The 55,183-nt window shown below is 72.4% G+C and carries 52 protein-coding genes and 3 pseudogenes (2 of these 55 running past the window's edge); 22 read left to right on the forward strand and 33 right to left on the reverse strand.

What is annotated here, in order from left to right:
- Both ACIQ1J_RS31750 and ACIQ1J_RS31755 read left to right on the forward strand, forming a co-directional pair.
- Positions 1-252: the 3' end of a LysR family transcriptional regulator gene (locus ACIQ1J_RS31750; protein ID WP_403562284.1), read on the forward strand. 633 nt of this gene lie to the left of the window's left edge; only the last 252 of its 885 coding nucleotides appear in the window; its start codon lies off the left edge, out of view; it ends in the stop codon at positions 250-252.
- Positions 253-277: 25 nt separating this feature from the next.
- Complete coding sequence (locus ACIQ1J_RS31755; protein ID WP_403562286.1) at positions 278-793, forward strand: DinB family protein; 516 nt, start codon at positions 278-280, stop codon at positions 791-793.
- On the opposite strand, the gene ACIQ1J_RS31760 is transcribed toward ACIQ1J_RS31755, so the two are convergent.
- The gene (locus ACIQ1J_RS31760) at positions 775-1,857 is read right to left on the reverse strand and encodes an adenosine deaminase (RefSeq protein ID WP_403562373.1); all 1,083 of its coding nucleotides are present in this window, start codon (positions 1,855-1,857) and stop codon (positions 775-777) included. The two genes, ACIQ1J_RS31755 and ACIQ1J_RS31760, sit on opposite strands and share 19 nt — an antisense overlap.
- A 159-nt stretch (positions 1,858-2,016) precedes the next feature.
- A complete protein-coding gene (locus tag ACIQ1J_RS31765) occupies positions 2,017-2,421 on the reverse strand; it encodes a VOC family protein (RefSeq protein ID WP_403562288.1) in 405 nt (134 codons plus the stop codon).
- Positions 2,422-2,558: 137 nt separating this feature from the next.
- Between ACIQ1J_RS31765 and ACIQ1J_RS31770 the strand changes: the two genes are divergently transcribed.
- Positions 2,559-3,017, forward strand: a complete 459-nt coding sequence (locus ACIQ1J_RS31770) for a pyridoxamine 5'-phosphate oxidase family protein (RefSeq protein WP_403562290.1) — start codon at positions 2,559-2,561, stop codon at positions 3,015-3,017.
- A gap of 241 nt (positions 3,018-3,258) precedes the next feature.
- Here the strand turns inward: ACIQ1J_RS31770 and ACIQ1J_RS31775 are convergent, their stop codons facing one another.
- The 4 genes from ACIQ1J_RS31775 to ACIQ1J_RS31790 all read right to left on the reverse strand — a co-directional run bounded on the left by ACIQ1J_RS31775 (position 3,259) and on the right by ACIQ1J_RS31790 (position 7,085).
- Entirely contained in the window at positions 3,259-4,176 is a 918-nt protein-coding gene (locus tag ACIQ1J_RS31775) for an aldo/keto reductase (protein ID WP_403562292.1), read from the reverse strand.
- Positions 4,177-4,188: 12 nt separating this feature from the next.
- Positions 4,189-5,079 carry a glycoside hydrolase family 19 protein gene (locus ACIQ1J_RS31780; RefSeq protein WP_210960871.1) on the reverse strand — a complete coding sequence of 297 codons (891 nt, stop codon included), beginning with the start codon at positions 5,077-5,079 and terminating at the stop codon, positions 4,189-4,191.
- A gap of 263 nt (positions 5,080-5,342) precedes the next feature.
- Entirely contained in the window at positions 5,343-6,665 is a 1,323-nt protein-coding gene (locus ACIQ1J_RS31785) for an aldehyde dehydrogenase family protein (protein ID WP_403562295.1), read from the reverse strand.
- A gap of 252 nt (positions 6,666-6,917) precedes the next feature.
- Positions 6,918-7,085 (reverse strand): hypothetical protein, encoded by a 168-nt coding sequence (locus ACIQ1J_RS31790; protein ID WP_337308127.1) that lies wholly within the window; start codon positions 7,083-7,085, stop codon positions 6,918-6,920.
- A gap of 197 nt (positions 7,086-7,282) precedes the next feature.
- Here ACIQ1J_RS31790 and ACIQ1J_RS31795 point away from each other — a divergent pair, with 197 nt between their 5' ends.
- Positions 7,283-7,723, forward strand: a complete 441-nt coding sequence (locus ACIQ1J_RS31795) for an SPW repeat protein (protein ID WP_210960873.1) — start codon at positions 7,283-7,285, stop codon at positions 7,721-7,723.
- 138 nt (positions 7,724-7,861) lie between these two features.
- Positions 7,862-8,131: a GlsB/YeaQ/YmgE family stress response membrane protein gene (locus ACIQ1J_RS31800; RefSeq protein ID WP_210960874.1), complete on the forward strand. Its 270-nt coding sequence runs from the start codon at positions 7,862-7,864 to the stop codon at positions 8,129-8,131.
- Between the two features lie 17 nt (positions 8,132-8,148).
- Here the strand turns inward: ACIQ1J_RS31800 and ACIQ1J_RS31805 are convergent.
- Positions 8,149-8,918, reverse strand: a pseudogene (locus ACIQ1J_RS31805) (epimerase); the annotation flags it as partial.
- Positions 8,919-8,950: 32 nt separating this feature from the next.
- On the opposite strand from ACIQ1J_RS31805, the gene ACIQ1J_RS31810 reads away from it, so the two are divergent.
- A complete protein-coding gene (locus ACIQ1J_RS31810) occupies positions 8,951-9,442 on the forward strand; it encodes a nucleoside deaminase (protein WP_403562298.1) in 492 nt (163 codons plus the stop codon).
- 125 nt (positions 9,443-9,567) lie between these two features.
- Here ACIQ1J_RS31810 and ACIQ1J_RS31815 read toward each other — a convergent pair whose 3' ends face one another.
- Entirely contained in the window at positions 9,568-10,275 is a 708-nt protein-coding gene (locus ACIQ1J_RS31815) for a chaplin (protein WP_403562300.1), read from the reverse strand.
- A gap of 265 nt (positions 10,276-10,540) precedes the next feature.
- Here ACIQ1J_RS31815 and ACIQ1J_RS31820 point away from each other — a divergent pair, with 265 nt between their 5' ends.
- From ACIQ1J_RS31820 to ACIQ1J_RS31835, 4 genes are all read left to right on the forward strand, one after another.
- Complete coding sequence (locus ACIQ1J_RS31820; RefSeq protein ID WP_403562302.1) at positions 10,541-12,145, forward strand: alpha/beta hydrolase; 1,605 nt, start codon at positions 10,541-10,543, stop codon at positions 12,143-12,145.
- 71 nt (positions 12,146-12,216) lie between these two features.
- Positions 12,217-13,311, forward strand: coding sequence for a chemotaxis protein (locus ACIQ1J_RS31825; protein ID WP_403562304.1), 1,095 nt, complete (start codon positions 12,217-12,219; stop codon positions 13,309-13,311).
- A 117-nt stretch (positions 13,312-13,428) separates the two neighbouring features.
- Entirely contained in the window at positions 13,429-14,448 is a 1,020-nt protein-coding gene (locus tag ACIQ1J_RS31830; RefSeq protein ID WP_403562306.1) for a Gfo/Idh/MocA family protein, read from the forward strand.
- Positions 14,449-14,720: 272 nt separating this feature from the next.
- Complete coding sequence (locus tag ACIQ1J_RS31835; protein WP_403562308.1) at positions 14,721-16,043, forward strand: PP2C family protein-serine/threonine phosphatase; 1,323 nt, start codon at positions 14,721-14,723, stop codon at positions 16,041-16,043.
- Between the two features lie 47 nt (positions 16,044-16,090).
- Here ACIQ1J_RS31835 and ACIQ1J_RS31840 read toward each other — a convergent pair whose 3' ends face one another.
- Positions 16,091-17,605 (reverse strand): hypothetical protein, encoded by a 1,515-nt coding sequence (locus tag ACIQ1J_RS31840; protein WP_403562310.1) that lies wholly within the window; start codon positions 17,603-17,605, stop codon positions 16,091-16,093.
- A gap of 304 nt (positions 17,606-17,909) precedes the next feature.
- On the opposite strand from ACIQ1J_RS31840, the gene ACIQ1J_RS31845 reads away from it, so the two are divergent.
- The gene (locus ACIQ1J_RS31845; RefSeq protein ID WP_403562312.1) at positions 17,910-19,049 is read left to right on the forward strand and encodes an aminoglycoside phosphotransferase family protein; all 1,140 of its coding nucleotides are present in this window, start codon (positions 17,910-17,912) and stop codon (positions 19,047-19,049) included.
- A 276-nt stretch (positions 19,050-19,325) separates the two neighbouring features.
- The gene (locus ACIQ1J_RS31850) at positions 19,326-21,260 is read left to right on the forward strand and encodes an N-acetylmuramoyl-L-alanine amidase (protein WP_403562314.1); all 1,935 of its coding nucleotides are present in this window, start codon (positions 19,326-19,328) and stop codon (positions 21,258-21,260) included.
- A 9-nt stretch (positions 21,261-21,269) separates the two neighbouring features.
- Here ACIQ1J_RS31850 and ACIQ1J_RS31855 read toward each other — a convergent pair whose 3' ends face one another.
- The 5 genes from ACIQ1J_RS31855 to ACIQ1J_RS31875 all read right to left on the reverse strand — a co-directional run bounded on the left by ACIQ1J_RS31855 (position 21,270) and on the right by ACIQ1J_RS31875 (position 25,749).
- Entirely contained in the window at positions 21,270-21,767 is a 498-nt protein-coding gene (locus ACIQ1J_RS31855; RefSeq protein ID WP_121750623.1) for a hypothetical protein, read from the reverse strand.
- Between the two features lie 58 nt (positions 21,768-21,825).
- Positions 21,826-22,428 (reverse strand): CGNR zinc finger domain-containing protein, encoded by a 603-nt coding sequence (locus tag ACIQ1J_RS31860; RefSeq protein WP_403562316.1) that lies wholly within the window; start codon positions 22,426-22,428, stop codon positions 21,826-21,828.
- 268 nt (positions 22,429-22,696) lie between these two features.
- A complete protein-coding gene (locus ACIQ1J_RS31865) occupies positions 22,697-23,602 on the reverse strand; it encodes a universal stress protein (protein WP_403562318.1) in 906 nt (301 codons plus the stop codon).
- A 164-nt stretch (positions 23,603-23,766) separates the two neighbouring features.
- Positions 23,767-24,009, reverse strand: a complete 243-nt coding sequence (locus tag ACIQ1J_RS31870; RefSeq protein WP_403562320.1) for a DUF397 domain-containing protein — start codon at positions 24,007-24,009, stop codon at positions 23,767-23,769.
- 234 nt (positions 24,010-24,243) lie between these two features.
- A complete protein-coding gene (locus tag ACIQ1J_RS31875) occupies positions 24,244-25,749 on the reverse strand; it encodes an acyl-CoA synthetase (protein WP_403562322.1) in 1,506 nt (501 codons plus the stop codon).
- 89 nt (positions 25,750-25,838) lie between these two features.
- Between ACIQ1J_RS31875 and ACIQ1J_RS31880 the strand changes: the two are divergent.
- Positions 25,839-26,716, forward strand: a pseudogene (locus ACIQ1J_RS31880) (penicillin acylase family protein); the annotation flags it as partial.
- Between the two features lie 171 nt (positions 26,717-26,887).
- Positions 26,888-28,663 (forward strand): serine hydrolase, encoded by a 1,776-nt coding sequence (locus tag ACIQ1J_RS31885; protein ID WP_403562324.1) that lies wholly within the window; start codon positions 26,888-26,890, stop codon positions 28,661-28,663.
- A gap of 24 nt (positions 28,664-28,687) precedes the next feature.
- On the opposite strand, the gene ACIQ1J_RS31890 is transcribed toward ACIQ1J_RS31885, so the two are convergent.
- The 5 genes from ACIQ1J_RS31890 to ACIQ1J_RS31910 all read right to left on the reverse strand — a co-directional run bounded on the left by ACIQ1J_RS31890 (position 28,688) and on the right by ACIQ1J_RS31910 (position 34,283).
- Positions 28,688-28,879, reverse strand: coding sequence for a DUF2795 domain-containing protein (locus ACIQ1J_RS31890; protein ID WP_403562326.1), 192 nt, complete (start codon positions 28,877-28,879; stop codon positions 28,688-28,690).
- Between the two features lie 81 nt (positions 28,880-28,960).
- Positions 28,961-30,538, reverse strand: coding sequence for a phytoene desaturase family protein (locus tag ACIQ1J_RS31895; RefSeq protein WP_403562328.1), 1,578 nt, complete (start codon positions 30,536-30,538; stop codon positions 28,961-28,963).
- Between the two features lie 148 nt (positions 30,539-30,686).
- Entirely contained in the window at positions 30,687-32,909 is a 2,223-nt protein-coding gene (locus ACIQ1J_RS31900; RefSeq protein ID WP_403562330.1) for a tetratricopeptide repeat protein, read from the reverse strand.
- A gap of 61 nt (positions 32,910-32,970) precedes the next feature.
- Positions 32,971-33,852 carry an oxygenase MpaB family protein gene (locus ACIQ1J_RS31905; RefSeq protein ID WP_403562332.1) on the reverse strand — a complete coding sequence of 294 codons (882 nt, stop codon included), beginning with the start codon at positions 33,850-33,852 and terminating at the stop codon, positions 32,971-32,973.
- Between the two features lie 53 nt (positions 33,853-33,905).
- Positions 33,906-34,283 (reverse strand): four-helix bundle copper-binding protein, encoded by a 378-nt coding sequence (locus ACIQ1J_RS31910; RefSeq protein ID WP_403562334.1) that lies wholly within the window; start codon positions 34,281-34,283, stop codon positions 33,906-33,908.
- A gap of 151 nt (positions 34,284-34,434) precedes the next feature.
- On the opposite strand from ACIQ1J_RS31910, the gene ACIQ1J_RS31915 reads away from it, so the two are divergent.
- From ACIQ1J_RS31915 to ACIQ1J_RS31930, 4 genes are all read left to right on the forward strand, one after another.
- On the forward strand, positions 34,435-34,839 hold the full coding sequence (locus tag ACIQ1J_RS31915) for a ChaB family protein (protein WP_403562336.1): 405 nt from the start codon (positions 34,435-34,437) through the stop codon (positions 34,837-34,839).
- Positions 34,840-34,876: 37 nt separating this feature from the next.
- Positions 34,877-35,233, forward strand: coding sequence for a DUF6479 family protein (locus tag ACIQ1J_RS31920; protein ID WP_210960891.1), 357 nt, complete (start codon positions 34,877-34,879; stop codon positions 35,231-35,233).
- 65 nt (positions 35,234-35,298) lie between these two features.
- Positions 35,299-35,649, forward strand: coding sequence for a hypothetical protein (locus ACIQ1J_RS31925; protein WP_310874880.1), 351 nt, complete (start codon positions 35,299-35,301; stop codon positions 35,647-35,649).
- 55 nt (positions 35,650-35,704) lie between these two features.
- Positions 35,705-37,318 (forward strand): cytochrome bc complex cytochrome b subunit, encoded by a 1,614-nt coding sequence (locus ACIQ1J_RS31930; RefSeq protein WP_403562339.1) that lies wholly within the window; start codon positions 35,705-35,707, stop codon positions 37,316-37,318.
- On the opposite strand, the gene ACIQ1J_RS31935 is transcribed toward ACIQ1J_RS31930, so the two are convergent.
- The 6 genes and pseudogenes from ACIQ1J_RS31935 to ACIQ1J_RS31960 all read right to left on the reverse strand — a co-directional run bounded on the left by ACIQ1J_RS31935 (position 37,246) and on the right by ACIQ1J_RS31960 (position 42,853).
- Entirely contained in the window at positions 37,246-37,704 is a 459-nt protein-coding gene (locus tag ACIQ1J_RS31935; protein WP_403562341.1) for a cytochrome c oxidase subunit 4, read from the reverse strand. The two genes, ACIQ1J_RS31930 and ACIQ1J_RS31935, sit on opposite strands and share 73 nt — an antisense overlap.
- Positions 37,705-37,745: 41 nt before the next feature.
- Positions 37,746-39,476 carry a cytochrome c oxidase subunit I gene (ctaD, locus tag ACIQ1J_RS31940; RefSeq protein ID WP_403562343.1) on the reverse strand — a complete coding sequence of 577 codons (1,731 nt, stop codon included), beginning with the start codon at positions 39,474-39,476 and terminating at the stop codon, positions 37,746-37,748.
- Positions 39,477-39,489: 13 nt separating this feature from the next.
- A pseudogene (locus ACIQ1J_RS31945) lies at positions 39,490-39,867 on the reverse strand (CoA transferase); the annotation flags it as partial.
- A gap of 42 nt (positions 39,868-39,909) precedes the next feature.
- On the reverse strand, positions 39,910-40,659 hold the full coding sequence (locus ACIQ1J_RS31950; protein WP_403562345.1) for a hypothetical protein: 750 nt from the start codon (positions 40,657-40,659) through the stop codon (positions 39,910-39,912).
- The gene (locus tag ACIQ1J_RS31955; protein ID WP_403562347.1) at positions 40,656-42,152 is read right to left on the reverse strand and encodes an ATP-binding protein; all 1,497 of its coding nucleotides are present in this window, start codon (positions 42,150-42,152) and stop codon (positions 40,656-40,658) included. The genes ACIQ1J_RS31950 and ACIQ1J_RS31955 overlap by 4 nt, the downstream gene beginning before the upstream one ends.
- An 11-nt stretch (positions 42,153-42,163) precedes the next feature.
- Positions 42,164-42,853, reverse strand: coding sequence for a response regulator transcription factor (locus ACIQ1J_RS31960; protein WP_210960897.1), 690 nt, complete (start codon positions 42,851-42,853; stop codon positions 42,164-42,166).
- A 113-nt stretch (positions 42,854-42,966) separates the two neighbouring features.
- Here ACIQ1J_RS31960 and ACIQ1J_RS31965 point away from each other — a divergent pair, with 113 nt between their 5' ends.
- Positions 42,967-43,881 carry a DUF3152 domain-containing protein gene (locus ACIQ1J_RS31965; RefSeq protein WP_403562349.1) on the forward strand — a complete coding sequence of 305 codons (915 nt, stop codon included), beginning with the start codon at positions 42,967-42,969 and terminating at the stop codon, positions 43,879-43,881.
- Positions 43,882-43,936: 55 nt separating this feature from the next.
- Here ACIQ1J_RS31965 and ACIQ1J_RS31970 read toward each other — a convergent pair whose 3' ends face one another.
- The 6 genes from ACIQ1J_RS31970 to ACIQ1J_RS31995 all read right to left on the reverse strand — a co-directional run bounded on the left by ACIQ1J_RS31970 (position 43,937) and on the right by ACIQ1J_RS31995 (position 48,794).
- Positions 43,937-44,806 (reverse strand): GyrI-like domain-containing protein, encoded by an 870-nt coding sequence (locus tag ACIQ1J_RS31970; RefSeq protein ID WP_403562351.1) that lies wholly within the window; start codon positions 44,804-44,806, stop codon positions 43,937-43,939.
- A gap of 170 nt (positions 44,807-44,976) precedes the next feature.
- The gene (locus ACIQ1J_RS31975) at positions 44,977-45,186 is read right to left on the reverse strand and encodes a hypothetical protein (protein ID WP_403562353.1); all 210 of its coding nucleotides are present in this window, start codon (positions 45,184-45,186) and stop codon (positions 44,977-44,979) included.
- 97 nt (positions 45,187-45,283) lie between these two features.
- Positions 45,284-46,306 (reverse strand): TerC family protein, encoded by a 1,023-nt coding sequence (locus ACIQ1J_RS31980; RefSeq protein ID WP_403562355.1) that lies wholly within the window; start codon positions 46,304-46,306, stop codon positions 45,284-45,286.
- 73 nt (positions 46,307-46,379) lie between these two features.
- Positions 46,380-47,426 (reverse strand): SPFH domain-containing protein, encoded by a 1,047-nt coding sequence (locus ACIQ1J_RS31985; RefSeq protein WP_403562357.1) that lies wholly within the window; start codon positions 47,424-47,426, stop codon positions 46,380-46,382.
- A gap of 2 nt (positions 47,427-47,428) precedes the next feature.
- Entirely contained in the window at positions 47,429-47,860 is a 432-nt protein-coding gene (locus ACIQ1J_RS31990) for an NfeD family protein (RefSeq protein ID WP_210960902.1), read from the reverse strand.
- 217 nt (positions 47,861-48,077) lie between these two features.
- Positions 48,078-48,794 (reverse strand): lytic polysaccharide monooxygenase, encoded by a 717-nt coding sequence (locus tag ACIQ1J_RS31995; protein ID WP_403562360.1) that lies wholly within the window; start codon positions 48,792-48,794, stop codon positions 48,078-48,080.
- Positions 48,795-49,069: 275 nt separating this feature from the next.
- Between ACIQ1J_RS31995 and ACIQ1J_RS32000 the strand changes: the two genes are divergently transcribed.
- Positions 49,070-49,507, forward strand: coding sequence for a DoxX family protein (locus ACIQ1J_RS32000; RefSeq protein WP_403562362.1), 438 nt, complete (start codon positions 49,070-49,072; stop codon positions 49,505-49,507).
- Here ACIQ1J_RS32000 and ACIQ1J_RS32005 read toward each other — a convergent pair.
- Complete coding sequence (locus ACIQ1J_RS32005) at positions 49,501-50,610, reverse strand: LacI family DNA-binding transcriptional regulator (RefSeq protein WP_403562364.1); 1,110 nt, start codon at positions 50,608-50,610, stop codon at positions 49,501-49,503. The two genes, ACIQ1J_RS32000 and ACIQ1J_RS32005, sit on opposite strands and share 7 nt — an antisense overlap.
- 228 nt (positions 50,611-50,838) lie before the next feature.
- The gene (locus tag ACIQ1J_RS32010; RefSeq protein ID WP_403562366.1) at positions 50,839-52,653 is read right to left on the reverse strand and encodes a glycoside hydrolase family 35 protein; all 1,815 of its coding nucleotides are present in this window, start codon (positions 52,651-52,653) and stop codon (positions 50,839-50,841) included.
- Positions 52,654-52,852: 199 nt separating this feature from the next.
- Between ACIQ1J_RS32010 and ACIQ1J_RS32015 the strand changes: the two genes are divergently transcribed.
- Together ACIQ1J_RS32015 and ACIQ1J_RS32020 are read left to right on the forward strand one after the other, a co-directional pair.
- The gene (locus ACIQ1J_RS32015) at positions 52,853-53,614 is read left to right on the forward strand and encodes an alpha/beta fold hydrolase (protein WP_210960969.1); all 762 of its coding nucleotides are present in this window, start codon (positions 52,853-52,855) and stop codon (positions 53,612-53,614) included.
- 428 nt (positions 53,615-54,042) lie between these two features.
- Positions 54,043-55,183 carry part of the coding region annotated (locus ACIQ1J_RS32020) for an SDR family NAD(P)-dependent oxidoreductase (protein WP_403562375.1) on the forward strand (this coding region is incomplete at its 3' end). 5,445 nt of the annotated region lie beyond the right edge of the window, so 1,141 of the 6,586 annotated nt are shown.

Below are 55,183 nucleotides of genomic sequence, written 5' to 3' on the forward strand. Positions count from 1 at the left end.
GAGGCGGGCGTACGGCGGACCGTCGCGCTGGAGGTGAACGACGTGCACGGGCTGCTCGACCTGGTCGACGAGAACCTCGGCATCGCCGTGGTGCCGCGCCACTTCCGGCACAAGCGGGCCTCGCTCACCTCGCTGCCGCTGGAGGGATCCCCCGAGACGGCGTACGAGACCATCGCGCTGCTGCCACCGGCCGAGGCCACCAGCCCGGCCGCGCGGGCACTGATGGGGCTGCTGGAAACGGGGAGCGGGTGAGCGCGGACTGCGCGATGGTGGACGCATGCATGCAAAGGACATCCTCATCGAGGGCTACGGCCGTATCCAGGAAGAGGTCCACGCCGCCGTCGAGGGCCTGGACTCCGGCGGCCTGAACGCGCGTCCCGCCGGCGACGCCAACTCCGCCGCCTGGCTCGTCTGGCATCTCACCCGCGTCCAGGACGACCACGTCGCGGACGCCTTCGGGCTCGACCAGGTGTGGCTGAGCGGCGGGTGGGAGAAACGCTTCGGCCTCGGCCTGCCCCGCCACGACACCGGATACGGCCACAGCTCCGCGGAGGTCGCGAAGGTGCGGGTCGACTCGGCCGGCCTGCTGACCGGCTACTACGACGCCGTGCACGAGCGGACGCTCGGCGCCCTGCGCTCCCTGGCCGCCACGGACCTGGAACGGATCGTGGACGAGAACTGGGACCCGCCGGTCACCCTGGGCGCGCGGCTGGTGAGCGTCCTGTCCGACGATCTCCAGCACGTCGGACAAGCGGCCTATGCGCGCGGGCTCGTTCAGAGCTCCGCTTCGTAGCCCGGCAGGACGACGTCCTCGATCAGGGCCCGGCGCTCGTCGAAGGGCAGGAAGGCGCTCTTTACCGCGTTCACCGTGACCGTGCGCAGGTCCTCGGCCGTCCAGCCCGCCTGCTCGACCAGCAGGGACATCTCACGGGTCATCGTCGTACCGGAGACGAGGCGGTTGTCGGTGTTGAGGGTGACGCGGAAGCCGAGGTCCTTGAGCGCGGTGATGGGGTGCTCGGCGATCGAGGTGGCGGCGCCGGTCTGGAGGTTGGAGGTCGGGCACATCTCCAGGGCGATCCGGCGGTCGCGGACCCAGCCGGCGAGGCGGCCGAGCTTGCCCGCCGTGAGGTCCGGGATGTCCTCGGTGATGCGCACGCCGTGGCCGATGCGCTGGGCGCCGCACACCTGGAGCGCCTGGTGGATGCTGGGCAGCCCGTGCGCCTCGCCGGCGTGGATGGTGAAGGGCACGTTCTCCCGGCGCAGGTACTCGAAGGCGTCGAGGTGGTCGGCGGGCGGGAAGCCGTCCTCGGCGCCCGCGATGTCGAAGCCGACGACACCGGCGTCCCGGAAGGCGACCGCGAGGTCGGCGGTCTCGCGAGTGCGGTCGAACATCCGCATCCCGCACAGCAGGGTGCCGACGCGCACCGGGGTGCCCGCCGCCGCCGCCTTGGCCATGCCGGCGGCCAGACCCTCCTGGACGGTCTCGACGACCTCGGCGAGGGCCAGTCCGCCGCTGGTCATCAGCTCGGGGGCGTAGCGGACCTCGCCGTAGACGACGCCGTCGGCGGCGAGGTCGAGGACGTACTCCTCGGCGGTGCGCAGCAGGCCCTCGCGGTTCTGCATCACGGCGAGGGTGTGCTCGAAGGTGGCGATGTAGCGCACCAGGTCGCCGGAGTTGGCGGCCTCGCAGTACCAGGCGGCCAGCTCGGCGGGGTCGGTGGTGGGCAGGCTGTGGCCGACGGCCTGGGCCAGCTCCACGACGGTCGCGGGGCGCAGGCCGCCGTCGAGGTGGTCGTGCAGCACCGCCTTGGGGAGGCGGCGGAGGGTCTCGGTGTCCATGCGGGTCTCGGTGTCCATGCGGGTCTCGGTGTCCATGCGGGTCCCGGTGTCCATGCGGGTCCCGGTGTCCATGCGGGTCCCGGTGTCTATGCGCGTAGATGACATGTGCGGTCGTTCCTCGGCGAGTCGTTGAGCGGGGGTGCTGGGCAAGGCTGCCGGGCAGGTGTGCCGGGCAGGTCAGGAGTCGGCGGGCTGGAGCAGGTCCCAGCGGTTGCCGTACAGGTCCCGGAAGACGGCGACCGATCCGTAGGGCTCGTGCCGGGGCTCCTCCAGGAAGGTCACGCCCGCGGCCGCCATGCGGGCGCGGTCGCGGGCGAAGTCGTCGGTGTACAGGAAGAAGCCGACGCGCCCGCCCGTCTGGTCGCCGACCCGGGAACGCTGGGCCTCCCCCTTGGCGCGGGCCAGCAGCAGGGCGGTGCCCGGCGCCGCGCCCGCCGCGCCGCCGGGCTCGACGACGACCCAGCGGGAACCGTCGGGCCGGGGCGCGTCTTCGACGAGGCGGAAACCGAGGACCTCGGTGTAGAAGCGGATCGCCTCGTCGTAGTCGTCGACGACGAGGGTGACCAGGGCGATGCGTCTCATCGGTGCCTTTCGGGGACGGGCGATTGACGGGCGATTGACGGGAGAGGTTATACGTAAAACGCACCGCGACGCCAGTCTCCGGTCCAGCGTCTCGGGCCCGAGGCGCGGGGCGCGGCCCGTCCACTACCGTCACGGCCATGAAGATCACCGCGCCACCGCGCGAGCCCCGGCAGCGCAAGCAGGACGTGCTGGACCGGCTGGAAGAGGAGATGGACATCTGGGTGGCCACGGCGGACGCCGACGGCCTGCCCTGCATGGTCCCGCTGTGGTTCGTGTGGCACGGGGAGTCGGTGTGGCTGTGCACCCGGCTCACCAACCCGACGGGCCGCAACCTGCGCGACGGCGGCCGGGCCAGGCTGGCGTTCGGGCACACCCGGGACGTCGTGCTGATCGACGGCGAGGTGGAGACGTTCGGCCTGCGGGAGGCGCCGTCCGCGGCGGCCGGGGCGTTCCTCTCGAAGACCGGCTGGGACCCGCGCGAGGCCAGCGCGTCGTACGCCTGGTTCCGGGTGCGTCCGCTCGCGGTGCAGGCGTGGCACGAGCAGCGCGAGCTGAAGCAGCGGCACATCATGCGGGACGGCGCCTGGACCGTGTAGCGCCCGTACGCCCGTACGGCGCCGCACGGTCCGGGCGCCGCAGCCCGCAGCCTGCGGCCCGCGGCCGACCCAGACGCCGCAACCGGTCCGGGCACCTCAACCCACCACCGACCCACACGCCTCAACCGATCCGGACGCCTCAACCCACCACCGACCCACACGCCTCAACCCACAGGCGACCTGACGCCTCAGCCCTCCGCCCGCAGCCCGCAGCCCTCAGCCCGCAGCCCGCCACGGCGTCTCAGCCGGTCCGGGCGCCGTCGAGGCGCGTCAGGTCCTCCTCGGTGAGCCGGAGGGCGCCGGCCGCGACGTTCTCGGCGAGGTGACCGGGGTTGCCGGTGCCGGGAATGGCCAGGACGCCCGGGCCCTGGTGCAGGGTCCAGGCGATCCTCACCTGCGCCGGGCTCGCGCCGTGCGCCCGGGCCACCGCACGGACCTCGTCCTCGTGGGCGGCGCCGGCGCCCTGCGGTCCGGCCTCGCCGGCGATGGCGTAGAAGGGCACGAAGGCGATGCCCTGCTCACGGCACAGGGCGAGGAGTTCGTCGGTGGCGGGGTCGTGGAAGCCGAGGCCGTAGCGGTTCTGGACGGATACCACGGGGGCGATGGCCTGGGCCTCGGCGAGGTGCCGGGGCTCCGCGTCGCAGATGCCGAGGTGGCGGACGAGGCCCGCCTCGCGCAGTTCGGCGAGGGCGCCGAAGTGTTCGGCGATCGAGTCCTGCCGCATGCGGCGCAGGTAGACGACGTCGAGGTGGTCCCGGCCGAGTTGGCGCAGGTTCTCCTCGACGTGGGCCCGCAGTTCCTCGGGCCGGGCGGAGGTGCCCCACGCCCCCGACCAGTCGCGGTACGGGCCGACCTTGGTGGCGATCACCAGGTCGTCGGCGTACGGCGCCAGCGCGCTGTTGATCAGCTCGTTGGCGGAGCGCAGGGAGGAGAAGCAGAAGGCGGCGGTGTCGATGTGGTTGACGCCGAGTCCGACCGCCCGGCGCAGTACGGCCAGGGAGCGCGCGCGGTCGCTCGGCGTGCCGAGGTGGAAGGCGGCGCCGCCCGTCAGCCGCATCGCGCCGAAGCCGATGCGGCGGACGGGCAGGTCGCCGAGGTTCCAGGTGCCCGCGGACTCCGCGGTGATCGTTTCCGAGGTCAGCGGCGGAGTCTCGCACACACCCGGGACGGCTCAGCAGTAGAGGTTGCCGCCCGGTGAGACGCCGAGGATCTGGCTGAACTGCTGGTACTTGGAGACGCGGCTCTGCACCTGCGCGGGGTTCTTGCCGTCGCACTCCAGGGAGCCGTTGATGGAGCGGATCGTCTGGCCGAAACCGGCGCCGTTGACCATGGCGTTGTGGCCGGTCATGCTGCCGGGTCCGGACTGGGTGTTCCAGTACCACAGGGCGGTCTTCCAGGCGACGGCCGCGTCGTTCTGCACCAGCCAGGGGTTGTTCAGCAGATCGATGCCGAGCGCGTCGCCCGCGGCCTTGTAGTTGAAGTTCCAGCTGAGCTGGATCGGGCCGCGCCCGTAGTAGGCGGCCTGACCGGCCGGGCAGCCGTAGGGCCGGCCCCAGTCGCAGTAGTGCGGATAGTTGGCGGTGTTCTGCTCGACGATGTGCACGAGTCCGCCGGTCTCGTGGCCGACGTTGGCGAGGAAGGCCGCGGCCTCCTGCTTCTTGGTGGTGTCGCTGCCGGTGTTGGCGAAGCCCGGGTAGGCGCTGAGCGCGGCGGTCAGACCGCTGTAGGTGTAGAAGGAGTTTCTGCCCGGGAACATCTGGTTGAACTGGGCCTCGGACACCACGAAGTTGCCGACCGGAGTCTCCGAGCCGCCGTCGCAGGCGTACGGCTCCCAGTACCAGGTGCTGATGAGCGGGTCGTAGCCCGGGTTGGCGTGCTCGGCCCGGTAGGCCTTGCCGTCGGTGTAGCGGACGATGTCACCGGCGTTGTAGTTCGCGTCGGCCGACCAGGCCGGGTAGCTCGAACACGCGGCGGCGGACGCCTGGGCGGCGGGCAGGATCACGGGCACGGCTCCTGCGAGGGCGAGCACGGTCACCAGGGCGGATATACGGCGCCTCGACACAGGTCTGCCTCCTTCGACGGAGCACGGCCGCTCCCGTACAAGGGCAGGACGGAGCGGAGCCCTTGTGCGCGCGTGCCGGACGGACCGGCCACGGCGTGGGGGCGGCCGTGGTGGGGGGTGTGAAGGCACACTCAACCGCGTTGGTCTGTACCAGTCAAGGGTGTAGACCACTTCAAACCCGGCCGTCTTCCGGCCGGGTTGGCGTGGACTCTTCGCGCGGCCGGCTCGGCGGACCCTCGGGCTCCTTCGAGGCCGCGCGCCGGTCAGCTCAGCGGCTTCTTCAGGACCGCCTTGCGGTGGCTGAACGTCTCGATGGAGTAACGGCCGTGGTAGTTGCCCATGCCGCTCTCCCCCACGCCGCCGAACGGCAGGTCGGAGACGGTGAGATGGGCGAGCGGCAGCCCGTGGCCGAGACCGCCGGAGGACGTCTCGGCGGCGAACCGCTCCCGGGTCGTGTCGGACTCACTGAAGACGTAGAGAGCCAGCGGCTTGTCGCGGTCGTTGACGAAATCGATCGCCTCGTCCAGGCCGGGCACGGTGACGATCGGCAGGATCGGGCCGAAGATCTCCTCGCGCATCACGGGAGCCTCGGGGGCGACGTCGGCGAGAACGGTCGGCGCGAGGTACTTCTCCGTCCGGTCACTGCCGCCGCCGACGACCACCCGGCCGGAGCCCAGCAGACCGGTCAGCCGGTCGAAGTGGCGCTCGTTGACGATCCGCGCGTACTCCGCGGACTGTGCCGGGTCGGCCCCGTACAGCCCCTCGACCGCGCGGACCAGCGCCGGCTCCAGGGCGGCGGCGGTCTCCGGGTCGGTGAGGACGTAGTCGGGGGCCACGCAGGTCTGGCCGGCGTTGAGGAACTTGCCGCCGGCCAGCCGGGCGGCGACGACGTCGAGGTCGGCGTCGCGGTCGACGAACGCCGGTGACTTGCCGCCGAGTTCGAGGGTGACCGGGGTGAGGTGCTCGGCGGCGGCGCGCATGACGATGCGGCCCACGGTGCCGTTGCCCGTGTAGAAGACGTGGTCGAAGCGCTCGGCGAGCAGCGCCGTGGTCTCGGGGATTCCGCCCTCGACGACGGCCACGGCCTCGGTGTCCAGGTACCGCGGCAGCAGGCGGGCCAGCACGGCGGAGGTGGCCGGGGCCAGCTCGCTGGGCTTGGCGACCACCGCGTTGCCGGCCGCCAGGGCGCCGACCACCGGGGCCAGCAGGAGCTGGGCCGGGTAGTTCCAGGGCGCGATGACGAGGACGACGCCCAGGGGGTCGTACCGCGTCCAGGCGGTGGCGTCGGCGCCGAGGTGCGCCGGGACGGGGGCGGGCTCGGGGCGCAGCCAGTCGGCGAGGTGGCCGAGGGTGTGGTCGATCTCGCGCACGGTGAAGCCGATCTCCGTGCGCTGCGCCTCGGCGGCGCTCTTGCCCAGGTCGGCGTGGAGCGCTGCCTCCAGGTCCGGGCCGTTCTCCGTGAGGAGCGCGCGCAGCCGGTGCAGCTGTGCGGTGCGCCACTCGACGGGCTTGGTGCGGCCGGTGCGGAAGGTGGCACGCAGCCGGGCCACGACGTCGGCGGGCTGCTCGGGGGCGGGGTGGTTCACGGTGTGCCTCGCTGATGGGGGAATCCGGTGACGGACACCGACTGGACGGCTGAAAGACTGGAAACAACTGGATGTAGTCGCCAACATTTCAGGCACCAAAATACATTCCCGGGCCACGGTGCCGGTTTCGCGTGCACCGACGAGGTCGTGGCCGGAGGCGGACGCGCGACGAGCGTCGACAGCCCGATACGGGCGTGACGAAGTGCGGTGTTCGGGCGGGGAACGCGCAACCGCCCCTCCCCCGGCCCTTGTTCAGTCCTCGTCGCGGGCCGGTACGACCACGAGGAAGGCGTCCGACTGCAGGTCCATCACGACGGTCGCGGCCTCGCCCTGCGCCCGACGGCGTGCGGCGCACTCCTCCGCAGGCCACGATCCGCGCGGCGACCCCGCCGGGAATCGTTCCAACACCTTCGCGCCCATAGCGGCGACCACCTCCACCACCCCTGTGTCCGTTCGCGCTCTCCTGCCTGAGCGTTTGCCCGCGATCGGCATGGACATGTCCCCGCCCACCCTCGACTACACATAAGGGAGAAATAAGAGCAGAATGGACCTATGCGGTGTTACCGCACACCGCGACCAGACGCGGTCAAGGCCCGGTAAGTCAAAGGAGACGACTCATGGCCAACGTCTCGCACACCCGAGGTGACATCTCCAGCCACCCCGACGCTCCGGAGATGCAGGCGCGCTACGCCCGCATGCTCGGCGGTCGGGATGTGGCGCTCGTGGACGGGCCGGTATTCCTGCTCGGCCTGTACTGTGCCGTGTCCCCGTGGATAGTCCACTTCACCACGAGCCAGCCCGCACTCGTGGCCCACAACCTGATCATAGGAATCGCCATCGGTCTGCTGGCCCTCGGCTTCACCCGAGCCCCGGAACGCATGTACGGCCTCAGCGGGGCGATGTGCGCGATGGGCATCTGGATGATCATCTCGCCATGGATCGTCGGCACCAACCCGGACGCCGGCGTCATCTGGAACAACATCATCATCGGCGCCCTGACCCTGGCCCTGGGCACGGTGTGCGCCGCCACGGCGGCGAAGACCATGCGCAAGCCCTAGACGCGCGGGAAGGGAACACGTCGGGCCGGCCCGTCCCCGCGGGTCGGCCCTTGCCATGCCCCGGGCCCCCTGGCGGACTGCGTCCGCCCACAGTGGGCACATGCACTACTGCGGGGGTCTTGACAAGAAGGGGCGGAGATGGAGATCGACGGCATCATCAGTGCCATTGTCATCGGAATCGTCATCGGCGTCCTGGGCCGACTCGTCGTCCCGGGCCGTCAGCGCATCGGGGTCCTGTGGACGATCCTCGTCGGCATCGCGGCCGCGTTGATCGGGTCGTGGATCGCGACGGCGTTCGACGTGGGCGACACCGACGGCGTCGACTGGGTCGAATGGCTCATCCAGATCGGCCTGGCCGCGGTCGGCGTGGCCGCACTGGACCGGTCGCGGCCGCGCACGCGCCGCTGAGTGAGGACGCGGGACCGTCACCGGCTGCGGAGCCACTCCTCGTACCAGGTCACGGTGGCCTCGACGGTGTCGGCGAGCGGCTTCGGGGGCCACCCCGCAGGAGCGCTCGAAGGCGGCGGAGTCCCTTGTCTGGGTGCCGTGGGCTGGAGAACATCTCCGCGTACTCGGCCATGAACCGCTCGTCGAAGGGGCCGACGGGGCGGGGCTCCGCGAGCACCATGACGTCCGGCCGGCCCACGCGCTTCTCGATCACCGTGTGGATCTCACGCGTGCTGACGGCGGGCGCGGTGGGCAGGTGCCAGACACGGCCGTCGCCCTCCGGTGGCCGAGCGTCGCGAGACCGGCCGTCACGTCCCGGATGTCCGTGTAGCTGTGCGGCAGGTCGATGTCACCGAACGCCAGGACCTGCCCACCGGTGAGCGCGCCCGGGAAGACGGCGGCACCCGGGGACGAGTTGAGCACTCCGGGACCGACGAAGTCGGCGCTGCGGCCGGGGGCCACCCGGGCCCGGCCGGCCCGGTGCGCGGCGAGGCACCGCTCGTCGAGTTCCGGGCGCATCCGCCCCTGGCGGCTGATCGCCTGCCAGGGGCTGTCCGCGGTCATCACCGCTCCCCCGGCCTCGCCGTACGGGTACAGCGTGTCGAGTACGACCAGCCGGGCCCCGGTCGTCTCGACGGCCGCCAGGACGGCTGACTGGAGCGGGGCCTTGCCTCACCTCCGACTGGAGGTGGTAGGCACCGTTGGCGCAGTGGTACACGACAGCCGCGTCACCGGCCGCGGCCCGGGCAAGGATCACGTGATCGAGGAGGGCCGTACACCATGGTCGTGAAGGAAACGGAGCTGCCGTATCTGCGCCGTTGCGTGGAACTGGCGGCCGAGGCACTGGACGCCGGCGACGAGCCGTTCGGGTCGGTGCTGGTCGGCACGGACGGCACGGTGCTGGCCGAGGACCACAACCGGGTGGCCTCCGGCGACCGCACCCGCCACCCGGAGTTCGAGCCGGCGCGCTGGTCCGCCGCCCACCTCACCCCCGAGGAGCGGGCCGCCGCCACGGTGTACACGTCCGGCGAGCACTGCCCGATGTGCGCCGCCGCGCACGCCTGGGTGGGCCTGGGACGCATCGTGTACGTCGCCTCGTCGCGGCAGCTCGGCGAGTGGCTGGCGGAGCTGGGCGTCCCGGCACCGCCGGTGCGGACGCTTGCGGTGCGGGAGGTCGCGCCCGGCGTGCCGGTGGCGGGCCCGGTACCGGAACTGACCGAGGAGATCCGCGCCCTGCACCGCCGTTTCCACGAGGGGCGGCCCGGGGCGTAAGGGGGCACGGACGAAGTCACCGAGCGGTCTCTGCCACGCCCGGCGGCGCGGGACGTGTCCCGACGGAGCGGGTCGCCCCGGCGACGCGCGCTGTCCGGCGTCCCGGGACGACCGTCCGCTCTCGGTCAGCTCCCGGCCCCCGGCCGGAACCGCCGGTAGAGGACGGCTCCGCCCAGCACGAGCGCCGCGCCGCCCGCGAGAGCGGGCACGGTCTGGTCCGCCCCGGTGTGGGCGAGGGACGCCGACGCCTGCGGCGGGGCGGCGTGCGGGACCGGCTTCGGCCGGGCGCGCTCGCGCTCCTCCTCGGGTGCGGACGGCTCTGGCTCCGGCTCCGCGGGGGGCCGCTCGGGCTCGGGACGGTCGCCGGAGGTGTTCGTCGACTCGTTGCCGACCGCCGGGTTGCCGATGCCGACGACGTTGACGCTGTTGCCGGTGACGTTCACCGGGAGATGAACCGGCAGCTGCACGCCGTTGCCGGAGAGCACGCCCGGCGAATCCTGTGCGACGCCCTCGGCGACCGCACCGCCGGACGAGCCGGTGCCGGCGGAGGATGCCGTCCCCTTGCCCGTCGCACCCGCTCCCCCGGTGTTGGCGCAGCTGTTGCCCGCAGCCGGGTTGAGGAGCCCCACCACGTTCACCGTGTTGCCGCAGACGTTGACCGGCACGTCCACCGGGAGCTGGACGGTGTTGCCCGAGATCAGCCCGGGCGATCCGACGGCGGCACCGTCGGCGGAGGCGCCGTCGGACGCGAACGCCGCGTATCCCGGCATCGTCACGGCCAGCGCGCCGGAGGCGGCGACGGCGAACACCGCGTTTCGGGTAACCCTTCTCATGAGGTTCCCTGCCTTCCAGACATGGTCACGGGCGCTCGCCCGCACCGGTTAAAACGCGGGAGCACCATCCGAGTTATGGCTTATAGGCCTTTCACTCCATCGAGTGGCCGTTTTGTCGAACGAGCGGCAAAGCGTCCGTGCGCCCGCCGAGGCCACTGCCCCCGTGCGACCGGAGCCGCCGCCCGGAGGCGAGGTGAGCGAGGCCCGCTTATGGTGATCGAGGGCGCCGACCACCGGTCCGCGACGGGACGCCCGGGAGGCATCGATGCAGGCCAAGCTGTCGACTCGGCCCTCGGTCCGGCGCTGCGCGGTCACCGGAGCGCTCGGGCTGGCCCTGCTGTCCACGGGGCTGCCCGCCGCGACGGCACGGGACACCGGGCCCGACCTGTCCCGGTTCCACGACCAGAGGATCAAGTGGTCGGCGTGCGAGGGCATGGACGTACCGAAGGACCTGCAGTGCGGGAAGGTCACCGTCCCCCTCGACTACGACCGCCCCGAGGCGGGAACCCTCGACCTGGCCCTCGCCCGGTACCGGGCGACGGGTGAGTCGCGGGGCTCGGTACTGCTGAACTTCGGCGGCCCGGGCGGCTCCGGCGTCAGCGAACTCTCCGCCGGCGGCAAGGACTTCATGCACCTCACCAACGGCTACGACGTGGTGGCTTTCGATCCCCGCGGCGTCGGCCGGTCCTCGCCGGTCACCTGCGGCCCGGCCACGCTGGACATCGTGGAGGCGACGGACGGGGACGAGAAGCTCACCGACCCGCAGGACGTACTACGGCGCCTGCGGGAGGCGGCGGCCGAGTGCGCGAAGCACTCCGGCCCGGTGCTGCCCCACATAGGCACGGTGAACGCGGCGCGCGACATGGACGTGATGCGCCGGGCGCTCGGGGACGGCCGGCTCAACTACCTCGGCTTCTCCTACGGCACCCGGCTGGGCGCGGTCTACGCCGCCCGGTTCCCGGACAAGGTCGGCCGGATGGTGCTGGACGGCGTGGACACGCTGACGGAACCGCTGACCGAGCAGGGGCTGACCGGCGCGCGGGGGCAGCAGACCGCGCTGGAGAACTTCCTCGACTGGTGCGTGGAGGACATCGCCTGCCCGTTCGGACAGGACGCCCGCCAAGCCCGGCGCCACGTCGAACAGGTCATCGCCTCGCTCGACGCGGACCCGGTACCGACGGGCTTCGGCGAGCCCTTCTCCGGACAGGACATGGTGGGCGCCATCGGCCAGGCGCTGTACAGCGAGGAGCTGTGGCCCACGCTGCAGCGGGCGCTCGCACAGCTGCTCGAGGACGGCGACACCCGCGGCCTGGAGGGCTTCGTGTCCGGCGGCGTCACCTTCCCGGTCCGCGCACGGACTCCCGCGGACACCGGCGGCGGCCTCACCGACCCGGAAGACGTCCCGATGGACAATCTGCCGGCCGCCCTGATGGCGATCAACTGCGCCGACGACCCCGACCGCCCCACCGCCGACCAGGTCGCGAAGTCCCTGGAACGGCTGCGCGCACGGTACGAGGAGGCCTCGCCGGTATTCGGCCGGTACCGCCTCACGCAGGTGCTGATGTGCTACGGCCGGCCCAAGGGCACGGACTACATCCGGGACGACGTGAAGGACCTCGACACCTCGAAGATGCTCCTCGTCGGCACCCGGGGCGACCCGGCCACGCCGTACCGCTGGACGGTGGAGACGGCCGAGCGGCTCGGTTCCGCGGCGGTGGTCCTCGACAACAAGGGCGAGGGGCACACCGGCTACGCGTCCTCCGAATGCGTGCACCGCAAGGTCGACGACTTCCTGCTGTACGGCTCCCTGCCGCCCGACGGCAGCTCCTGCGGCTCCGAGGGCTCCCGGACCTCCCGGGACGACGACTGAACCGGAAGGCGCGACCGGGATGATGAATTGCTCCGAATGCCCGATACGCCCATCAGTCCTATCGTGCTGACATGGAGCACGATCTGAGTCCCGCCACCCTCGCCGAACTGCGGCGCCCCCGCCCCTACCCGGCCGTGTCGGTGCTGACCCCGACGCACCGTCGCGAACCGGACAACGCCCAGGACTCCGTCCGGCTGCGCAACGCGGTCGCCGAGGCCAAGAAACAGCTGCAGGACGATCCCGCGGTCACCCGCGAACGGCGCACGGAGGTGTCCCGGGAACTCGACCGGGCCCTCGCCGAGGTCGATCCGACACACGCCGAGGACGGCCTGGCGCTCTTCGCCGCGCCGGGTGAACACCAGGTCTGGACGCTCGCGCGCTCCGTCCCCGAGCGCGTGGTCCTGTCGGACACCTTCCTGACCCGCAACCTCGTCGCCGCACAGGCCGCCGAGCGGCCGTTCTGGGTGCTGTCGGTGGCCGCCGACCGCGTCAGGCTGTGGAGCGGGGGCGCGGGCCGGGTCGTCGAGGACCGCACCGGCGGATTCCCGATGGACCGGCCGCCGCTGGACTTCGACCCCGAACGCCAGGAGCGGATCGGGGACGCGCCCAGCACCTTCCGGGACGAGACCACCCGCCGGTTCCTGCGCGACGCCGACACCGAGATGGGCCGGGTCCTGCGCGCGCATCCCCGGCCGCTGTACGTCACCGGACCGCAGCCCGCGCTGTCCCTGCTGGAGGAGACCGGGAACACCGTGCGGGACGCGCTCCTCGTCCCGCACGGTGGCCTCGCGCACGGGACGGCGGAGGCCGTGTGGCAGGCGGTGCGGCCGGTCCTCGACGACGAGGCGCGGGGCGCCGTCGAGGCCGTCGCCAGGGAACTGGACGCGGCCCGCGGACGCAAGGACTTCGCGGCCGGCGTCGACGAGTTGTGGGAGAGCGCCCACGCCGGCCGGGTCCGGCTGCTGGCCGTCGAGGAGAACTACAAGGTGACGATGCGCGACGACGGTGAGCACCTGCTCCCGGCGGACAGCGGTGACCTCGGCGCCCGTGAGGACATCGTGGACGAGATCGTCGAGCAGTGCCTGGAGACCGGCGCCGACGTCCGCTTCGTGCCGGACGGCGCACTCGGGGAAGTGGACGGTATCGCGGGGGTGCTGCGGTACTGACGCCCGCCGCCGAGCCCCGGGGCCTCCGCCCCTCTTGACGACCATGAAACCCTGTTCGCCGTACCCGCACCCGCCCCTCGGCGGGTGTGCGGCGGACGGGGAAGGAGCCGGCGGAGCGTGAGCGGACTTCTGGGTGTGGCGGTCCTGGGCGCGGGACACATGGGCGCCGATCACATACGACGCCTCGACCGGGTGATGAGCGGCGCCAGGGTCGCCGCGGTGGCGGACCCCGACGCCGAGCGGGCCAAGGAGGCCGTGGGCGGGATCGACGGGGTCGTCGTGCACACGGACGTCGAGGCCGCGCTCGACGCGCCGGGCGTGGAGGCCGTCCTGATCGCCTCGCCGGGCGAGACGCACGAGGAGGCGCTGCTGGCGGCCTTCGCGCGGGGGCTGCCGGTGCTGTGCGAGAAGCCGATGGTGCCGGACTCCGCGGGAGCGCTGCGCGTGGTGGAGTCGGAGGCGCGGCTGGGCCGGAGGCTGGCGCAGATCGGGTTCATGCGGCGGTACGACGCCGAGTACCGGCAGCTGAAGTCGCTGCTGGACGGCGGGCGGCTGGGCCGGCCCCTGATGCTGCACTGTGTCCATCGCAACGTGTCCTCTCCGCCGCACTTCACCTCGTCGATGCTGGTCACCAGTTCCGTCTCGCACGAGATCGACGCGGCCCGCTGGCTGCTCGGGCAGGAGCTGACCGCGGTGACCGTGCTCCGGCCGCGCCCGTCGGCGGGCGCGCCCGGGGGGCTGCTCGATCCGCAGTTCGTGCTCTTCGAGACCGAGGAGGGCGCGCTGGTCGACGTGGAGATCTTCGTCAACTGCGGCTTCGGTTACGAGGTGCGCTGCGAGGCCGTCTGCGAGGCGGGCAGCGCCCGGATCGGTCAGGCGCACACCATGGTGGTGACGGCGGCGGGCGGTGCCCGGGAGGAGGTGCCGCAGGACTACCTCGTACGGTTCGCCGACGCCTACGACCGCGAGGTGCAGAGCTGGGTCGACGCGACCCGGCGGGGCCGGGTCACCGGGCCGGGCGCCTGGGACGGGTACGCCGCCGCCGCGGTCGCCGAGGCGGGGGTGCGGGCCCTGGAGACGGGAGCGCGCACACCCGTCGACCTGGCACCCCGCCCGGCACCCTCCGACTCGCCATAGAACAGGGGCCCGACGAACACCAGGGCGACGACGTCGCCGGACTCCGACGCACCTCAAATCCCTTAGGAAAATTACGGCTTGACCCACGGCTCACGTACGCCGTTCGGGTGCCGAAGTCGCTCGGGGAAGACTGTGGCATATGCCCGAAGCACCACCGTATCGTGTGTTGCCGAATCCCTTACGGGGCGTCGCGGGCTGTGCAACAGTCGTAACGGTCCTCGCGCCAGCCTCGTTCCCGCCTTGGTCGTACCGTCTGCACATCGGAGTGCGTCATGTCGTCCCATCTCTCCGCGGACCACCCGGCCGCCCAGCCACCGGGACACGGCTCGGTCGAGGCGCTGATATCGCAGGCCCGGCGGCTGCGGGGCGACGTGGACGCGATACGGCGGGACAGCCAGGACGACGGAACGGACCCCCGGGGACGCTGGCAGCGCGCCCTGTACGACCTGGCACTGCATCAACTCAGCGACATCGACACGCACTTGGCGCAGCTCCGGGACGGCCCGACGCCCGCCCCGCGGCCCGGATCGCTGCTCAGCCGGGTCGGCAGCGCGGAGTGGAACCTGCTGACGGACGAGGCCGAGTGGTCCGGCGAGCTCTTCCAGATCCTCGGCCGCGACGCCGCCACCGCTCCGCTGAGCCTCGACGAACTCCCGTCCCTGGTACTCGCCGAGGACCGGCCGAAACTGACCGCGATGGTCACGGACTGCCTGGTCGACGCGCGGCCCATCGACGGCGAGTTCCGCGTCGTGCGCCCCGACGGCACCGTGCGTACCGTGCACATGATGGGCGAGCCCGTGCTCGACGCCGACGGCAGCACCGCCTCGATGTGGGCGGTGCTGCGGGACGTCAGCGAACTGCGCCGCAGCCAGCGGGCGGTGAGCGAGACCCGTGACTCGCTCCGCCGCCAACCGCTGTCCGCGGACATCGAGCAACGGGCCGCGGTCGAACCGCGGGAAGCCGTGCCGCCGCCCTGGCACGGCCTCCTGCGGTTCCCGCACGAGGGACGGCCTGGCCTGGACCTGGCCGCCGGCTACCTGCCGTCGACGGCCGACGCAGCCGGGTGCGGCGCCTGGTACGACGCGTGCCCGCTCGCCGGCGACGAGACCCTGCTCAGCGTCGGCGACCTCGTCGGCCCGGGCGCCGACGCGGCACAGGCTCCGGCGACGCTGATCGGTGCCCTGCGCGGCCTGGCGATGGCGGGTGTCCGGCCCGCACACCTCCAGGACCGACTCGACCGGTTACTCGAGACCACCGCCCTGCCGCCCGTGCGCTCCGCCCTGTACTGCGGATACCGGCCCCGCGCCCGCGCCCTTGCGTGGGCGCACGCCGGACACCCCGTCCCGCTGCTGTTCCGCGACGGGACGGGGCGCGGACTGGCCGGGCAGGCCGAGGCGACCCTCGAAGCCGGTGACCTGTTGCTCCTGCACACCGGCGAACTCGGACCGGCAGACGTGCGTCGGCTCCTCTCCCTGTCCGCCCGTCTGGCCGGGGTGCGCTCGGCGCAGGACGGCTTACGGATCGTGACGGAGGAGCTGGACGGGTCCCCGCGCCAGGCGGACGCCTGCGTGCTGATGGCCCGGGTGGCGCCTTAGCCGACGTGTCGATCGGACGACGCGTCGCCCGGACAACGCGTCGCGCCCTACGCCGGAGCGATGTCGCCGCCCTTCCCCCTGGGTGACCTGCTGGGCGACTTGCCCTTCGGCAGCGCAAGTTTGATCTCCTCCCGCAGCTCCTGGATCCTGGGGTAGCCGGCGTACTCGGCGGTGAGCCGGTACATCTGACGCAGTCGGTCCCAGGTCCGCTGGGAGGAGTTGGACCCCATCGACACCAGGGCGAGGCGCGCGTAGCGGTCCGCCTGTTCGGGGTCGTCGGCGATGAAGCAGGCGGAAGCCATGGACAGATAGTCGAAGATCTTCGACCGCTGCCGACCGTCGATCCTCAGTGCCAGTGCCTTCTCCGCGTAGTACTGCGCGTGCGCGGCGGCCCCCGGCTCGAAGTCGGCGAGCGTCCGGTAGGCCAGGGCCTGCATGCCGTACAGGTCCTCCTCCTTGAACGTCTGCATCCAGTCCGGTGGCGGCACGTCCGCCCGGTCGGAGACGAAGAGGTCCTCGGCCCGCCCCAGGGTGCGGCGCATCGCCTGGCCCTTGCCCATGGAGGCCTGCGCCCAGGCCTCGATGGTGTACAGCATCGCCTGAGTGCGCGGCAGCACCCCCTCGCCCGAACCGGACTTGGCGAGCTTCATCAGGTCGAGCGCGTCGTCGGGCCGGCCCAGGTGGACCATCTGGCGGGCCGCCCGGGACAGTGCCTCGCCGGCCCGGGGCCGGTCGCCGCCCTCGCGCGCGGCATGGGCGGCGATGACGAAGTACTTCTGAGCGGTGGGTTCCAGGCCGACGTCGTGCGACATCCAGCCCGCGAGGACGGCGAGGTTGGCGGCGACACCCCACAGGCGCCGCTGGAGATGGGGTGGGTGGTGGTAGGCGAGCATGCCGCCCACCTCGTTGAGCTGGCCCACCACGGCCTTGCGCTGGAGCCCGCCGCCACGGGCGGCGTCCCAGGCGCGGAACACCTCGACCGAGCGCTCGAGTTCCTCCACCTCCTGCGACCCGATGGGGGCGGCCTCGTAGCGGTCGAACCCGGCGGGGTCGGCGTGCAGGGGTTGGCGGAGGTCGGGAGCGTCGGCAGCCAGGGCCGGGTCGGTGTGCAGCCAGTCGTACATGGCGCTGCTGAGTGCGGATCCCGCGGCGAGCGCGGCGCCCGCGCCCACCAAGCCGCGTCGGTTGAGCATGAGGTCCATTCCCGTGAATTCGGTGAGGACCGCCGCAGTCCGCTCGGGCGCCCACGGCACACCGTCGGGACGTTCCTCGCCCCCGCCGCCCTGCCGTTTCCCCGCACGCCCGTGCCGGACCAGACCGAGGTCCTCGATGGTCACGACACGGCCGAGACGCTCGGTGAACAGAACCGCCAGCACCCGCGGCACCGGATCGCGCGGGATCTCTCCCATGTCGATCCATCTCCGCACCCGCGAGGTGTCGGTCGCCAGCTGAAGGTGGCCCATGGCCGCCGCCTGCCGGTTCACCAGCCTCGCGAGCTCGCCCTTGGACCAGCCGGCCAGGCCGAACAGGTCCGAGAGACGGGTGTTGGGTTCTTTGCTCACGTCAAGCCCCCAGGTTCTCGGCTGAGTTGACAGTAGCCCCGTGCAGGTTGCCGGGCGACTATTCGCCACCGTTCGCCAGGGTGCGCCAGATGGTGTGCCACGGGCGGCCGGGTGTCAGGTAGGAATGCGCCACCCCGACCCGGTCGCCGTGGGGTTACTCCCCAGGGTGGCCCTCAGCGGCCGGGCGGGCAGCGCGACGGCTTTTCAGAAGGCGTGACCTTCCGGATCGGATCTTCCGGATCGACCGGACGGGTACCGCGCTTCAGGCAGGCACAGCAGGCACACGAAGGGATCTGTCTCGCCCATGTACGCAGCATCGTCCTCCGTGTCCGCCCCGCAGCGTTCGCTGCACCCCCGTCCGGCGGCGGGCGGCGGCCCCTATCTCGCCCCCGCGCGTCCGCCGACCCCGGTGCTCGGGGCGGGCAGGGCGCGGCGCGGCGCGGGCCCCGGCACACAGCCGCTCAGCGGAAGAATCGACCTGTCCGGCTCCCAGGGCACCCAGCTGCGCACGGCGATCGCCGCCGTGCACCGGATCTGTCCGGAGTTCGCCCCAGTTCAGGTGCTGCGCCGCAGCGGGCGGTCCGTGCTCCTGGTCGGTACGACCGGGCGCAACACGGCGGTGGCCAAGTGCTTACTGGACCACTCCCCCGCTTGGGCGGAGCGGATCCGGCACGAGATAGGGGCATACCGCTCGTTCGTCCGGCACCGCCCCCCAGTGCGGGTGCCGAGGCTGATCGCAGCGGACCCGGACAACTGCACGCTGGTGATCGAGCGGATGCCAGGACGGGTGGCGGCGCTGCAGCGGCACCCACTGGAAGCCCCGCCGCGGGCGGACATCAGGGCGGCGCTCGGCGCGATCTGCCGGCTCAACGCCTGGCGGCCGCCCGCGGGCACCTTCGACGCCCCGCTGGACTACGCGGCGCGGATCTCCCGGTTCCACGAGCTGGGTCTGCTCACCGACCGGGACCTGGGCGACCTGCAGAAGCTGCTGCACGGCATCGCCCATGCGGGCCGCCAGGGCATGGGCCAGTTCTGCCACGGTGACGCGCTGCTGTCCAACATCCTCATGTCACCGGCCGGTCCAGTGCTGGTGGACTGGGAGCACGCGGGCTGGTATCTCCCCGGCTACGACCTGGCGACCCTGTGGGCGGTCCTCGGTGACGCCCCGGTGGCCCGCCGTCAGATCAGTCAGATCGCCCAGTCGGCGGGGACGGCCGCGCGCGACGCGTTCCTGGTGAACCTGATGCTCGTGCTGACCCGGGAGATCCGTACGTACGAGACGGCCGTGCAGCGTTCGATGCACGACACGGTTCCGGCACCGCAGGCTCCGGCCCACCCGGGCGCCGCGCCGACCGGCGAGGAACAGCGGCTGCTGCTGCGCCGGCTGCACGACGACTGCCAGATGGCGCGCAGGGCCGTGCGCGCGGCGGTCGGCACGCGCTGACGGGAACGCCGGTCCGAGGAGGCGACGGTCCGCGGTGTGCCCTTCAGGGGCGCACCGCGGATTTCATGTGCCCGGGGACCCGCAGCGGCCATTGGTGTACGCCACTGACGCCGCGCAGGCCCTTGCGCCGCCGTCGCGAAACTCGCCCGCCCCCCTGCTGACATGGGAAATCGCCGACACGACGGCATGATTGACGGATCGTAGGACCGCCGGGTACCACTGACCCACGCTCGGCCCCGCACGCCCCGCCACGCCCCACCGTCACAGGAGGCCGCTTTGCGAGGTTCCCCCGTCGTGCCCGCCCTGACCACCGCGGCACTGCTGCTGCCGCTGCTCGGCGCGGCACCGCCCGCCGCCGGCCCCTCCGACGCCCCACCCGCCCCCGACCGTCTGCAGCGGGCGTTCGCCACCGCGGCGGCCGAGTACCAGGTGCCGCAGAGCGTCCTGCTCGGCGTCTCCTACCTCCAGTCCCGCTGGGACGCGCACGGCGGTGCGCCGAGCGTGACCGGCGGCTACGGCCCCCTGCACCTCACCGACGCGCGCACGGCGCTGGCCGGGGCGTCGCACCACAGCGAGGGCACCGAGGACCCGCGCGGCGACGACGCCCGCGCCCCGCTGCACCCGACGGCCACGGCCGCACACCCCACCGACCTGCCCGCCCGGCTGACCACGCTGCCGAAGGCCGCCGAGCTGACCGGGCTGAGCCCCGGCGCGCTGCGCGAGGACCCGGCGGCGAACGTGTCCGGCGGTGCCGCGCTGCTCGCCGCCGCCCAGCGGGAACTGGGTGAACCGCTCAGCGCGGACCCGGCGGACTGGTACGGGGCGGTGGCCCGCTTCTCGGGCGCGGAGGACTCCGCGACGGCGGCGGCGTACGCGAACGACGTGTACGAGGTGATCCGCGCGGGCGAGCACCGGACCACGGACGCCGGGCAGCGGGTCGCCCTGGCCGCCCGGCCCGACGTGGCCCCCGATGTCTCGCAGCTCGCGGACGCGGGCCTGCGGGCCGCCTCCGCCGCCGGCACCGAGTGCCCGAAGACGGTGTCCTGCGAGTGGATCCCGGCGCCGTACGAGGAGTTCGGAGACGGCGACTACGGCAACCACGACCTGGGAAACCGGCCCGCCTCCCAGCGCGTCCGGTACATCGTCGTGCACGACACGGAGGGCGCCTGGAACGGGGTCCTCAACATGGTCCAGGACCCGGCCTACGTCTCCTGGAACTACACCCTGCGCTCCACCGACGGCCACATCGCCCAGCACGTGAAGGCGAAGGACGTGGCCTGGCACGCGGGCAACTGGTACGTGAACGCGAAGTCGATCGGCCTGGAGCACGAGGGCTTCCTCGCGGACCCGGACGCCTGGTACACGGAGGCGATGTACCGCTCGTCGGCGCGGCTGGTGAAGTACCTGGCCAAGAAGTACGACATCCCGCTGGACCGGCAGCACGTCCTCGGCCACGGCAACGTCCCCGGCACCACCACCGCGACGATCCCGGGCATGCACACCGACCCGGGCCCCTACTGGGACTGGCGGCACTACTTCCAGCTGCTCGGCCGCCCCTTCGAGCCCACCGCCGGCAAGAAGTCCGGCCTGGTGACGATCCGCCCCGACTACGCCACCAACCGCCCCGAGTACACCGGCTGCGAGACGAAGGGCGAGCCCTGCGCGCCGCACGGCTCCAGCGAGGTGCGGCTGTACGCCGACCACGACGTGAACGCGCCGCTGATCAAGGACATCGGCCTGGGCACCACCCCGACGACCGGGGTGAACGACCTGTCCTCCCGGGTCTCCACGGGCCAGCAGTACGCGGTGGCCGACCGGTGGGGTGACTGGACGGCCATCTGGTACCTGGGTCAGAAGGCCTGGTTCCACAACCCGAAGAGGAGCCCTGCGGCGGTTCCCGCCTCGGGCCGGGTGATCACTCCGAGAGAAGGGCTGGAGAGCGTCCCGGTGTACGGGCGCGCGTACCCGGAGAAGGCCGCCTACCCGGCGGACGTGCCCGCCCAGGCCGTGTCGCCACTGCCGTACCGGCTGCTGAAGGGGCAGAAGTACGTGGTCGGTGAGAAGGTACCCGGCGAGTACTACTACGCGGTCACCTTCGACGAGGCCTCCCACCGGGTGGTGACCGGAGCGGACGAGTACTACGAGATCCAGTACGGCCACCGGGTCGCGTACGTGCGCGCCGCCGACGTCACGCTCGCGGCCGTGCGGTAGCCGGCCGGATCAGCCCTGCTGGAAAAGCTCCGCCGGGAGCGGCTTCAGCAGGGCGTACAGGTCGTCGGTGATGGGCCGGTCCCAGGCGGCGATGGTCACCAGGACACCGTCGCTGCGGTCGAACTGCACGCAGGAGATCCGGCCCTCGGAGAGCTTGAGGCGGCGCACGATGAGCAGGTTGTCGCCCTGCATGACGGGTACGTCCTCGGTGCCGACGACCGTGATCTCCTCGTCGTTCTCCAGGGCGAGCAGCAGCTGGGCCACCTCGAACGGGATCTCTCCTTCGGGGACCTCGCGGGCCGGGGAGCCGGTCGGCAGATTGCCGATGATCATCGCGGGACCGCGGCCGCCGAAGAGGTCGTAGCGCAGGAAGACGCCCTGACAGCTGCCGTCGGGCGCGGGCAGCAGGCCGGCGCCCAGGTTCCCGGGCCAGTCGCCCGGATCCATGGCCAGTACGTCGAAGTCGGGCCCGGCGGGCGTGGCGCTGCGGCGGCGGAGGAACGACATGCCGCCATGGTACGTGGCCCGGGCCCACGAACGGCGTGCGGGCGGGAGCCCGGCCGGGCTACGCGGTCCGCTTGTGCCGTTCGTGGTGGCGGGCCACCCGGGCCCGGTTGCCGCAGGACGGCTTGCACCACTCCTGGCGGGAGTGCTCCTTCAGGAAGTAGCGCACACAGCGCGGTGCGTGGCAGGCCCGCAGCCGCGGCCGGTCGGGCCCCGTGAGGAAGCCGATCACCGCCCGCGCGAGGGCGGCGGCGAGATCGGGCCGGCCACCGTGCGCGAGCTCCGCGCGCACGACGGGTCCGGCGCCGTCGGCCCAGTCCAGGACGGGAACGGTGGGGGTGCGGGCGGCTGCCTCGTTCAGGCGCCGCACGGCGTCGGGAACGGGAAGCAGCCGGGCGGCGTCGGCGGGGCTCGGCTCGCCGGGGCGCACGGCGCGGGCGAAGAGGGCACGGGCAGCGGCGCGTACCTCGCGGGCGGCGGCCAGGGTGGGCTCGTCGGCGGTGAAGACGTCGGTGTCCGGCACGGTGTCGGGGTGCGCCCGCACCCAGGTGGTGAGCCCCGCGAGGCCGGTGAGGTCGTCGGCGACCCCGCCGTTCCCGTCGTGCCGGACGGTCAGAGCGAGGTCGAGGGCGATCCGGGCGTCCCTGCTGGGCGAGTCCTGCATGGGCCGATGATAGGCACGCCGGGTTCCGCCGAAGGCCGGGGTGCGTGACGCCCCGGGCGCCGGGCGCGCGGGACCGGCGACGATCCACTCCTGCTCGGAAACGGGGTGGCGGGCGCGTGGGTCTGCGCCGGGTTCGTCCCCCGGTCACGCGTCGGTCGACGCCCAGCCCCGCGGTTCGGGACGCGACGCAGCGGCGGCAGGCTGCCGTATGGCGTATGCAACGGCCGTCGGCACCGCCGACGTCGTCGGTGGGCACAGACCTGCGCCCTCACTCCTCCGCCGGCGCCGGCGGCACCACCGCGACCGGGGACGCCGCGTGCAGCAGGACGGCGTGGGTGACCGAGCCCATCATGCGGGCCGGGACCAGCAGGCGCCGGCGGTGGCGGCCGACTACGACCAGGTCGGCGTCGCGGGAGGCGGCTACGAGGTGCCCGGCGGCGTCGCCGGGCAGGGCGTTCGTCTCGGCCCGGATGTCGGGGTGACGCCCTCGGTACGGGGCGAGGAAGCCGTCCGCCAGGACCCGGGTCTCGCTCTCGATGGAGACCTCGTCGATCACCAGCGGCATCATCTGGCCGGCGGCGGCCCAGGTCTGCACCGGCCATGGGTAGGCGGCGATCACCTGGAGGCGGGCGCCGCGCCGCGCGGCCTCGGCGAAGGCGAAGGACAGTGTGGCGTCGTCGGGGCTGTCCACGTGCAGGCCCACCACCACCCGGGGGCCGGGTTCGGCCGGTGCCTCGCCGTGGACCTCGCGCCCGGGGCGGGGCACCACGACGACCGGGCACTCGGCGTCGCGGGCGACGGCCATGCCGTTGGAGCCGAGCAGCAGGCTGGCGAAGCCGCCGCGGCCCCGGGAGCCGAGAACCAGCAGCTGGGCGTCGGTGCCCAGGTCCGGCAGCACGGCGCCCGGTAGGCCCTCCATTCCGACGTACTCCGTCGGCACCGCGAAGGCCCGCCCCTGCAGATGCGCGCGGGCCTGGTCGAGCACCGGGTCGTCGCCGGTGTCCGGCGGCCCCGCGACCAGGACGTCGGTCTGTGCCCAGGCGGCGTACTGGCGTACGTGCACCACCCGCAGCGGTGCCTCGCGCCGGTGGGCGGCGTCGAGGGCCCAGTCCAGGCCGCGCAGGCTGTCGTCCGAACCGTCGACCGCCGCGATGACCGGCAGGGTGGTGCTCATGGGTTCCTCACCTCCGGAGTGCAACCGTTCCCCCTCCTGGCGTCAGCCTCGCTCAGGCGTCGGCCACGAAGGGGCACCCACGGTCGCGTGTCCGGAAAATCGGGCGGAACACTCCCGGATCGGCCGGACGCACCCCGGCCCGGCTCACCGACCCGGCGGGCGTTTCACGTGAGGTCGAACTCCCCTTCCCGCGCTCCCGACACGAACGCGCCCCATTCCGCCGGGGTGAAGATCAGGGAGGGACTTTCCGGGCTGCCGCTGTTCCGCATGGCGATGAACCCCTCGACAAAGGCGATCTGGACATCCCCCTGGCCTCGGCTGCTGGACTGCCACTGCGCGTTGCTGAGATCCAGCTCCGGCTTGTCCCAGCCCATGAGCGGGCGCTGTTGGGTGGTGCTCTCGGCCACGTCCGTGCTCCTCCCGATTTCGTCGTCCGCGGTCAGCCTAGCGATCGGGTCCGAGCGCCGACAGGCCACGTGACGGGTGCCTTTCGGAAGATCGGCGCCGCGGTTCCCACCCGTCACACGCCCCGATGGTGCCCCGGCCGCCTCAGCCCTGCGCGAGAAACGCGACGACACGCCGCACGAACCACTGCGTCGATCTTCGGCGCCCGTCGCTTCGGCCGCAACGGAGGTGCCGGGTCACGACTCGGCGAATCGGTCCCGCAGTTCGCGTTTGAGGATCTTCCCGCTGGCGTTGCGCGGTAGCGCGTCCACGAATCGGACCCGCTTGGGTGCCTTGAACGCGGTGAGCCTCTCGCGGGCGTGGGCGATCAGTTCGTCCTCCGTGACCTCGCCGCGCGGGACGACGACCGCCGTGACGGCCTCGATCCACCGCTCGTCGGGCAGGCCGATCACGGCGGCCTCGGCGACGGCCTCGTGGGTGTAGAGGGCGTCCTCGACCTGGCGGGAGGCGACCAGCACGCCGCCGGAGTTGATGACGTCCTTCACCCGGTCGACGATCGTGAAGTAGCCGTCCGCGTCCCGCACGGCGAGGTCGCCGGAGTGGAACCAGCCGTCGCGGAAGGCCGCTGCGGTCTCCTCGGGCTTGTCCCAGTAGCCCTCGCACAACTGCGGGGAGCGGTAGACGACTTCGCCCGGCCTGCCGTCGGGCACGTCCTTGCCGTCCTCGTCGACGACGCGTGCGTCGACGAAGAGCACGGGCCGGCCGCAGGAGTCCATCCGGCCGTCGTGCTCGTCCGGGCCGAGGACGGTGGCGAGGGGGCCGATCTCGCTCTGGCCGAAGCAGTTGTAGAAGGCCAGGTCCGGGAGGCGTTCGCGCAGCCGCTCCAGGACCGGCACGGGCATGATCGACGCCCCGTAGTAGGCCTTGAGCAGGCCGCCGAGGTCGCGGGTGGCGAAGTCGGCGCGGTTCGCGAGGCCGATCCACACGGTGGGCGGTGCGAAGAGGCTGTCCGCGCGGCCGGCCTCGATCAGGTCGAAGAGGCGGTCGCCGTCGGGTGCGTCCAGGACGGTGTTCGTCGCGCCGACGGCGAGGTAGGGCAGCAGGAAGACGTGCATCTGCGCCGAGTGGTAGAGGGGCAGCGCGTGCACGGGGCGGTCGCCCGCGCCGAGGTCCAGGGCGGTGATGGCGCTCAGGTACTCGTGCACCAGCGCCCGGTGGGTCATCATCGCGCCCTTGGGCAGTGCGGTGGTGCCCGAGGTGTAGAGCAGTTGCACGAGGTCGTCGCCGCCCGGCTCGGGGCCGTCGTACGCGGGCGCCGTGGCCTGCCGGGCGAGCAGGGAGTCGTCGGCGTCGCGCAGCGGGAGGACGCGTGCGCCGTCGGGGAGCCGGCCGGCGAGGTCCGGGTCGGCGAGGACCAGGGTGCTGCCGGACTGGCGGACGATGTAGGCGAGGTCGTCGCCGGTCAGGTTCTGGTTGACCGGGACGTGCACCAGGCCCGCGCGGGCGCAGGCGAGGAAGGCGATCAGGTAGGCGTCGGAGTTGTGCCCGTAGGCGCCGACCCGGTCCCCGCGGGTCAGTCCCCGCTCCAGCAGGACGCTCGCCGCGCGGGAGACGGCGGCGTCGAGTTCGTCGTACGTCCAGGAGCGGTCGCGGTACTCCACCGCGACGCGTGCCGGAGTGCGCCGGGCACTGCGGCGCAGCACTCCGTCGACCGTGCTGCCGTGTCCGGGCGTCAGCGTCATGACATGATCCTCGGCCGGTCGGCGGGGCGGGTCAAGACGCGTGCGCCGCGCCGGAAGCAGCTCGTGTCATGCCACTGACACGTACACATACCGCCTGGCCGACCAACGCGGACCGGCCGCTGACCGGCTACGAGCGGGTCTTCGGCACCGTCGGCACCCAGCGGTCGATGCGGACGCGGGGTGCCATCGAGGACGTGGCGGCGATGGCGGACCGGGGTGAGCTGACCGTGCGGGACCTGCAACGGCAGCAGTTCGCCAACCGCGCCCCCGCCGGCGACCTGGCCGCGGCCGACGCCGCGCGTGCCTGCGCCGCACTGCCGGGCGGTACGGCCACGGGCAGCGACGGCACGAGCGTCGATGTCCGCGAGGCCTGCGGTGTGCTCGCCGGCTGGGACCGCACCGTCGACACCGGCAGCCGGGGCGCGCTGCTCTTCGACCGGTTCTGGCGCGGGCTCACCGAGGCGGTACCGGCGGGGCAGTTGTGGAAGGTGCCGTTCTCGCCCGCGGACCCGGTCACCACCCCGAACACGCTGAACACGGACGCGCCGGGCTTCGCCACCGCCCTCGCGGACGCGGTGGCCGAGCTGCGGGCGGCGGGCATCGCGCTGGACGCGCCGCTCGGTGAGCACCAGTCGTCGTGCGGGGCGGCAAGCGCGTCCCCGTGGGCGGCGGCACGGAGTCGCTGGGCATCTGGAACAAGATCGAGCCCGTGTGGGAGTCGGCTCTCGGTGGCTACTCCGAGGTGACCACCGGTTCCAGCTGCATCCAGGCCGTTGGCTGGGACGGGAGCCGGTGCCCGGTGGCCCGTACGCTGCTGACGTACTCCCAGTCCTCCAACCCCGCCTCGCGCCATTACGCCGACCAGACCCGGCTGTTCTCGGGCGAGAGGTGGGTGACGTCCCGGTTCTGCGAGCGCGACATCTGGACATCGCCCGGCCTCCGGGTGGTCCGGGTGCGCGAGCGCTGAGCCGCACGCGGCTCCACCGCACCGCGACCCGTCCGGCGCCGTGCCGGGCGGGTCCGGCGGTTCGTCAACTCCGCACGCCCCATTGACACGACCCGTCACTGACAGGAAAGTTTCACTCCGCGCGGGGATCCAGGAAAGATACTTTCAGCTTCGATGACGGGAGGCTCTTCGATGGCCGGACAGGCGACGAGCGGATTCACACGGCGTCAGCTCGGCGCCGGCGCGCTGGCCGTGGGCGGTGCCCTGGCCATCGCCCCGTTCGCGGCCGGGCCGGCCGAGGCCGTCGCGGACAAGGGCCGCCGCCCCACCCTCCGGCGCGGCTCCGCCGAGCGCGCCGGCCTGCTCCCCGGCCATCTGCGCCAGCTCGTCACCGACGCCGAGACGTTCCTCGGTCCCTCCCCCGAGCACCCGTGGTACGCGGGCGCCGTGCTGCTCGCGGGCCGGGGCGGCACGGTGGCGCTGCACGAGCCGATCGGCATGGCGGTGCGCTACCGGGCCTACGACGAGAAGACCGACACCGGTGTCGAGTTCCCGGCCGGGCAGCAGATCCCGATGGCCGAGGACACGGTGTTCGACCTCGCCTCGATCTCCAAGCTGTTCACCTCGATCCTCGCCGTGCAGCAACTGGAGGGGGGCGCGCTGGAGCTGGAGGCACCGGTCGCCTCGTACCTGCCGGACTTCGGGCGGGCCGGCAAGCAGGACATCACGGTGCGACAACTGCTGACGCACACCTCCGGCTTCCGGGCGTGGATCCCGCTGTACAAGGCGCCCACGTACGAGGAGAAGGTCCGGCTCATCCACGACCAGGAGCCGGTGAGCGCGCCCGGCACGGCGTACCTCTACTCGGACCTGAACATGATCTCGCTCCAGCTGGTGCTGGAGAAGGTCACGGGCCGCACCCTGGACGTCCTGCTGCGCGACGAGGTCACCGCCCCGCTCGGCCTGGACCGCACCCGCTACAACCCGCCCGCCTCCTGGCGGCCCCGGATCGCGGCCACGGAGGACGCCCGCCTGCCCTGGTCCGGCCTCGACCGCGGACTGGTGTGGGGCGAGGTGCACGACGAGAACGCCTTCAGCCTCGGCGGCGTCGCCGGCCACGCCGGGGTCTTCTCCTGCGCGTGGGACCTGGCGGTGCTCGGCCGTACGCTGCTCAACGGCGGCTCCTACGGCCGGGCGCGCATCCTGCGGCCCGAGTCGGTGGAGCTGATGTTCACCGACTTCAACACCGACTTCCCGGGGGACGAGCACGGCCTCGGTTTCGAGCTCTACCAGCACTGGTACATGGGCGCCATGGCCACCCCTCGGACGGCCGGGCACACCGGCTTCACGGGGACCTCGCTGGTGCTCGACCCGACGACCGACTCGTTCCTGGTGGTGCTCGGCAACTCGGTGCATCCGGTGCGCGGTTGGCGCTCGGGGTCGGCGCCCAGAGTCGCGGCCGGCACCCACATGGCGCGGGCCGTGCCGGTCCGTCCGGCGCACGGGCGTACGGCGTGGTTCTCCGGGACGGCGGCTTCCTCGACCGCCACGCTCACCCTGCCCGCGCTGGACACCTCCGGTGGCGGGGCGCGGCTGCGCAGCTCGCTGTGGTGGGACACCGAGCCGGGGTCGGACGCTCTCGTGCTGGAGGCGACGACCGACGGTGGCACCACCTGGCAGCCGGTCCCGTTCACCACCACGCGCCGCGGTGAGGAGCCGCGGGAGCACCCGGCGGGTTCGGCGACCGGTTGGTCCGGCCGCGAGTGGCACCGGCTGACGGCCGGCCTCCCGGCCGCTCGCGGGCTCACCCTGCGCTGGCGGTACACGACCGACCGGCTGTACGTGGGCCGCGGCGCGTACGTCGACGGGCTGCGCGCCGAGGCGGCCGACGCCGTCCTGTTCCACGACGCGCGCCCCGCGGACGCGGCGCGGATCGAGGCGGCGGGGTGGACCGCGTCGGCCGACTAGGCGATCGTTCGCGCCTGGCGTCCGTCAGCCGTTGAAGACGGCCTTCTGCACCTCGTTCGGCCCGTCGAAGCTGTTCTCCTTGAGACCGTCGAGACGGCTCACGACCTTGTCGTCGGCCTTGTTCTTGCGGGCGCAGTCGACGAGCGACTTCTTGTCCGCCGGGTAATCCACACCGCTGAGGGCCTTCTGCAGGTCGATGGGGCTGAGGTCAGCCATGGCAGGCTCCTTGTCGTACCGATTACAGGGGCTAAATATCCGCTATGTCGCTGTACCCCTCCCTGACCGGCACATGCGCCGTCAGCGCGCCGTCCCCTCCAGCACCGCCATCGCCGCGTTGTGCCCGGGTACCCCGCTGACCCCTCCCCCGCGCACCGCGCCCGCCCCGCACAGCAGTACGTTCGCAAGCCCGGTCTCCACACCCCAGTGGCCGGTGCCTTCCTGGGCGTGGGGCCAGGCCAGCTCGCGGTGGAAGATGTTGCCGCCGGGCAGGCGCAGGTCGCGTTCCAGGTCGAGCGGCGACCTGGCCTCGATACAGGGCCGCCCGTCGGCGTCCATCGCCACGCAGTCGGCGAGGGGTTCGGCCAGGTGGGCGTCGAGCTGGGCGAGGGTCGACTTCAGCAGTTCCTCGCGTACGGCGTCGTTGTCACGGGCGAAGAGGCGGGCGGGCGTGTGCAGACCGAACAGGGTGAGCGTGTGCATGCCCTTCGCGGCCAGGTCCGGGCCGAGGATCGTGGGGTCGGTCAGCGAGTGGCAGTAGATCTCGGAGGGCGGGGCGGCGGGCAGTTCGCCGGCCGCGGCGCCGGCGTGCGCCGTGGCCAGCTGCTCGTAGCCCTCCGCGATGTGGAAGGTCCCGGCGAACGCCTCGCGCGGATCGGCCGCGGGGTCGCGCAGCGCCGGGAGCCGCGTCAGCAGCATGTTGACCTTGAGCTGGGCGCCCTCGGCGGGAGGGGGCGGCGCCTGCCCCGTGAGCGCCGCCAGTTCCCTCGGGGAGGCGTTCACCAGGACGTGGCGTGCGGCGGCGACGCCCTCGCCGCCGTCCGAGCGGTGGGTGACCTCGGCCGTGTGCCCGTCCGTGTCGATCCGCACCGCCTCGTGCCCGGTGGCGAGCACGGCGCCCGCCGCGCGTGCCGCGTCGGCCAGCGCGTCGGTGAGGGCGCCCATGCCGCCGACCGGCACGTCCCAGGCGCCGGTTCCGCCGCCGATCACGTGGTAGAGGAAGCAGCGGTTCTGGCTCAGGGAGGGGTCGTGGGCGCCGGCGAAGGTGCCGATCAGGGCGTCGGTGAGGGCCACCCCCCGGACCAGGTCGTCCGCGAAGTGCTGCTCGATCGCGACGCCGATCGGTTCCTCGAACAGCGCTCCCCAGGCGGCATCGTCGTCGACCCGGCGGCGCAGCTCGTCCCGGGTGGGCAGCGGCTCGGTGAGGGTGGGGAAGACGCGCTGGGCGACGTGTCCGGTCATCGCGTAGAAGCGCTGCCAGGCGTCGTACTCCCGCTCCGAGCCCGTGAGCCGGGCGAACGACTCCCGTGTCCGCCGCTCGCCCCCGCCGACGAGGAGCCCGGTGGGCCGCCCGTTCCGCTCGACGGGCGTGTACGAGGAGACGGTGCGTCCGCGCACCCGGAAGTCCAGGCCGAGGTCCCGCACGATCTTCTTCGGCAGCAGGCTGACCAGGTACGAGTACCGCGACAGCCGCGCGTCGACCCCGGCGAACGGCCGGGTGGACACGGCCGCGCCCCCGGTGTGGTCCAGCCGTTCCAGCACCAGCACGGAACGGCCGGCTCGTGCCAGGTAGGCGGCGGCGACCAGGCCGTTGTGGCCACCGCCGACGATGACGGCGTCGTAGGCGCGGGATGCTCGGGACTCGGTGGGCGGCGTCATGGCTCTTGGTAACACGGGGTGGCAGTGGGCTGCCAGAGGTACGGCCGGGGCCCCGGCCCGGCTCCGGCTGCCCCCGGTCGGCGCGGGCCGGACCCGGCGCGGGCCGGATCGGCGTTCCCGGCTCGGACGTGCCGCGCCCCGTCCCCGCTCAGCGTGCTCCCGCGCCGCGCTGTACCGCCACCCTGCGGTACAGCTCCACCGCCTCGGCGCCGCGCCCGAGTTGTTCCAGGCAGTGGGCCTCGTCGTCGCGCCCGGCGAGGGTGTCGGGGTGGCCGGGGCCAAGGACGCGTTCGCGGGCGGCGGCGACCCGGCGGTACTCGGTGAGGGCGGCGGCCCAGCGGCCCAGCCAGCCCAGGCCGACGGCGACCTCGCGGCGGCTGACCAGCGTGTCGGGGTGGCCGGGACCGAGGACGCGTTCACGGATGGCGCACACTTCGCGGGACTCGGCGAGGGCCTCCTCCCAGCGGCCGAGCCGGCCGAGGTTGACACCCAGGCCGTGCCGGGCGCGCAGGGTCTCGGGGTGTTCGGGGCCCTGGGCGCGGGTGCGGTCGCCGATCAGCGCCTGGTAGAGCGCCAGCGCTTCGGTGCTGCGGCCGAGGCGACCGAGGCTGATGCCGATCTCGTAGCGGGCGGCGAGCGTGTCGGGGTGGTCCGGGCCGAGCGCGCTCTCGCGGGCCTCGGCGACCTCACGGTAGGTCACCAGGGCCTCCTGCCAACGGTCCAGCCTGCTGAGTTCGTAGGCCACCTCGTAGCGGGTGACCAGGGTGTCGGGGTGTTCGGGGCCGAGCACGCGGGCGCGGGCGGCGGCCACCTCGCGGGCCATGCGGTGGGCGTCCCCGGGGCGGCCGAGCCGGCCGAGGTTGAAGGCGAGGTTGTGCCGGCAGCGCAGGGTGTCGGGGTGGTCGGCGCCCATGACGCGCTCGCGGGCCGCGAGGACCGACGTGTAGACCTGGTGGGCGTCGGCGTGCCGGCCCAGCCGGCCAAGGGCGTACGCCATCTCCTGCCGGACGGCGAGCGTGTCGGCGTGGTCGGTGCCCAGCACCCGGATCCTGGCCTCGGCGACCCGTTTGTAGGCGCGCAGTGCGTCGGCGGCGTGGCCCGTGCGGCTGAGGGTGAAGGCGGCCTCGTAGCGGCTGGCGAGCGTGTCGGGGTGCTCGGGGCCGAGCAGGCGCTCGCGCTCGTCGGCCACCGCGCGGTGCACCTCGCCCGCCTCCTCCCAGCGGCCGAGCCGCCCCAGGCTCAGGGCGGCGCTGTGCCGCCCGGCCAGCGCGGCGACCTCCTCGGGCGCCGGGACGGATCGCTCGTCGGGGGCGGGTGCGGCGGCCTCGTCGCCCGCCGGCCGCGGAATCCACTCGCCGGACAGGCCGGCGGCGGGGTCCGGTGGTGTGGAGCGCAGTCCGGTGCCGGTCGCCTTGCGGCCGGTGGTCATGCCGTTGGTCCAGGACGGCAGGGCGGCCCGGCCCCCGACCGGCTCGGGTGTCCGCGTCCGGGGCGGGGGAACGGTCGGCGCGTACGCCGGTGCCGTGCGGCCGGCGGTGATCCGGCGGCCCAGCTCGCGGGCGTCGTCCGGGCGTTGGTCGGGCCGCTTGGCCAGCAGGTCCAGGATGATCCGGTCCAGGTAGGCGGGCAGTTCGGCGCGGTGGGTGCGAGGGGGCTCGGGATCGGTGTCGCGGTGGCCGACGAGGATCGCCCAGGCGTCGTCGAGGTCGAACGGCGGCACCCCGGTGGCCATCTCGTAGAGCACGCAGCCCAGTGAGTACAGGTCGCTGCGCCGGTCGACGTCGCCGCCGCCGATCTGCTCGGGCGACATGTAGTGCGGGGTGCCCATGGCGATTCCGGTGCCGGTCAGCCGGGCGGTGAACCCGGCGTCGTGGCCGAGCCGGGCGATGCCGAAGTCGCAGATCTTCACGGTGCCGTCGGCGAGCCGGACGATGTTCGCGGGCTTCAGGTCGCGGTGCACGATGCCCTGTTCGTGGGTGTAGGCGAGCGCGGAGGCGACCTGTTCGCCGATGTCGACGACGTCGGGGACCGGCAGTGGATGGTGGTTGTTGTCCTCCAGGAGCCGGCTCAGGTCCCGGCCTTCCAGCAGCTCCATGACCAGGAAGAGCACACCGTCCGACTCACCGAAGTCGTGCACGACGGTCACCCCGCGGTGCTGGAGCGCGGCGGCCACCCTTGCCTCGCGCCGGAACCTCTCCCGCAGGACGCGGGTGAAGGAGTGGTCGTGCCCGGTGCCCAGTGGCTTGAGGCACTTGACGGCGACGCGACGGCCCAGTGACTCGTCCCGCGCCCGCCACACCTCGCCCATGCCGCCGCGCCCGATCCGCTCCAGCAGCCGGTACCGGCCCTGGATCAGCGTGCTGTCCCCCATCTCGCTGCCCGCCCCCGTAGCAGTCCGCCCCGCCCTCCCCTGGACGGTCCAGTATGGCGGTTCATGGTCCGAGTTTGTATGGTGCCGGGCGCGCGGCCGGTCCGAGCCTCGCCGTGGCGCGCAGGATGTGTTTGGGCGGCAGCTGCCAGCGCAGACGTGCGGGAACGGCGCGCAGCAGGGTGCCCGTGGCACGCAGCCGCCGGGTGACGGTGGCGGCTGCGGGGGCCGGTCTGCCGTAGAGCTCGTGCGCGTACCGCGGTAGGGAGTCGTACGCCAGATGTGCCACCCGCCGCCACAGCAGCTCGCGTGCCGGTACCAGAAGGGGGTGCGCGGGCGGGCGGAGCAGGAAGTCGTCCACCTCGTGCGCGTCGTCGCCCGCGGCCAGTTCGGGCCGTACCCGCGCGAAGTAGGCGGCCAGCTCGGTCCGGCTCGCGGGTACGGCGTCGGGGTCGAGTCCGACCAGGCGGGCGCTGTGCCGGTGTTCGGCGAGGTAGCGGTCGGCGTGGGCGTCCGTGAGCGGGAATCCGGAGCGGCGCAGCACGTGCAGATAGGAGTCGATCTCGGCGCAGTGCACCCACAGCAGCAGCGCGGGTTCGTCGACGCCGTACCGCTCACCCGTTTCGGGATCGGTCGCCCCGAGCCCGCGGTGGATCTTCCGCACCCGGGCGCCGGCCCGCTCGGCGGCCTCGGTGGTGCCGTACGTCGTCGTGCCGACGAAGCTCGCGGTGCGCATCAGGCGCCCCCACGCGTCGCGCCGGAAGTCGCTGTTCTGCAGCACGCCGCGTACGGCGCGCGGGTGCAGGGCCTGCAGGTACAGGGCGCGGATGCCGGCGATCCACATCATCGGGTCGCCGTGCGCCTGCCAGGTCACCGAGCCGGGGCCGAACAGTCCCGGATCGCCCGCCTGGCCGCCCGCCCGATCACCCCTCCGTGTGGCCGTCATACCGGCAGGCTAACGCCGGCGCGCCCGCCGGCCCAGGGCCTGGGCGCGGGGCCTCAGCGCAGGGTGGCGAGGAACTCTCCGCAGGCCCGGGCGCAGGCGCGGCAGACCTCCGCGCTCTCCTCGGCGCCCGGGTGCTCGTCGAAGACGTGCGCGCTCTCCAGGCACACCTGCCGGCACCACTCCAGCTGGACACGGATCGCGGCCTCGTCCACCTGGTTCTGTTCGGACAGCACCCGGCAGGTCGCGTCGCAGACCTCCGCGCACATGATGCCCTTGCGTCGTACGAGCTCCTGGTTCTCGGTCCCGTCCGGGTCCACGAGGCTCGCCCGCAGCGCGCACGCCCGTGCGCACTCGGCACACGCCTGTGCACAAGCGAAGCGGTCCTCCAGGAAGCGGAACAGTTCCTGCTGGGAAGTCGTCGTCGATGTCACACCGCGCGGGTTGCCGCTGCGGAGTGCGCCAAACCGCCGGGCCCGTCGTTCCCAAGGTTTCCGGCCCGTTTTCCCGGTGCGCCGCCGGGCACCCGGGACTCTTCCCGAGCTGGTGACAGCGATGACGTCGACGACTGCGGAGGTGCACGACATGCCGGGACGACAGGAACTGCCGTCGACCCTGGAACGCTCCACCCGGGAGGCCCAGCGCACCTGGATCAAGGCTCATGACTCGGCCGTGGAGGAGTACGGCGAGGGTGAGCGCGCCCACCGGGTGGCGTACGGGGCGCTGAAGCACAAGTACGAGAAGGTCGGCGACCACTGGGAGCGCAAGGAGGGCGACCGCAAGGGCCCCTCCGACCCCCAGTCCGGGCGGCCCCGCGGACAGGGCGGACGCAGCGGCGAGGGCGTCGACGAGAAGGCTTCGAAGGAGCACCTGTACGGCGTCGCCAAGCGACTGGGCGTCGAGGGCAGGTCGCGGATGTCCAAGACGGAACTGCTCACGGCGATCCGGAAGGCCAACCGTTCGCAGACACGAGCCTCCCGGTCGGGCTGAGCTGGTTGGTTGCCCGGACCGGGGGTACCCGCGCCCCATGACCAACGCATGGATGGACCTGGCGGTGAGCTCCAGCGGAATCGGCATCGGGATCGGTGCCGCGGCCGTCGTGGTGGTGGGTCTGCTGATCGGCGCTTTCGCCTTCGGCAGCCGGCAGAAGCGCAAGGAGTCGCCCCCGCCGCGTCCCGAGGAGCAGCCCCGTATGCCCGATGAGGGGCCCGTCCACGAGACGCGGGAGCGGCGGGAGCCCGACGAGATGCCCAGGAGCGACGACCGGACGCTGCCGCACGACCTCGGGCATCAGGGCAGCCGCACCGCTCCCGATCAGGACCGGCCCCGCTGGGACGAGGGCAGCAGCGGTTCGTTCGGCAGCGGCGGACCGGGCGGACGCTGATCCCCGAGGATGCGGAGCTGATCCCCGAGGATCTCGTACAGGTCGTACAGAGGGAAGTGAGAACCATGGCCGACCCCGCTCGCAACACCCTGCCGTTGCCCGACTACGACCATCTGCCGATCGGCGGGCTGGAGAGCCGGATCCGGTCGCTGGGCGCGGAGCAGGTGGAGGATCTGCTGGCGTACGAACGGTCGCACGCCGACCGCCTCCCCGCCACGGAGCTGTTGGCGGCCCGGCTGGAGCAGCTGAAGTCCGGTGCCGAGCCTTCCTCGGGCGACCCGGACGCCGTACGCCCGGAGCAGGGGCAGGGCCGCACGGGCTCCCCCGTGTCGCCCGCGACCTCACCGGAGCCGTTCTCCCCGCCGCCGCACGGCACTCCGGACCAGCCGGGCAAGCCGAAGGGTGACCGTACGTAGTCTTCCCCCGGTACGGGCGTAGTTTCCGGAATTGGCGCCGGGGAACTCATGCGCCGTGCTGTTGAAGAGGAGAAGGGCCCGCGCCGGCGCGCGGGCCCGCTACGCGGCCGGACACACCGTCAACTGGGCCGACGGGCGCCTCCCCGTCTCCGAGGGCGGTGGGCTGCTGCGCAAGGCCTTCCCGGAGCACTGGTCCTTCCTCCTGGGCGAGATCGCCCTCTACAGCTTCGTGGTGCTGCTGCTGACCGGGGTGTGGCTGACGCTGTTCTTCAAGCCGTCGATGACGGAGGTCGTCTACGACGGGTCGTACGAGCCGCTGCTCGGGCTGAGCATGTCGGAGGCGTACCGCTCGACGATGGACATCAGTTTCGACGTGCGCGGCGGTCTGCTGATCCGGCAGCTGCACCACTGGGCGGCCCTGGTGTTCCTGTCGGCCATCGGGGTGCATCTGCTGCGGGTCTTCTTCACCGGGGCGTTCCGCCGGCCGCGTGAGGTGAACTGGCTGATCGGTGTGACGCTGTTCGTGCTGGCGCTCGCCGAGGGCTTCGCCGGCTACTCGCTCCCCGACGACCTGCTGTCCGGGACGGGGCTGCGCATTGCACAGGGCATCATGCTGTCCATCCCGGTGGTGGGGACGTACATCAGCATGCTCGTGTTCGGCGGCGAGTATCCCGGCGACGACGTGATCCCGCGGTTGTACTCGCTGCACATCCTGCTGCTCCCCGGGCTGTTGCTGGCGCTGGTCACGCTCCATCTGATCCTGGTCTTCCACCTGAAGCACACCCAGTGGGCGGGCCGCGGCCGGACCGGCCGCAACGCCGTGGGCAAGCCGATGTTCCCGCAGTTCATGACGGACTCGACGGGCCTGTTCTTCATGGTCTTCGGCGTCCTGACGGTGCTCGCGGCGGTGGCGCAGACCAACCCGATCTGGGCGTACGGCCCCTACCGGCCCGACATCGTCTCCTTCGGGTCGCAACCGGACTGGTACGTCGGCTTCCTGGAGGGGTCGCTGCGGCTGATGCCGCCGTTCGAGACTGAGGTGGCGGGACACACCGTCATGTGGAACGTACTGGTGCCCGCGGTCGTGCTGCCGGGCGCCCTGTTCGCGGTGCTGTACGCCTACCCGTTCTTCGAGCGCTGGGTGACGGGCGACCACGCGGAGCACCATCTGTGCGACCGGCCCCGGGACAAGCCCGTGCGGACCGGGCTGGGCGTCGCCGCGATCTGCTTCTACGGGGTTCTCCTGCTGGCGGGCGGCAACGACATCCTCGCCCACGTCTTCGACGTCTCGCTGAATCTGCTGACGTGGGTGTTCCGGATCTCCCTGGTGCTGGTGCCGCCGATCGCCTTCATGGTGACCAAGCGTGTCTGCCTGGCGTTGCAGGAGCGGGAGCGCGAGCGGCTGGCCGAGGGCGCGGAGACCGGCGATCTGGTGCAGACCCTGGCGGGCGGCTACGTCGAGAGCCACGCGCCCCTCGACGCCGAGGAGCGGTACGTGCTGCGGTCGCGGAAGGAAGCCGAGCCGCTCGCGCCGACGGCGCCCGGCGAGGACGCACCGCGGGTGGGGCGGCTGCGGGCGACGCTCAGCGAGTGGTACTACGGCGACCGGGTCGACGCCGGGGAGACGGAGTCCGGGCCGGAGTCGTCCTCCGGCGAGCTGGAGCGCTGAGCGTCCCGGCCGGCGTACTGGAAGACGAGGCCGAGGACGGCCGGGGCGAGCACGCCGAAACCGAGCAGGGCGAGCCACAGGCCGTAGACGATGCCGAGCGCGAGGACGACGGCGCCGAGGGCGGTGACGATGGGCCAGGGACTGTGCGGCGGGAAGAAGTCCAGCGGGCCCGCGGTTTCCAGGACCTCCGCGTCACCGCGGTCCTGGGCCCGCGGGCCGCGCTTGCGGTACTGCACACGCAGGAAGAAAGCGATGAGCGAGGCCATCAGGAAGGCGATGGTCAGTGCGGCGGTACCGGCGGGTTCCTCGGAGAACCAGCCGTATCCGGCGGCGGTGACGGCGAAGAAGGCCGCCACGCCGGTGAACAGACGCGCTTCGGTCCTCACTGCTGTTTCCTCACTGCCGTTCCCTCACTGCCGTTCCCTCACTACTGCTTCCTCTGTTCGTGCCTCTGGTCGTGCCGGCCGATGTCGGGGTGGTGCAGGTCGAACGCCGGGGACTCGGAGCGGACCCGGGGCAGCGACGTGAAGTTGTGCCGCGGGGGCGGACAGGACGTGGCCCATTCGAGGGAACGTCCGAAGCCCCAGGGGTCGTCGTGCTCCACCCTCGTGCCGTACTGGCGGGTGCGCCACACGTTGTAGAGGAACGGCAGCGTGGAGAGGCCGAGCAGGAAGGCGCCGATGGAACTGATGGTGTTCAGTGTGGTGAAACCGTCCGCGGCCAGGTAGTCGGCGTAGCGGCGGGGCATGCCCTGCTGGCCGAGCCAGTGCTGGACGAGGAACGTGGTCTGGAAGCCGACGAAGAGCGTCCAGAAGTGGATCTTTCCGAGGCGTTCGTCGAGCAGCCTGCCGGTGAACTTCGGCCACCAGAAGTAGAAGCCGGCGAACATCGCGAAGACGACCGTGCCGAAGAGCACGTAGTGCAGATGGGCGACGATGAAGTACGAGTCCGTCAGGTGGAAGTCCAGGGGCGGTGAGGCGATGAGGACACCGCTCATGCCGCCCAGCAGGAACGTCACCAGGAAGCCGGTCGACCACAGCATGGGTGTCTCGAAGGACAGCGAGCCGTGCATCATCGTGCCGATCCAGTTGAAGAACTTCACGCCCGTAGGCACCGCGATGAGGAAGGACATCAGGGAGAAGAACGGCAGCAGCACCGCACCGGTGGCGAACATGTGGTGGGCCCACACCACGGCGGACAGCATGGTGATGGCGATGGTTGCGCCGACCAGGCTGACGTAACCGAAGATCGGCTTGCGGCTGAACACCGGGATGATCTCGGAGACGATCCCGAAGAACGGCAGCGCGACGATGTACACCTCGGGATGGCCGAAGAACCAGAACAGGTGCTGCCACAGCAGCGCCCCGCCGTTCGCGGCGTCGAAGATGTGCGCGCCGAACTTCCGGTCGGCCTCCAGCGCGAGCAGCGCGGCGGTGAGCACGGGGAAGGCCGGCAGCACCAGGATCGACGTGAACAGCACGTTCCAGGTGAAGATCGGCATCCGGAACATGGTCATGCCGGGGGCGCGCAGGCACAGGATGGTGGTGATGAAGTTGACCGCGCCGAGCGTGGTGGACACGCCGGTCACCACCAGGCCCATGGTCCACAGATCACCGCCCGCGCCGGGACTGAACACCGCGCTGTTCAGGGGCGCGTAGGCGAACCAGCCGAAGGCGGCCGCTCCCCCGGGCGTGAGGAACCCGGCCACCACCATCAGGCCGCCGAAGAGGTACAGCCAGTACGAGAGCGCGTTGAGCCGGGGGAACGCCACGTCCGGGGCGCCGATCTGCAACGGCATGATCGCGTTGGCGAAGCCGGCGAACAGCGGGGTCGCGAACAGCAGCATCATGATCGTGCCGTGGACGGTGAAGAGCTGGTTGTACTGGTGGTTGGTGACCAGCTGGAGCCCCGGGCGGGCCAGTTCACTGCGCATCAGCAGCGCGAGGACGCCGCCGAAGAGGAAGAACCCGAAGGAGGTCGTCATATAGAGGTTGCCGATCACCTTGTGATCGGTCGTCGTCGCCCACCGGGCCAGCGCCCGCCCGAGCGTGCGGTTCGTCCGCTGCCGCGCCGGTGCCCGGCGCGGCGGCTCGGTCCTCCTGTCCACCGCCATGCGGCGGAGGGTACCCAGGCGCTGTGGGCTCAGACGTACGGCCACGCCGGACCCGGTCTCAGGCGTCCGGCCCCTCGTCCGCGCGGAAGCCGTCATCGGTGTGTTCGCCCAGCTCAGGCGGTGCGAACCGGTAGCTCGCCGGAGTGACGCCGAGGCGGATCGGATGGGCCACCTGGCGGGCACCGCCGACGTCCACCACGGCCTCGACGCCCAGCCGTCCGGCGTAGGCGAAGGCCTCGTCAAGGGCGTTGCCCGGACCGGCAAGCACTCCGGCCGCGGACAGCACGCAGCCGGCCCAGTGGTCGGCGGTGCGGGTGCGCAACCGGTCCTGGAGGAGCGGGCGCAGTTCACTCCGGTGGGCCACGCGGTCGGGGTTGGTGCGGAACCGGACGTCGTCGGCGAGTTCGGGCGCGCCGGGCAACGCGGCCGGCGCGGCGAACTGCCGGGGGAGATGATCCTTCGGATTGCCTGTGAGCGGTCAGCCGCCGCCGGTGCCGCCTGCGCCGCCCGTCCTGTCCGCGCTGTCCGGGCCGTCCGCGCTGTCCGTCCTGTCCGCGCTGTCCGTCCTGTCCGCGCTGTCCGGGCCGTCCGCGCTGCCGGTCCCCCCGGCCTCGCGGGCCCCGCCCGTCGGGCAGTCGTCGCTGGACCGGCCCGCCAGCCGGCCGCCGGGCTGCTCCACGGTCACCTGCGCGCTGCCCAGTGCCGGGTCCTGACGCAGACGGGCGACGGCGACCGTGCAGGCCAGTTGGTCGACGGCCGTGCGGCTGAAGCTCCCGGTGCTCCGCGGCAGCTGGACGACGACCGCCGCTCCGTCGGTCCGGATGGTGGGCACCACGGAGGCCGGCGGCAGTTCGGTCGTCAGCCCCGCTCTCTGCTCCTGCTCGTCCGGGCCCTTGAACAGCATGAGTACGGTGCTGCCGAGGTCGGTCGCGCCGTGCGTCGTGCGGGACACCGCCACCAGGGCGCCGTCCGTGACGAAGTAGAGCGGGACCGTGGTGACGGGCACGGCCGAGGACTCGGCCTGCGACGGGGTGGGGGCCCGGCCCGGTTCCAGTACGCCCGTCGCGGGTTCGCCCGCCTCGACCACACCGGTGGCGGGGATGCCGCAGGCGGAGAGCGGGAACAGCGCCGCCGCGAGCAGGAGGGGAAGCCGGCGCCGGGCGCTGCCGCCGGCCGGCCCCACGCCCGGGGCCGTCGTGGTCGCCGGTGGTGGCGTGGGCGGGTTCATGGCTGTTCCTCCTTCGCCGCGTGCGGCACCCGGTCCTCCGTGCCGTCCGGTCTCAGCGGGAGGACGACCGTGAAGACGGCGCCGCCGTCCGGATGGTTGGCGGCCCGGACGGTGCCGCCGTGCAGGTGTACGTTCTCCGCGGTGATGGCCAGCCCGAGGCCGCTGCCCTCGCTGCGGGTCCGGGCGCTGTCCGACTTGTAGAAGCGGTCGAAGACGTGCGGCAGGACGCTGTCGGCGATGCCGTCCCCGGTGTCGCCGACCACGACGACCGCCTGCCTCCCCGCGTGGGGGCCGTCCTCCCCGTAGAGGTGCAGGCGGACGGGTGGAGCGCCGTGCCGGAGGGCGTTGGCGACGAGGTTCGCGACGACGACGTCGACGCGGCGCGGGTCGACCCGGCCGCGCAGCGCGCCCGGTTCCGGCAGGCTGGTCTCCACGGTGCCCAGCCAGCCGCGGGAGGCGAGCGTGCGCCGTACCGACTCGGCGAGGTCGATCTCGTCCAGGTGCAGCGCGGCCGCGCCCGCGTCGAACCGGGATATCTCCATCAGGTCGTCCACCAGGCCGGCCAGCTTCGTGGTCTCCTCGCTGATGAGGCGTACGGCCATGGCGGTGTCGTCGTCGAGCCCGGCCGCGTCCTCGTCCAGCACGTCGGTCACCGCCGACATCGCCGCCAGCGGGGTGCGCAGTTCGTGCGAGACGTCCGCGGCGAAGCGGCGGGCACCGGCCTCCATGCGCCGCAGTTCCGCCACCGATCCCTCCAGCTCGGCGGCCGTCTCGTTGAAGGTGCGGGACAGGTCGGCGAGTTCGTCGGAGCCCAGCACCGCGAGCCTGGTGTCCAGGCGGCCCTCGGCGATACTGCGGGTCGCCCGCCGCAGCGCGCGCACGGGCCGCAGCACCCCGCGCGCGGCCAGGAGTGCGATCAGCACGGCCAGGGCCAGGGCGGGCACGGTGGCGCGTTCGATGGCGGTGACCAGCGCGTCGACGTAGCCCTGCTCCTCCCGCTGCGGGACGGTGAGGTAGACCTCCAGTCCGGAGGCGCGCCGCTCGGTGCGGTACTGGCCGGCGAAGGTGACGGGCATGCCGACGACCAGTGCGGAGTGGCCGTCCCGCGTCACCCGCTGGAACACGGTGGCCCGGCGGGTGCGCACGGACTCGCGCATCGCCGGGGACAGTTCCCGGAACGAGTCCCCGGGGCCGGACGTGGCGCTCGCGTTCCGGTAGGCGACCAGCACCCGCCAGTTCTGGGACCGCCCGCCGCGCGACACGTCGACGGCGAACGACCGCAGGTCGGACTCGTCGGGCGGGAAACGGTAGTTGGGGACCAGGGTGTCGACCCGGTGCCGGAAGTCGTCGATCACCGTGTCCTGGCTCTGCTGCAGGACCCCGGTGCGTGCCTCACGGAAGGTCAGCGCGCCGGTGGTGACTGTGGCCACGACAGCGACCAGTGTGAAGGCCACCACCAGCCGCACGCGCAGGCCGCTCAGCGCGCGCAGCACCCGTGGAACTCTCACCGGGCCCCGAACCGGTAGCCGAAGCCGCGCACGGTGTGGACGTAACGGGGTCTGCCCGCGGGCTCGCCGATCTTGGCCCGCAGGCGCTTGACGCAGGCGTCCACGAGCCGCGCGTCCCCGTGGTAGTTGTGCTCCCATACGGCTTCCAGGAGCTGTTGGCGGCTGAACACCTGCCCGGCCGAGGCGGACAGCGTGAGCAGCAGCCGCAGTTCGGAGGGGCCGAGGGCGACGGGCCGCCCCTGGTGGGTGACGGTGAGTCCGGCCCGGTCGATGACCAGTTCCCCGTGGTGTTCGGTACGGGGCGTGCCGTGCTCGTCCGACGCGCCGCCCACGCGCCGCAGCACCGCGCGGATGCGTGCGTCCAGTACGCGGGCGCGGACCGGCTTGACCACGTAGTCGTCCGCTCCGGCCTCCAGTCCGACGACGATGTCGGTGTCGTCACCGCGGGCGGTGGCCATGATGATCGGCACCTGGTCGTGGGCGCGTATCCGTCGGCACACCTCCAAGCCGGGCATGCCCGGCAGCATCAGGTCCAGGACCACGGCGTCGGGCCTGAAGGACCGCAGCTGCTCCAGGCCGTCCTCGCCCGTCGGGGCCGCGGCGACCTCGTGCCCCTGGCGGCGCAGGGCGAGGCGTACGCCCTCCCGGACGGCGCGGTCGTCTTCGATGATCAGGACCCGTGGCATGGATCTCAGTATGCGTATGAACGTGCGAATGTCCGCGCGCGGGTGGCGGCTGTTACACAGCGGTCCAAAAGCCGTCCACGGGCGATCACACGGCGAGGGCACGCTTCGCGATCATGAACGAGCACCGATCGACGCCCTCGCCGACTTCCGGCGCGGCCCACCGACGCAGCTGTGGCAGCCGCGCCCGCCGCGGACGGGGCGGGAAGCCGCCGAGGCTGTGGGCGGGGCTCGCGGCCGGCGTCGTGCTGCTGCTCGCCGGCGGCCTGGTCCTCAAGGAGCACGCGGACCCCTCCCCCGGCTCCGTCGACGCGACGGACGCCGCCGGGCGGTCTTCGGCGCCCTCCGAGCGACCCGCGTCGGGCAAGGTCGTCGAGACGGGGGAGGCGACGGAGGACGAGGCCGAGGCCGGAAAGGAGCAGGAGCAGAAGAAGAAGGAGGGAAGCCCGGACGCCGGCTCGATTCCGTCGTCGGGCCCGGGGACGTTCGCCACCGCGGGCGGCGGCGGCGACCGGGTCGGCGGGAGCGGGCGGACGCTGACCTACGTGGTCCAGGTCGAGGACGGCATCGGGATCCCGGCACGGGACGTCGCGACCGAGGTCGAGCGGATCCTCGCCGACGAGCGGGGCTGGACGGCCGACGGGGAGGTCGGTTTCCGGCGGGTGTCCGGCGGCACGTCCGACTTCCGGGTACGGCTCGCCACGGCGGAGACGGTGGACGACATATGCGGCCAGTACGGTCTGGACACCGGCGGCGAGGTCAACTGCAACGTGGGTCAGGACGTCATGGTGAACCTCAAACGGTGGCTGCTGGCCACGCAGTACTACGTGGACGACGTGACGTCCTACCGGGCTCTGATCGTCAACCACGAGGTCGGACATTTCCTCGGCCACGGCCACGAGGGGTGCCCCGGGCCGGGGCGGCCCGCTCCGGTCATGATGCAGCAGATCAAGGGACTGCACGGGTGCCGGACCAATGTCTGGCCCTACGACACCGAGGGCCGGCCCGTCACCGGACCGGCCGTCGGCTGAGAAGAGCGGGCGTGCGCATCGCCTCGGACGGTCGCCTCGGGATGCGCTCCTCCGTTCAGGCGGTGGTCGTCCGCGCTACGGGAATCCACAGTTCCGCGTCGGCCTGCGCCCCGTCGTCCGTCACACGGACTCGGAGGATCTCGGGTCCGGGCCTGCTCTGGTAGGGGTTCGACGGGAACCACTGGGTGAACACGTCCCGCCACAGGTACTGGAGGGCCTGCGGGAACGGCCCGGAGTTCTCGAACACCGCCCATGTCCCCGCCGCGACCGGGAGGGCGTCCAGGTCCGTGGGGGTCTCCGCGCGCGTCACGACGCCGTGGTAGTAGTCGAGTTCGGTGCCCTCGGCGCGGCTCGGGTCGATCTGGTCGGACACCCCGACGATCCCCTCCGGCTCCTGGTCGGAGAGCGACGTGATCCGCTCCAGGGTGCCTGGACCGATGCCCCGGATGAACTCGGCGATCGCCGGGTTGGCCCCCTCGTGGACCAGGGGGACCCGGGCCCTCTTTCCGACGACACGGAAGTCCTCCTTGTCCTGGATCCGGTACCGCATGCTGCTGCTCCCTTCGACGACGAGCCGGAAGGACATCCGGGGCTGGGCCTGCAGGGCCGCGCCGGTTCGCCGGGCCTCGCCCGGGCCCACACCGTGCATGGCGCGGAACGCCCGCGCGAAGGCCTCACCCGAGCCGTAGCCGCAGCGGACCGCGATGTCCAGCAGCGTCCGCTCACCGGCGAGTACCTCGGCGCCCGCCACGGTCAGCCGCCTGCGGCGGATGTACTGCGAGAGCGGCATGCCGGACAGCGCGGAGAACATGCGCCGGAAGTGGTACTCCGACGTCACCGCGATGCGCGCGAGTTCGGCGACGTCGACCGGCCGGTCGAGACGCGCCTCGATGTGTTCCATGGCCTGGTTCAGCCGTTCCAGCACCCCGGGCTCCTTCCCTTCCGCTCACTCACGTTAGGGAGCCCGCGCCTCCGGGACCCGACATCCTGTGCCCGGCGCGGTCGGGTGCTGCTGCCGTGTCGGGGGCGCGTCGGCGGCGTGTCCGGCGCGGAGGCCGGCCGGCTGGTCGCCGGGGCGTTGCGCCGAGCCGGTGGTTACCCGCGGCGGTCGGTCGCGGATTCGGCGCAGTCGGGGTTGTGACACATGCCCCGGTGCCACTCCGGGACGTAGATCCCGAGGGTCTTGTGCCGTTTGATCTCGGCGGGGACGTGGTGGCCGCAGGACGGGCAGGTGTGCCCGCGCTGCACGTCGGCCTGCCGCGGTTCGGCCTGCGTCGTCTTCGTGTGCTGCGTGTGACTGCTCATGATTCTCACGTCCGCGCTAGGAAGAGCCTTTTAGAAGCTTTTGCCCCTACTTTACGTTCCCATGTTCGGCGGGACCAGTCCTGTGCCGCGTCGGGCCTCACCGGGGGTCCTGCCGCCCTCGCGGAGGCGGCGCCAGGGCCTCCTCCCCGTCAGGGCCGTCCGTGTCCTCACCGGCCCCGTCGGCCGTGTCGGCGGGGCGTCGCAGGCTCAGGATCACCGACACCGCCAGGACCACGACGATGATCGCCAGACTCACCGGGGACGGGATCTCCGGCACGGAGGGGCTGACCATCTTGTGCAGGGCCTGGAGGATGAGCTTGACGCCGATGAACCCGAGGATGATCGCCAGGCCCTTGCTCAGGTAGTGGAAGCGGTCCAAGAGCCCCGACAGCAGGAAGTACAGGGCCCGCAGGCCGAGGATGGCGAAGGCGTTGCTGGTGTAGACGATGAAGGCGTCGTCACTGACGGCGAGCACGGCCGGCACGCTGTCCACGGCGAAGATCAGGTCGGCCGCCTCGATCGCCGCGACGACCGCGAGCAGCGGCGTCGCCACCCGCTTGCCGGCCTCCTTCACGAAGAACTTCGGGCCCGCGTAGGTGTCGCGCACGGGGATGACCTTGCGCAGCAGCCGGACTGCGAAGCTCCTGCCCGGGTCGAAGCTCTCCTCCTCGCCCTTGAGGATCTTGTAGACGCTGTAGAAGAGGATGGCCGCGAAGACGAACAGAACGGCGGTGAACCGGCTGACCACGGCCACGCCCGCGGCGAGGAAGACACCGCGGAAGACCAGGGCGCCGATGACGCCGAAGAAGAGAACCCGGTGCTGGTAGGCGCGGGGCACCTTGAAGTAGGCGAAGATCAGGGCGAAGACGAAGAGGTTGTCGACCGAGAGGCTCTTCTCCAGCAGCCACGCGGTGGTGTATTCCGTGCCCGCCGTCCCACCGAGGACGAGGAAGACGACCCCGCCGAAGACGAGGGCGAGGCCGACCCACAGCCCGCTCCAGGCCGCCGCTTCCTTGAAACCGATGACGTGCGTGTCGCGGTGGGCCAGCAGGTCGACGGCGAGCGACACGACAACGGTGGCGGCGAAGGCTATCCAGAGCCAGAACGGCACATCGAACATGCGGGCCTCGCAATGATCCGCAGGGACACACCCCTACACCCGAGTGTGCCCCACGCGGCGGCCGGGGACGATCTCAGCGGTCCTCGGCCTGGGGGGCGGGGCGCGGTGCCTCGGACGTGACGCCGTTGGCCCTGGCCGCGTCGGCGAGTGCCTGGGCGGCGGCCTCCGCGGCCTGCGCCGTGTCGTCGGCCGCCTGGGCCGCGCCGTCGTCGGAGGCCTTCTCGCGGGTGGCGGGCGACTGGGGCAGTGCTTCGGTGAAGGCGCGGGACACCCCCTGAAGCGCGGAGGTGACCTCGCTGGGGATGACCCAGAAGGTACTGCCCGACCCCTGGGCGAGCTGGGGCAGCACCTGGAGGTACTGGTAGGCGAGGAGTTTGGGGTCGGGGTCGTTGCGGTGCACGGCCTGGAAGACCTCGTCGATCGCCCGGGACTGTCCCTCGGCCTTGAGGATCTCGGCGGTGCGGTTGCCCTCCGCGCGCAGTACGGCGGCCTGCTTGTCGCCCTCGGCGGTGAGGATCTGCGACTGGCGCTGCCCTTCCGCGCCGAGAATGGCGGCCCGCTTGTCCCGCTCGGCCCGCATCTGCTTCTGCATCGCGTCCTTGATGGACTGCGGGGGGTCGATGGCCTTGATCTCCACCCGGTTCACTCGCAGCCCCCATTTCCCGGTGGCCTCGTCGAGCACACCGCGGAGCTGGCTGTTGATGGTGTCGCGCGACGTGAGGGTCTTCTCCAGATCCATGGAACCCACGACATTGCGCAAAGTGGTGACGGTGAGCTGCTCGACCGCCTGGAGGAAATTGGCGATCTCGTAGAAGGCCGCACGCGGATCGGTGACCTGGAAATACAGCACGGTGTCGATCTCGACGACCAGGTTGTCCTCGGTAATGACCGGCTGCGGTTTGAAGGAGACGACCTGTTCCCGAAGATCGATCACCGGGTAGACACGATCGATGTACGGGATGACGAGGTTCAGGCCGGGTTTCAGGGTGCGGTGGTAGCGGCCGAGCCGTTCGACGTTGCGGGCGCGGGCCTGGGGCACGATGCGTACCGCCCGCACCACGGTGAAAACCGCGAGCAGCGCGACGATCACACCGGCGATGAGGAACGCCGAGGCTTCCATGGTCACTCCCGGGGGTAGACGAGTGCGGTGGAGCCGCTGATCTCCATGACGTCGACGGTCTTTCCCTGCGGGATCACCAGCGTCTCGTCATAGGAACGGGCCGTCCATTCCTCGCCGTCGATGCGGACCCTGCCCTCCATGCCCGTCACCTCGGAGACGACGTAGGCGGCCTTGCCGACCAGCGCGTCCACACCGAATCGCGTCGTCTGGGGCTGGATGACGTGACGCAGTGCGACGGGGCGCACGAAGAGGATGGTGACGGTGGCGACGACGGTGAAGACCAGGAACTGGAAAGGCGGTGAAAGACCGGCCGCGGCGGACCCGGCCGTGATCAGCGCGGCCGCGCCCAGCATTCCGAGAGCGGCGGTGAGGGTGAAGATCTCCGCCACGATCAGGACACCTGCGACGATCAACCAGATCAGCCAAGGATCCATTACGACCCCTCCTGGACGGTGCGGGTACGCGAATGGCTGGGCGTATACCTCTGTTTTACCTTCTTCCAGGAAAACAGAACCCCTTCGGTGCTGTCACGGATCCGTCCGTAGAACGTTCCGGACCGCCATGGGAGCCGCCGTGGCGAGTGCCCCTCGCGCCGCGTGGTGCTGCCGGGTCGGCGCGCGCCCCGCCGAGCGCGCGCCGATCCGGTCGCGGTCACGCGGCCGCGCAGGCTCCGAGGTCTTCCCAGACGCCCCACTCGCCGGAGGTACCGGGCTCCTCGCCCGTCACCCACCACTTGGCGCGCCAGTTGTGGCCGCCGAAGGAGACCGTGTCACCGCCGGTGTACACGCTCCCGTCGTTCCACGGCGGAGCGGTACAGGCGCCCGGCTCACCTCCACCGCCCCCACCGTCGCCGCCGCCGATGTTGACGTCGATGCAGGAGTAGAAGGCGTTGCCGGTGTCCGCCACGTTCCAGACCGCGAGCACCTTCTGGCGGCCGGCGAAGCCGCCGAAGTCCACCTGGTGGCTGACGTCCGGAGCGGGCTGTGCACCCTGGCCGTCGAATTCGGCGACCTTCTGGTCGCCGATGAAGTACTGCCAGGTGTCGGTGGCGTGCCGTGCCGTGTGGTGCCAGGTGAAGGTGTGCGTCGTACCGACCGGCGTGACCCGCCAGCCCTTGCTGCCGTCGTCCAGTTCGGCGAACTGGCTGTTCCCTCCGCTGCAACTGCGCAGGCCCTTCGGACCCTCGACGCTCTGCGGCTCGTACTTGATCTGGCCGCAGTCGACGACGCCCGCGGCGCACTGGTCCTGTCGGCTCCCGGGCGAGGTCACCCAGCCATGGGCGTTCGCCGTGCCCGCCGGAAGGCTGACGGCGAGCACGGGGGCCACCAGCGCTCCGATCGCGAAAGCCATCCGTCTTTTCGTGTTCATGCCATGCCCTTTCCTCGGAAGCGTCGATGCCACCGCCCGCGGGGCCCGTCACCACCGGGCGCTGCCGGCGGTGGAGACCGAGGACGGAGGCCGATATAGGTCTAGACCTAGCGGCACTAGGTCTAGACCATAGCCATGGATGGGATCCGGTCAAGGGCCTGAGCAAGGTGAACCGGCAAGTGGATGTGCCGACTTCGGGCCGGAACGCACCCCGCACCGCACCCCTCGGCGAGACGGTCCTGCCGAGGTCGCCCAGCGAGAGAGGAGCCCCGCCTGTGGAAGCGCTGGAACGAAGCCGGGAGCACGTGATCGGACTCTTCCGCATCGTCGTAGGCCTGCTGTTCGCCTGCCATGGAGCCGCCACCCTGTTCGACGTGCTGGGGGGTCCGCACGGAGCCGGGCCCGGCGCCGGCGAGTGGCCCGGCTGGTGGGCCGCCGTCATCCAACTGCTCGGTGGCGCGATGGTTCTGTGCGGGGCGGGGACCCGGGCCGCAGCCGTCCTGTGCTCCGGGTCCATGGCGTACGCCTATTTCACCGAGCACCAGCCCGACGCGCTGCTCCCCATCGAGAACGGCGGCGAAACGGCAGCCATGTTCTGCTGGTCCTTCCTGCTCGTCGCCGCCATCGGCCCGGGCAGTTGGGCACTCGCCCCTCTCCTGCGCCCCCGGCGGCGGACCGCCACCCGGCGGATCCGGACGACGTCACTTCACTGAGCGCGGCCGGTTCTCGTCCGTCCCGGGGCGTCGGGGTCGTCACCGGCCGGCGCCGTGCTGGCGCGGACGATCAACGTGGGTTCGACGGACGCGGGTTCCGGCGCCGCGCCCGGGTCCGCGATGTGCCGCATCAGGTGGGCGACCGCGAGGGCGCCCATCTCGGTGAAGGGCTGGGCCACCGTCGTCAGCGAGGGCGAGCAGTACTCCGCGAGCGCGATGTCGTCCACACCGACGACGGAGATGTCCTGCGGCACCCGTCGGCCGAGTTCGTGCAGGGCGCGGATCACCCCGAAGGACATCTCGTCGCTCGCGACGAAGACCGCGGTGACGTCGGGGATCTTGCCCAGGATCAGCCCGTTGCGGTACCCGGAGGCGGGTGTCCAGTCGCCCTCCAGTACCGGCGGCACGGACAGTCCGGCCGCCTCCAGGGTGTCGCGCCAGCCGACGCGGCGGCTGGCGGCGTCGAGCCACTCCTCGGGCCCCGCGACGTGCCAGACCGTCTCGTGGCCCAGCTCGATCAGGTGACGTGTGGCCAGGCGCGCCGCCAGGGTCTGGTCGACGGCGACGACCTCGGTGGCCGAAGTCCGCGATCCGTCGACGGTGACGGTCGACACCGAGCGGGTGAGCTGCTCGATCCGCGGGCTCACATGGGCCAGCGGCACCGAGAGGACGACCCCCTCGACGCCCTGCTCCGCCAGCCGGGACAACGCCCCCTCGATCGCCGCGGTGTCCAGCGAAGCGGTGGTCGCGGTGCTGACCGCGTACCCGGCTTCGCGTGCCGCGGTCTCGATGCCGAACGTCAGGTTCGTGCGCGAGTAGAAGTTGGTCCGCAGCGTCACGACGCCGATCGTCCGGCTGCGCCCCGACGACAGCATGCGCGCCGCGTTGTTCCTGCGGTAGCCGAGCTGTTCGACGGCGGCGAGCACCTTGGCGCGGGTCCGCTGCTGCACGTGGGGGTGGCCCGCCAGGGTCCGGGAGACCGTCTGGGCCGAGACACCGGCGAGCCGGGCGACGTCGGCCATGCCGGGCTGCCGCGCGACACCCTCCCGGTCCGCCGGCCTCCGCACGGGGCGCTCGTCGGCTCCCCGCGTTTCCGATGACATCGCTCGCCTCTCCGGAACCGGACGCGGTCCCGCCGCGTCGTCCGCGTCGTCCGCGCCGTCCGCGCCGTCCGCGCCGTCCGCGCCGTCCGCGCCGTCCGCGCCGTCCGCGCGTCGCAGATGCTGGTTAGTACGCCGGTCAGTCTAGCCACGTGGGCCCTCTTGGCATCGGTAACATCCTTCGCCCTGGTCCCGTCAGCGCGGTGCGTCGGGCGGGTCGCCCCGGCCCGGTCAGTCGAACGTCTCGACGTACTCCTCGGGGGGCCCGAGCACGGGCCGGTCGCACAGGGTGATCCGGTCGCCGAAGCGTTCGAGTTCCAGCACGGTCAGGGTGTTGTCGCCGGGGCGCAGCAGCGGGCCCGGCAGGTAGAGCGTGGTCTGGGGGCCGATCTCCCAGTAGCGGCCCAGCAGGGTGCCGTTGACCCACAGGAAGCCCTTGCCGTAGCCGGGGAGGGCGACGAAGGTGTCCGCGGGCTCGTCCGGGGACAGGGACAGCGTGGCGGTGGCGAAACCCGCCCGGCCGTCGGACGGCGCGGCCCCGGCGGCGCGTGCCGTCTCGTCCGGCGTCCACTGATCGAGCGGCAGCGGACGGACGGTCCAGCCGTGCACCAGCCGGCGGTCCACCCGGACCCCGCCGAGGATGCCCTTGCCCTGGCCGAGCAGCGGGCCGTAGTTGATCCGTCCCTGGTTCTCCACCAGCAGTCCCAGCCGGACCCGGGAGCCCGTCCCGGTCACGGTGAGCGAGGCCTCTTCGCGGTCCAGTACGGCGACGGGCACGCCGTCGGCGAAGACCTGGGCACGGTCGTGCAGGCCCGTGACGGTCAGTTCGTGCTCACCCGGGGGCAGCAGCGGCTCGGCCTCGTAGAGCACCAGGCCCGAGGCCAGGGCCAGTTCCTCGAAGGTCGGGGGCGTGGGCGCGCGCACCGGTTCCGCCGCCGCGCGCAGCCCGTCCAGGAGGGCCGCCCGCCGGGTCACCGGCAGCACACGCGGGGCCAGCGTCGGCGGATCGGCGGGCACGGGGCGCCGCTCTCCGGTGCCGTCGAGGGCGGTCAGTTCCTCCCTGAGGGCGAAGAACTTCGGTGTCAGGGCGCCGTTCTCAGCGATGGGGGCGTCCGAGTCGTAGCTGGTGACCGTCGGCTGGATCCTGTCGCCGTCGTGGTTGGCGCCCGCCCACAGGCCGAAGTTGGTGCCGCCGTGTGCCATGTAGAGGCTCACGGAGCCGCCCTCGTCGAGGATGCCGCCGACGGTCTCGGCCGCGCTGTCCGCCGACCGGACGTGGTGCTTCTCGCCCCAGTGGTCGAACCAGCCGTTCCAGAACTCGGCGCAGAAGAAGGGCTCCGCGGGCCGGCGGGAGCGCAGCAGCGCCGCGGCCTCGGCGGGACGTGAGCCGAAGGTGGCCGCCGCCAGTTCGCCGGGCAGGGCGCCGCCGTCCTGCATCAGCTCGGTCGGCCCGTCGGCCGTGTAGAGCAGTTCGGTGATGCCCCGCCGCATCAGGGCGTCGCGCACCCGGCGGACATAGGCGCGGTCGTCGGCGTAGCTGCCGTACTCGTTCTCGATCTGTACGGCCACCACCGGTCCGCCCCGGCTCGCCTGGAGCTCCGCGACGCGCGGGATCAACCGGTCGAACCAGCGGTCGACCGCCTCCAGGAAGGGACCGTAGGAGGTGCGCAGCCGCATGCCGGGGGTGCCGGTCAGCCAGGCGGGCAGGCCGCCGTTGTCCCACTCGGCGCAGATGTACGGGCCCGGCCGCACGATGACGTCCAGGCCTTCCTCCTGGGCGAGCCTGAGGAACCGGGTCAGGTCGCGCGGGCCGTCGAAGCGGACGTCGCCCTCGGCGCGCTCGTGGAAGTTCCACGGGACGTAGGTGTCCACCGTGTTCAGGCCGAGGGCGGCCAGCCGCCCGAGACGGTCGGCCCACTGCTTGGGGTGGACCCGGAAGTAGTGCAGAGAGCCCGCCAGGACGCGGTGCGGGCGCCCGTCCCGCAGGAGGGCTCCGTCGCGGTACGTCAGGGCGGGCGGAGAGGAGGCCGGGGCGGTGGCGCTCATTGACGACTCCATGTTATCGATGCCGGCTCCGGGGCTCCGTCAGTGTCTGCGGCTTTCGGCGTGCTGTCCAGTGTTCATGAGAGCGATATCAGCGGAGGGCGCGAGAGACCCGCCGAGCCATAGGGGGGCTTAGGGGTTGGCCGGGGGGCGGCGGGTGAGCAGCATGACCGGTGATCATGCGGCCAGAGAGGAATCAGCCATGGCGGGAGCTACCACCGACAGCGGGAGCTGGGTCCGGCTCTACCATCCTTCGCCGGCGCCCAAGGCACGTGTCGTGTGTTTTCCGCACGCCGGCGGATCGGCGTCCTTCTTCCACCCGGTCTCCAGCGCCCTGCGCCCCGACATCGAGGTGCTGGCGATCCAGTACCCGGGGCGTCAGGACCGGCGCGCCGAGGAGCCGCTGACCGACATCGCGACCCTGGCCGACCGGGTCTTCGACGCGCTGCGCCCCCACCTCGTCCGTGAACCGCGGCCGGCCTTCTTCGGGCACAGCATGGGCGCCACGGTCGCCTTCGAGGTGGCGGTACGCATGCGGCGGGAGGGGCTCGCCCCCACCGTGCTGGTCGCGTCCGGGCGTCGCGCGCCCTCCCGGCGCCGGTCCGACGACGTCCACCTGCGGGACGACAAGGGCCTGGTGGCCGAGATCCGCAAGCTCAGCGGCACCGACGCCCGGCTGCTGGACGACGAGGAGATGCTGCGGGCCATCCTGCCCGCCGTGCGGGCCGACTACCGGGCCATCGAGCGCTACGCGGGCACGCCCGACGCCCTCGTTGACTGCCCGGTCGAGGTCTTCGTCGGCGACCGCGACGAGCAGGTCACCCTGGAGGAGGCCGACGCCTGGCGCCGGCACACCAGCGGTGACTTCGCCGTCCACGTGTTCCAGGGCGGGCATTTCTACCTCACGTCCCGCGCCGCCGAGACGATCGAGCGGCTCGCCGCGACGGTGCTCGCCAACGCCTGAGCGCCGCGCCGCCCGCGGTGGCCCGCGGCACTCCCGTCCCCGCTTTTCGCCCCGCCTAGGGGGCGTATAGGGGTGTTTGGCCGCGTTGGCCCGGATCTAGCCTGACGCCGAGGTGGCGCGTCCTTGACGACTTCTTCCTCGAATGTGTGCATCGCGGTGCCGCCCGACGACGTCCTGTGCGACGGCGTGCCGTGCGGTGCAGTGCGGTGATTCCTCACGTACCGGAACAGTGGAGTGCGCGGATGAGCGAGTCCAGGGATCTCATTCCTGACGTGGTGGCGGGCGACGAGGGGCCGGGCGAGGGGGAGGCGCTCGTCCGGCGGTTGCGGAGCCTGCCGGCCTCGGCCCGTCAGGCCCTGGTCCTGGACCTGGTGCGCGCCCGCGCGGCGGCCGTCGTGGCCGAGCTGGCCCCCGGCGCGGGAGGCACCGTGGAGGCCGGACTGCCGTTCCAGGAGCAGGGTTTCGACTCGCTCGCCGCCGTCGAACTGCACGCGGCCCTGGTGGCCGCCACCGGAGCGGACCTGCCCGTCACGATGGTCTTCGACCACCCGACGCCCCTCGCGCTGGCCCGTTTCCTGTCCGGACGGCTGCTGGGCGAGAGCCCCGCCGGAACGACCGCCGGGGCCGAGCGGTCCGCCCCCGTGGACGTCGATCCGCACGAGCCGATCGCCATCGTCGGCATCGGCTGCCGCTACCCCGGCGGCGCGACGTCGCCGGACGCGCTGTGGCGCCTGGTGGCCGAGGAGCGGAACGCCCTCTCGCCCCTCCCCACCGACCGCGGCTGGGACGTGGACGGCCTCTACGACCCCGACCCGGCCAAGCCCGGCAAGAGTTACGTACGCGACGCCGCGTTCCTGGAGGGCGCGGGGGGCTTCGACGCCGGGTTCTTCGGCATCGGCCCGCGCGAGGCCTCCGCCATGGACCCGCAGCAACGGGTGGTCCTGGAGCTGTGCTGGGAGGCCCTGGAGCACGCGGGTGTCGACCCGCACTCCCTGCGCGGCAGCCCTTCGGGGGTCTTCATCGGCGCGGAGCCCCAGGAGTACGGCTTCCGTCTGCACGAGGCCCCCGACGGCCTGGACGGTTACCTCCTCACCGGCATCGCGCCCAGTGTGGTCTCCGGCCGCGCCGCCTACACGCTCGGCCTGGAGGGCCCGGCCCTCACCGTGGACACGGCCTGTTCGGGCTCGCTGGTGGCGCTGCACCTCGCCTGCCAGTCCCTGAGGCAGCGCGAGTGCACGCTCGCCCTGGCCGGCGGGGTCGCCGTCATCGGCGGCCCCGGCGTCTTCACCTCCTTCAGCCGTCAGCGCGGTCTCGCCCCGGACGGCGTGTGCAAGCCGTTCGCGGCGGCGGCGAACGGCACCGGCTGGGGCGAGGGGGCCGGTGTGCTGGTCCTGACGCGCCTGTCCGACGCCCGCCGCGCCGGCCATCGCGTCCTCGCCGTGATCCGCGGCTCCGCCGTGAACCAGGACGGCGCCTCCAACGGTCTGACCGCGCCCAACGGCCCCTCCCAACAGCGCGTCATCGAGCAGGCCCTGACCGCGGCGGGCCTGGACCCGGCCGACGTGGACG

The sequence above is a fragment of the Streptomyces sp. NPDC097107 genome (assembly GCF_044762405.1).
Taxonomy (GTDB): Bacteria; Actinomycetota; Actinomycetes; order Streptomycetales; family Streptomycetaceae; genus Streptomyces; species Streptomyces thinghirensis.

Bases quoted from the DNA above. Each gene is read 5' to 3' on its own strand.
- ACIQ1J_RS31755 (WP_403562286.1), top strand. From the start codon at position 278: ATGCATGCAAAGGACATCCTCATCGAGGGCTACGGCCGTATCCAGGAA.
- ACIQ1J_RS31760 (WP_403562373.1), bottom strand. From the start codon at position 1,857: ATGGACACCGAGACCCGCATGGACACCGAGACCCTCCGCCGCCTCCCC.
- ACIQ1J_RS31765 (WP_403562288.1), bottom strand. From the start codon at position 2,421: ATGAGACGCATCGCCCTGGTCACCCTCGTCGTCGACGACTACGACGAG.
- ACIQ1J_RS31770 (WP_403562290.1), top strand. From the start codon at position 2,559: ATGAAGATCACCGCGCCACCGCGCGAGCCCCGGCAGCGCAAGCAGGAC.
- ACIQ1J_RS31790 (WP_337308127.1), bottom strand. From the start codon at position 7,085: ATGGGCGCGAAGGTGTTGGAACGATTCCCGGCGGGGTCGCCGCGCGGA.
- ACIQ1J_RS31795 (WP_210960873.1), top strand. From the start codon at position 7,283: ATGGCCAACGTCTCGCACACCCGAGGTGACATCTCCAGCCACCCCGAC.
- ACIQ1J_RS31800 (WP_210960874.1), top strand. From the start codon at position 7,862: ATGGAGATCGACGGCATCATCAGTGCCATTGTCATCGGAATCGTCATC.
- ACIQ1J_RS31810 (WP_403562298.1), top strand. From the start codon at position 8,951: ATGGTCGTGAAGGAAACGGAGCTGCCGTATCTGCGCCGTTGCGTGGAA.
- ACIQ1J_RS31815 (WP_403562300.1), bottom strand. From the start codon at position 10,275: ATGAGAAGGGTTACCCGAAACGCGGTGTTCGCCGTCGCCGCCTCCGGC.
- ACIQ1J_RS31820 (WP_403562302.1), top strand. From the start codon at position 10,541: ATGCAGGCCAAGCTGTCGACTCGGCCCTCGGTCCGGCGCTGCGCGGTC.
- ACIQ1J_RS31825 (WP_403562304.1), top strand. From the start codon at position 12,217: ATGGAGCACGATCTGAGTCCCGCCACCCTCGCCGAACTGCGGCGCCCC.
- ACIQ1J_RS31835 (WP_403562308.1), top strand. From the start codon at position 14,721: ATGTCGTCCCATCTCTCCGCGGACCACCCGGCCGCCCAGCCACCGGGA.
- ACIQ1J_RS31845 (WP_403562312.1), top strand. From the start codon at position 17,910: ATGTACGCAGCATCGTCCTCCGTGTCCGCCCCGCAGCGTTCGCTGCAC.
- ACIQ1J_RS31855 (WP_121750623.1), bottom strand. From the start codon at position 21,767: ATGTCGTTCCTCCGCCGCCGCAGCGCCACGCCCGCCGGGCCCGACTTC.
- ACIQ1J_RS31860 (WP_403562316.1), bottom strand. From the start codon at position 22,428: ATGCAGGACTCGCCCAGCAGGGACGCCCGGATCGCCCTCGACCTCGCT.
- ACIQ1J_RS31865 (WP_403562318.1), bottom strand. From the start codon at position 23,602: ATGAGCACCACCCTGCCGGTCATCGCGGCGGTCGACGGTTCGGACGAC.
- ACIQ1J_RS31875 (WP_403562322.1), bottom strand. From the start codon at position 25,749: ATGACGCTGACGCCCGGACACGGCAGCACGGTCGACGGAGTGCTGCGC.
- ACIQ1J_RS31885 (WP_403562324.1), top strand. From the start codon at position 26,888: ATGGCCGGACAGGCGACGAGCGGATTCACACGGCGTCAGCTCGGCGCC.
- ACIQ1J_RS31890 (WP_403562326.1), bottom strand. From the start codon at position 28,879: ATGGCTGACCTCAGCCCCATCGACCTGCAGAAGGCCCTCAGCGGTGTG.
- ACIQ1J_RS31895 (WP_403562328.1), bottom strand. From the start codon at position 30,538: ATGACGCCGCCCACCGAGTCCCGAGCATCCCGCGCCTACGACGCCGTC.
- ACIQ1J_RS31900 (WP_403562330.1), bottom strand. From the start codon at position 32,909: ATGGGGGACAGCACGCTGATCCAGGGCCGGTACCGGCTGCTGGAGCGG.
- ACIQ1J_RS31905 (WP_403562332.1), bottom strand. From the start codon at position 33,852: ATGACGGCCACACGGAGGGGTGATCGGGCGGGCGGCCAGGCGGGCGAT.
- ACIQ1J_RS31915 (WP_403562336.1), top strand. From the start codon at position 34,435: ATGCCGGGACGACAGGAACTGCCGTCGACCCTGGAACGCTCCACCCGG.
- ACIQ1J_RS31920 (WP_210960891.1), top strand. From the start codon at position 34,877: ATGACCAACGCATGGATGGACCTGGCGGTGAGCTCCAGCGGAATCGGC.
- ACIQ1J_RS31925 (WP_310874880.1), top strand. From the start codon at position 35,299: ATGGCCGACCCCGCTCGCAACACCCTGCCGTTGCCCGACTACGACCAT.
- ACIQ1J_RS31950 (WP_403562345.1), bottom strand. From the start codon at position 40,659: ATGAACCCGCCCACGCCACCACCGGCGACCACGACGGCCCCGGGCGTG.
- ACIQ1J_RS31960 (WP_210960897.1), bottom strand. From the start codon at position 42,853: ATGCCACGGGTCCTGATCATCGAAGACGACCGCGCCGTCCGGGAGGGC.
- ACIQ1J_RS31965 (WP_403562349.1), top strand. From the start codon at position 42,967: ATGAACGAGCACCGATCGACGCCCTCGCCGACTTCCGGCGCGGCCCAC.
- ACIQ1J_RS31975 (WP_403562353.1), bottom strand. From the start codon at position 45,186: ATGAGCAGTCACACGCAGCACACGAAGACGACGCAGGCCGAACCGCGG.
- ACIQ1J_RS31980 (WP_403562355.1), bottom strand. From the start codon at position 46,306: ATGTTCGATGTGCCGTTCTGGCTCTGGATAGCCTTCGCCGCCACCGTT.
- ACIQ1J_RS31985 (WP_403562357.1), bottom strand. From the start codon at position 47,426: ATGGAAGCCTCGGCGTTCCTCATCGCCGGTGTGATCGTCGCGCTGCTC.
- ACIQ1J_RS31990 (WP_210960902.1), bottom strand. From the start codon at position 47,860: ATGGATCCTTGGCTGATCTGGTTGATCGTCGCAGGTGTCCTGATCGTG.
- ACIQ1J_RS31995 (WP_403562360.1), bottom strand. From the start codon at position 48,794: ATGAACACGAAAAGACGGATGGCTTTCGCGATCGGAGCGCTGGTGGCC.
- ACIQ1J_RS32005 (WP_403562364.1), bottom strand. From the start codon at position 50,610: ATGTCATCGGAAACGCGGGGAGCCGACGAGCGCCCCGTGCGGAGGCCG.
- ACIQ1J_RS32010 (WP_403562366.1), bottom strand. From the start codon at position 52,653: ATGAGCGCCACCGCCCCGGCCTCCTCTCCGCCCGCCCTGACGTACCGC.
- ACIQ1J_RS32015 (WP_210960969.1), top strand. From the start codon at position 52,853: ATGGCGGGAGCTACCACCGACAGCGGGAGCTGGGTCCGGCTCTACCAT.